Below are 57,030 nucleotides of genomic sequence, written 5' to 3'. Positions count from 1 at the left end.
GCCAGTCCGGCACGTCGGGCAGTCCCTCGATCCTCAACGCCTCGCCCGAAGCAGCGGCGATGGGTGGCCTGGCGCTGCTGGAAACCGGCGACCGCGTCCGCATGGACCTCAAAGCCGGCACGGTGAACGTTCTGATTTCCGACGAGGAACTGAGCGCACGTCGGGCGAAGCTGGAGGCAGCAGGCGGCTTCCAATATCCCGCGTCGCAGACCCCCTGGCAGGAAATCCAGCGTTCGGTCGTGGGTCAGTTGAACACCGGCGCGATTCTGGAAGGCGCGGAAAAATATCAGCGCATCGCCCAGACCATGGGCCTGCCGCGCGACAACCACTGAACTGTTCCGCAGCGACAAGCTGCGGCCCGATCCCACGGTTAGAACTGGACCCCGGCCTGCGCCGGGGAACAGTGTGACCAAATTTGAATGATTTTCAGGAGAACGACCATGTTCAACGGAGCCATCCTTATCGGCGCGAGCGAGCGCACCGGCGGCGCGCCTTTCTACGCCATCGACCCGTCGACCGGTGCGAAGGGCGAGATCGCCTTCTCCAACGCATCCACCGCCGATGTCGCTGACGCCACCGCGCTGGCCGACGCCGCATTCGAAACCTTTTCCACCCTGACCCCCGACGCCCGCGCCACTTTCCTGGAAAGCGTCGCCGACCAGATCGTCGCCATCGGCGACCTGCTCATCACCACCGCGATGAGCGAATCCGGCCTGCCCCGTGGTCGCCTGGAGGGCGAGCGTGGCCGCACCGTCGGCCAGTTGCGCCTGTTCGCCAGCTATGTCCGCCAGGGCGACTGGCTCGACGCCACCATCGACAAGGCGCTGCCCGACCGCGCCCCCCTGCCCCGTTCGGATCTGCGCCGCGTCAATGTGGGCCTTGGCCCCGTCGCCGTGTTCGGTGCATCCAACTTCCCGCTCGCCTTCTCGGTCGCGGGCGGCGACACCGCGTCGGCCTTCGCCGCCGGTTGCCCGGTCGTCGTAAAGGGCCATCCTGCGCACCCCGGCACCGGCGAACTGGTCGCCCGAGCAATCATCGCGGCGGTCGCGGCGTGCGGCCTGCCCGAAGGCGTCTTCTCCTACCTGCCCGGCACCACCAATGATCTGGGCGGCGCGCTGGTCGCCGATCCGCGCATCAAGGCGGTGGGCTTTACCGGATCGCGCGGCGGCGGCATCGCGCTCATGCAGATCGCGGCCAACCGCCCGGAGCCGATCCCGGTCTATTCGGAAATGTCGTCGATCAACCCGGTCGTCCTGCTGCCCGGCGCGCTCGCTGCGCGCGCCGAAGCCTTGGGCACCGCGTTCGTCGGCTCCATGTCGCTGTTCGCCGGCCAGTTCTGCACCAACCCCGGCCTGGTGATCGCGCTCGACAGCCCCGATCTCGACACGTTCGTCGCATCGGCCGCCAAGGCCCTGTCCGCCAACGCGGCGCAGGTCATGCTGACGCCCGGCATCCACGCCGCCTATGAAAAGGGCGTCGAGGCGCTGGCAAGCGCCGATGGCGTCACCACCGTCGCGCGTGGCACGGAAGCGGACGGCGCCAACCGGGGCCAGTCCGCATTCTTCGCCACCGCGTCCGACCAGTTCCGCGCCAACCCGGCGCTGGCGCATGAAGTGTTCGGCGCATCCTCCATCCTGGTGAAGTGCGCCACGATCGAGGACGTCATCGCCACCATCGCCGATCTGGAAGGCCAGCTGACCGCCACGCTCCAGATGGAAGCCAGCGATGCGGACAACGCCGCCAAGCTGTTGCCCACGCTGTCCCGCAAGGTCGGCCGCGTTCTGGCCAATGGCTGGCCCACCGGCGTGGAAGTGACTCATGCCATGGTCCATGGCGGTCCCTTCCCGTCGACATCCGACGGCCGCTCGACCTCGGTCGGCACACTGGCGATGATGCGCTTCCTGCGCCCCGTCTGCTATCAGGATCTGAGCGATGCGCTGCTGCCGCCCGCGCTCCAGGACGCCAATCCCTGGGGTCTGACGCGCCGGAACGAAGGCAAGCTGGAAGTGGCCGCATGACGATCCGGGCAGGTCTGGTAGGGCTGGGTAAAATCGCGCGCGATCAGCACCTGCCCGCCATTGCGAAGATCGACGGCATCGAACTGGTCGCCGTCGCCAGCCGCAACGCGCAGGGGGAAGGGGTGAACAACTATCCCGACCTCGGCGCGATGCTGGCGGGCGAACCCGACCTGGACGCCGTCATCCTGTGCCAGCCGCCGCAGGTCCGCTATCACGCGGCGCGGCAGGCGCTGCTGGCGGGCAAGCATGTGTTCCTGGAAAAGCCGCCGGGCGCGACCGTGTCCGAAGTGGAAGCGCTGACCGCGCTGGCGAAGGCCCAGGGCGTCACGCTCTACGCCAGCTGGCACAGCCGCTACGCCGCCGCCGTGGCCCAGGCGAAGGCCTGGATCGCGGAGCGCAAGGTCGAGCGGATCGACATCCAGTGGCGCGAGGATGTCCGCCACTGGCATCCGGGCCAGCCCTGGATCTGGGAAGCCGGCGGGTTCGGCGTGTTCGATCCGGGCATCAACGCCCTGTCGATCCTGACCGAGATCGTGGGCGAGCCGATCACCGTCCTGTCCGCCGAACTGGAAGTGCCTTCCAACAAGCAGGCGCCCATCGGCGCGACGCTCCAGATGGCGACGGCTTCGGGCGCGGCGATCGATACCGTGTTCGACTGGCGTCAGACCGGTCCCCAGACCTGGGACATTGCGGTCGAAACCGACAAGGGCAGCCTGCTATTGTCCGAAGGCGGCAATAGCTTGCGCCTCGACGGCGAAGTGCAGATGAAGGCCCCGGACGAGGAATATCCGACCATGTATCGACGCTTCGTCGGCCTGGTGGCGGACAAGGCGATCGACGCCGACACCGCGCCGCTCCGTCTGGTGGCGGACGCCTTCCTTTGCGGGCGGCATTGCCCTACGGCTGCATTCGAGGATTGATATAGGGGAACGGGACGTGGGCAGCGGGCGCAAGATCGGATCGGAGGAGAGCGTCTTGCGCATCCACCAGACGATCGCCCGCGACCTGGGCACCGCGATCCTGACCGGCCGACACAAGCCCGGTGAATTGTTCGAGGGCGAGATCGAGGCGTCGGAGCGGCTGGGCGTATCGCGCACCGCCTATCGCGAAGCGGTGCGCATCCTGATCGCCAAGGGCATGCTGGAAAGTCGGCCCAAGGCAGGCACCCGCGTGCTGCCGCGCAGCCGCTGGAACGTGCTGGACCCCGAAATGCTCGCCTGGATGTTCGCGGGCGAGCCGGACGCGGGGTTCATCCGCGACCTGTTCGAACTGCGCGGCGTGATCGAACCGGCGGCCGCCGAATTCGCCGCCCGCCGCCGCACCGACGATCAGATCGCCACGATGGAAGCGGCGCTGACCGACATGGGGCGGTTCGGCCTGTCGACGCCGGACGGGCGCGCCGCCGACCAGCGTTTCCACCACGCCATATTGGCCGCCACCCATAATGATGCGCTGGAGGCACTGGCCAGTTCGGTGGGCGCGGCGGTCAGCTGGACCACGACATTCAAGCATCGCAAGCAGCTGATGCCCCGCGACCCCCTGCCCGACCATCGCGCCGTATTCCAGGCGATCGCCGCGCGCGACACGGCGGCGGCGCGCACGACCATGGCGGAACTGCTGCGCCTGGCGCTGGCCGACATGGATATCGCGCTGGCGGAGCCAGGCTGAGCCGAAGATCGCCGTGTTTTAGCGTAGGCGGAAACGCAGTTCTGAGGTCACCGACAATCGTTATGGCGGGACTGGGTTCCCGCCTTCGCGGGAACACATTTACTGATGAGCCAACCTCACCCCAGGATAAACGCCGCCCCCGCCTTGGCGTGGATGCTGGTGCAATCGTAGATCGGCAGCACATTGGCCTTCACGTCGACGATCCGTTCCAGTTCGGTGCAGGCCAGCACGACCGCCTGCACATCTTCCTTCGCGATATCGGTCAGTTCCGACTTCATATAGCGTTCGGACTCCTTGCTCACCTTGCCCACGGTCAGTTCGTCATAGACGATCCGGTCGATCCGCTCGGCCAGTTCCATATCGGCGGGCAGCAGCGAAATGCCGTGGGACACGAGCCTTTGCCGATAGAATTTTTCGGTCATCACGTTGCGTGTGCCCACCAGCGCGGCGGATGTGATGCCATCGGCCTGCATCTTTTGCCCCACCAGTTCGGCGATGTGGAGGATGGGAATGTTCACCGCCGCCTGCACCCGGTCATAGACGCGATGCATGGAGTTGGCGCAGATCAGGAGTGCACCCGCGCCTGCCGTCTCCAGCCGCTGCGCCGCGGCGATCAGTTGCGTGGCGGCCTGGTCCCATTCCGCATCGGTCGTGCATCCCGCGATCGTGGCGAAGTCCAGGCTGTCGATCAGGAGCGGCGCGCTATGCTGGCCGCCCAGCGCACGATGCACCGCCTGGTTGATGATCTCATAATAGCGCGCGGTGGAGGTCCAGCTAAGGCCGCCGATCAGGCCGAGTATATGCATAGTGTCTCCGCAGCGGATGGGGGATCAGGGGTGCAGGGTTAGGATAAGGGCGGGTCGGTGAGCAAGGCCCTTCACACGGCCGGTCCGATCCTGCGCGCGCGCCAGCCCAACCGCCATCCGGCCACACCCGCCAGAGCGCCCGCCATCACCATCGCGCTGTTGCCCAGCGCAAAGCCCAGCGTCACCGCGGCCCAACCTGCGCCACTGCCGATCCACGCCAGCCCGGTCTGTCTGCGTGTCACCGCCACCAGCAACGCCCCGACCACCACCATGGCCCCGATGGTAAAGCCTGCCGCCAGCAGCAGCCGATTGTCCGGCGTGATTCTGCCGTCGTCGCCCACCAGCGCGAAGGCGAACGGATTGAGCCACAGGGCGCAGGCGGTCGCCATCGCCGCCATGCCCAGCAGACCATGCGCCACGACGACCAGCCAGGGCAGCATCCGCGCCGCACACCGGCGCGCCAGCAACAGGCCGATGCTGCCGCCGATCACCAGAGCGCTCGCGATTTCGGGCAGGTTCATGACATCATGGCTGTAGAGCGCGGCAGCGAGCGCCAGCGCGATGCCCGCCATGGCGATCCGGTTGCCGTGGCGCTGCCCACGCCACCGCAGGGCAGCCAGCAGCAGGACGCCGGACAGAAGATAGGCGCCCGCCACCAGCGGCGACGGATCGACCCCATCCATCCGTGCGCCCAGCAATGCTACGCCGGACAGCGGCATCATTCGGGATCGCCTTCGACCGTGTCTTGTTCGATCGGCGGCCAGCGCCGTTCGACCACGCCCAGCAACAGGACGGCCGCCGTGCTGGCGCATAACAGCGCCATCAGCGCCATGTAGCGCGCCGCCGCGCTGCCCGCTTCGGCTGCGGCGATTAGTGCGCCGACCAGTATGATGGCGGCGACGCCGCCGACGCCTGCGCGCCAATAGGGTGTGGCGGCGTCAGCGCCCGGCCGGGCAACGACATAGCCGCCCAGGCAGGCGAGGAGGAAAACGGGCATAAGGCCAAGGCCGTTCATGCCCCTAGGCCCGCCGTCCAAGGCGCGTTCCCCATGCCGGACAGGCGCGCTGTCAGCTGGAAATCAGCAGCACCACCAGCGCGGCGAGCGCGACGCTGACGATCGTGCCCCATTTGACGAAGCCGACGAAGCTGCCGTAGGTCTGGTTCGCGGCCTTCATATTGCCTTCTGACGCCATATCCTGTCCCCTTGTCTGCGCGATGTGCCTAAAAGCGATTGTCGCCACCTCTTATCGTCAAGGCCCTGCGCCCTCAACCCGGCATGCCCAAGAAAATTCGTCGCGGTTAAGCACGCCTTTACCCCCTGCGCTTACCATCGTCCCCGGCTTTACAGATGAGGGATTTGATGGCGCGCGACGGCGTACCGATGTTGATGCTGATCGATGACGAACCGGCGCAGCGGCGTCTGGTGTCGGCATTGGGGGCGCGTGCCGGATGGCGCACCATCTTCGCGGCCGACGGCGAAACCGCGATCGCGACGCTGGGCACGCAGGACGGGATGATGCTGGACGCGATCATCCTGGACCAGTGGAGTCCCGATTATGAGCCGTCCGGCCTGATCCGCGAGATTCGCAGTCGTCGGCCGGCGCTGCCGATCCTGATCCTGACCGCCCACAATAATGTCGCCATCGCCGTGGAGGCGATGCGCGCGGGCGCCACCGACTATCTGTCCAAGCCGATCGCGCCCGAACGGCTGCTCGCCGCGCTCAATGCGACCCTGGCCGAAGGCGCGGCGGCAGGCGAGTTGCGCCCGCTCACCGAAAAGATCACCGCTCCCCTCTCCTTCGAGGATGTCGTTGGGTCCGCCCCGCAATTCCGCGCGGCACTCGCCATCGCGGCGAAGGCGGCGCGCGCCCGTATCCCCGTATTGATCGAGGGCGAAAGCGGCGTCGGCAAGGATGTCATCGCCCGCGCGATCCACGCCGCGTCCCCCGGCACAAGCAGGCGATGGTCACGGTCAATTGCGGCGCGATCCCCGCCAACCTGGTCGAATCGGAGCTTTTCGGGCATGAACGCGGCGCGTTCACCGGCGCGTTCGACCGCCATGTCGGCAAGTTCGCCAGCGCCGAAATGGGCACGATCTTCCTGGACGAAGTGAGCGAAATGCCGCTCGACGCGCAGGTGAAGCTGCTGCGGGTCTTGCAGGATGGCGAGGTCCAGCCGATCGGCGCGCGCCGCCCGATCCATGTCGATGTGCGCGTGATCGCCGCGACCAACAAGCGGCTGATCGAGGAGGTGGAGGCCGGGCGCTTCCGCGAGGATCTCTATTATCGGCTGAACGTCGTCCAGTTGACGGTGCCGCCCCTGCGCGAGCGGATGGGCGATATTCCCGCGCTTTGCCGCCATCTGCTGACCCGCATCGCGACCCAGCCGGGGCTGCGCGGCCTGGGCGTCACCGACGATGCGCTGGCGCTGCTGATGCAGCATGGCTGGCCGGGCAATGTCCGCCAGTTGCAGAACGCCCTCTTCCGCGCCGCCGTGCTGTGCGAGGGCGACGCGCTGACGCCGCAGGATTTCCCGCAGATCGCGGCGCAGATCCAGGCGGGCGCCAGCGTTCATACGCTGCGGCCGCGCGGCCCCAGCCAGCCGCATCGCGACGGCGCGGGCATCACCCTGTTCGAAGGCGACGGCCATGTCCGCCAGTTGGCGGAGATAGAGGCGGACGTCATTCGCCTGGCGATCGGCCATTATCGCGGGCGCATGACGGAAGTGGCGCGACGGCTGGGCATCGGCCGGTCCACCCTCTATCGCAAGCTGGCCGAACTGGGCATCGATAGCGCGGCATGACCGGATGATCGGCGGCGACGGCTTGCGGCGTTGAATTATGCGCGCGCCTATGCTTTGGATTGCGCCATGAAACATATCGCTTTTGCCGTCAGCCTTCCCCTCCTGCTGCTCGCCGCCTGCGGCCGGACCGAACCGGTCGCCGATATGCCCAGCCAGGAGGAACTGGCCGCAGCCGCCAACGCCGCCGCCGCCAATGCGCTGTCCAACGCCGCGGCGGACGACAGCGATACGCGCAATTATGTGAACCAGGCGCACGGCTTTTCCGTGACCTTCCCCGAAGGCTGGACGATCGACAAGGACGCCAGCAATACCGACGGCGCGGTCTATCAGGATCCTGGCGCGGGGGCCGATGTCCGCGTATTCTGGCAGAAGAACGAGAATGACCAAACGCTCCAGCAGATCGTCGAAGCGGTCAGCAGCGGGTCGGAGGGCGTCGATGGCGACTATATCGGCACGAACGAATATCGCGGCACCGCCAATGACGGCGAAGGCAATAATGTCGCGATCCGCCTGCTCAAACAGGCCGATGGCGCGATCGTGACGGCGACCTTCGTCTATCCCGAAATGCTGAGCGAACAATATCAGGGCATTGCCGATCAGACGCTGGGCAGCCTGCGCACATTCGGGCCGAAGGCGATCACCGAACCGGCCGTGCCAGAGGCCAAGGCGAGCAATGCGGCGGATGCGAGGTAAGGCTTAACTTCGCACATTTCCTGCTGATTTCGACATATTGTGTCAGGTGTTGGACATTTTATGTCGTGGGCTGGCGGGATGGACGGACGGTGGGAAAGAGCCGGGATCGCGGGGATAGCATGGCGGCGTGGATATAGGACAGGTCGGGCGGTGGCGCCGTGCACTGGCGGGTGGTGTGGCGGTGCGGGGTGCGAGCCGACTGATTACCTCTCTACGTCACCCCAGCGAACCCTGAGCCACCTTTGTCGTAACAACGGCTTCGGGCCGAGGGGTTTCCTTTGCAAAGTCGAGAATGCCCATCAGAGCACCATGAAGCGTGGCGTGGATTTCGCCTCGCATTTCGCCGGGATGCAGGACAATCCGGTGAATGAGCGAACGAATGGCATCGGAGGCGTCGAGGCGGGTTTCCGGGTCTTCGAGCGCTTGGGTGAATCGCTCCACCTCCCGTTCGTAGATTCCAGCGATGCCGGGATGAACGTCTGGAACAGCTTGCGGGGCCAACGCCATGCGGGCAGCGATTTCGGTCTTCTGCCGCTCCAGTTCCGCCATGCGGGCCTTCATCGTGGGCTGGTATAGCCCGTCCTCGATCGCCGTCATGATCCCGGCAATGGCGCGCTCGATCTTGTCCAGCGCGCGGCGGTCGGCTTCGACCTGCGCCTGTTTCTCGCGGTTCTCTTGGTTGATATGTTTGGCGTAAGCGGCGACCGCCGCGTGCACCTTCTCCGGCGACACCAGCCGTTCGCGCAGACCCGCAAGCGCCCGCTCTTCCAGCACCTCGCGGCGAATGGTCCGGTTGTTGGCGCAGATATGGCGGCGATGGTGATTGATACAGCCAAACCGCCCGTTGACCGCCAAGCCCACCGTGCCGCCGCACATGCCGCACTCGACAAGGCCCGACAGCAGAGTGACGGGACGACGGGCCCGGTGCATCCGGCTCGTCTGCGCCGCATGAAGGCCATCGATCAGCGGCTTATATTGCTCGACCAGCACATCTTGCCGCCGCCTCACCGCCTGCCACATATCGTCATTGACGATTCGCAGGCCAGGCACTTCGACCCGGACCCATTCGGATTCGGGATTGAGACGCCGCAGGGTCTGTCCCGTGCGGGGGTCTTTGACGGCCTGCTTGCGATTCCAGACCCGCACCCCGACATACATTTCGTTGTGGAGGATGCCGATGCCCAGCTTGGGCTTGCCGCGTATGGTCGTATCGCTCCAAGGGCGACCGGATGGACCAGGAATGCCGTCCCGGTTCAGGTCACGCGCGATAGCGCGCGGACTCTTGCCCGCCGCGAACTCGCGGAAGATGCGCTCCACAATAGGCGCCTCCGACGGCTCGATCCGGCATTCGCCGCGCACCAGTTCGCCTTCGCTCGAAAGCCGCCGCACCGTGCGATAGCCATAGCCCACCGGCCCCGCCGAAAACCCCTTCTCGACGCGCCCGCGCTGCCCGCGGTGGGTCTTCTTGGCGAGATCCTTGAGGAACAGCGCGTTCATCGTGCCCTTGAGGCCGACATGCAGTTCGGAAATCTCGCCTTCGGCCAGCGTCACCAGCGGCACGCGCGCAAACTGAAGATGCTTGTAGAGCGTCGCCACGTCCGCCTGATCGCGCGACACACGGTCGAGCGCTTCGGCAATAACGATGTCGAACTTACCCGCCTGCGCGTCCTGGAGTAGCGATTGAATGCCCGGACGCAGGATCATGCTCGCGCCCGAGATCGCGGCATCCTGATAGCTGTGGACGACATGCCAGCCCTCACGCTTGGCGCGCTCGCGGCAGATGCGAAGCTGATCCTCGATCGATGCGGCGCTCTGCTGGTCCGAGGAGTAACGGGCATAAAGGGCAATGCGGGTCATGAGAAAAACTCCTGCGATCCGTTCCGCCGTCAGGCAGCCTTAGTCAGCATGAAATCGACATGGACGCCGTCATAGGGAAAGACGATGCCGCGCCCTTCCTTATGGATTACACCAGCGCAGATGAGTGCCTGCACGTCGCCATGCACCGCCTTCATGTCCCGGCCCACGCGCCGCGCGGCCTCACGGATCGACATGACGCCCTGTCCGGTCATCGCCTGGATCAAATCCCAGCGCTTGCGGGTGAGCGTCTGCCACAACAGATCGGGACTGGCGAAGCTATGATGCGCGCCCTCGGCCTCGCCCCCGAAAGCGGCAAGCGCACGGCGCGTCACATCGTCGCGGCTGGCGACGGAGAGCGTTACGATGTTCATTTTTGCCTCCATTGGTCCACGTCCTTCCAGAAGTCCGCCAGCAATGCGGCGGGCGTCGTGAAGGCATAGGCCGTTTCGCTCTCGCCGATATGTCGGTGATCGCCCTTGCCTGCCTCATTGTCGTAGCGCAGCACACAGACGCCATCGACAATATAGGCGAGGGCATATTTGAGATCGTGTATCGATCCCTTCACCGGCTGCGGCACCCGCCAGATACGAAGCTCTACAAAGGACTTCGCATCAAGCTGGTGACGTTCGTTGAGCAACGGTTCCGCCTTCATGATGGATTATATGCCATCGAATTGCATTGATGTCAATGACTCCATCAGCCTGTCCCTTTCGGCTCATTGTCATTGGACGCCCTGCACGCGCGAATATGCTGGCGCGCAATATGGCGGCCGATGGCCTCCGCGATGCGGATCAGCGCCGCATCTATGTCCACGCTGGGCGGCTCAGTGCCCGTCCCGTTATCGTTGGCGGCGGTCAGTCGATTGGGCGGCGCGGCGTTGTCACCCTTCTCCATGGCCAGACTTCCCAAGCGATGGAGGATTGTCGTTGTCCGGCCGGTAAGCGGCGGGATCGGCGACCCAGCGATTGACGGCGGACTCGTGCCAGCCAGCACCATGGACGCTGATCGGCACTTGCCGAGGGAATGTCCCTTCCGCGATCTTGCGGTAGATGGTGGACCGGGAAAGGCCGGTGCGGTCGAGAACGGTTTTGAGGCGAATGATACGATCGGTGTTGGGCATAAGAGAGCTTTCAAGTCATGCGTTGCCAAAGCCCCCTAAAGCCAGCATTGGCGGAGTTTCCGCGCAAGACAAGACATCCGTTGCAGCCTGTCAGGCCGCCCGGATACATGTCGTAGGGCTGTAGAGGGACGATGAGGGACATCGGCGGACGTAGAGGGAATTGGCGGGAATTTGCCTGCCTCATCACCCATGCGCATTTTCTCAGGCGCTGTTGCCTGGTTGCCACGCTTTTTACGCTCGTCGGTCCCCGCAGATCGTCTGAGCTATGATGTATTTGGCATATCCATCGTCCTTTCAGATGGCCTGCCCGTCGCAAATCAATCTGCCGCAAACGCTCCCGCCCCGCAAGGGTATGGGCACTGTAGTGCCGGTTTCGCATTGGCACGCCGCCTTGCGCATTTCAGAGTCGAGATTTCTCAGACAGGGTGCAGGGTGCAGTGTGCGGGTGGCAGGTAGTGGGCGTCCCCGCGCGTTCCGCGCGGGCCGCGCTCTATTCCGCTTCGCTCCACCGAGCCACCGCTGCGCGCCGTCTCGTCACCTTTGGCGTTACGATCGCATGACGCGGGGGATTGTCAGGCCAATCCCCATGCGGACATCGCGCCGGGCGCGATAATGTTGGCAGGCTCCTGCAAGCGGTGTGGGCGTCGCTACCCTCTAGGCCCGTCGCGGCGGGCTGCAACCCGGCGGTGCCGGGTCTTCCTCTTCGTTCCAGCCTTGCAGGTGCAGCCCGCCTCTGCCGACGCGCCTTCCGGTCGCTCTTGCCGCCCACCCCGCTCTTTCGGGGCCGGTGTTTTGGCAAGGAGTAAGGACAATGGAACTCAAGCATATCGACATCGCCTGCCTCTCGGTTTCGCCCACCAACATGCGGGGCGTGAAGAAGGCACCGGACCTGACCAATATCCTGCCGTCCGTTCGCGCGCGTGGCATCCTCGTGCCGTTGATCGTGCGGCAGAATGGATCACCAGAGACGTATGAGATCGTAGCAGGCAAGCGGCGCTACCATGCAGCGCTGGCCGTGGCGGAGGAAAGCGGGAGCATCGATCCGCTACCCTGCGCGATCATGGAAGCGGGTGACGACGCGGCAGCGCTGGAAGCGTCGCTGATCGAGAATATCGCACGCCTGGACCCTGACGAGATGACTCAATGCGAAACATTTACGCGGCTGGTCCGGGAAGGCCGCAATGTGGAGGACATTTCCCTTACCTTCGGCCTGACCGCATTACAGGTGAAGCGCACCCTTGCGTTGGGCAATCTCATGCCCCGCATCCGCAATCTCTATCGGGCCGACAGGATCGATGCCGTCACCGTTCGGCACCTGACCCTTGCCACCAAGGGGCAGCAGCGGGGCTGGCTGGCATTGCTCGACAGCGAGAGCGATCATGCCCCCAAGGGTCAGAATCTCAAATTTTGGCTGATGAGTAGTGTAGCCCTTTCCACCAAGGTCGCGCTGTTCGACCTTACCAGCTATTCCGGTGAGGTCATTTCCGATCTGTTCGGCGAGGACAGCTATTTCGCCTGCCCCTCCGATTTCTGGACGGCGCAGATGGCGGCGGTCGAGGACCGAGCCGCAGGCTATCGCGAGGCGGGATGGCCGGAGGTCGTCGTCATGGAGCGCGGTGAGTATTTCCACAGTTGGGAGTATGAGCGCTTCCCGAAGAAGAAAGGCGGGCGCGTCTATGTCGCCACCAGCCATCGCGGCGAAGTCACCTTCCATGAGGGCTATCTGACCACCAAGGAAGCCCGGAGGCGTGAGAAAGGCAAAGCTGCAATCAAGCCGGTGCGCCCGGAGATCAGCGCGCCGATCCAGAACTATGTCGATTTGCACCGCCATGCCGCCGTGCGCTGGATGAGCTGCGCGAGGCGGCGGAAGCGCTGGACCCGCGTCTGTGTTCCGCATGGCCACGAGACAGCCGGTTCGAGCGCCGCGCGTTCGGCTGCATACGCCGCGCCTATGTCGAAGCACGCTATGGGCGATCCTACCGCATTTCGGGCGAGGAACTGTCATGGGCATTCGCACGGGTAGAGATATTGGCGGAACGCGCAGCGTGCGCCGTCGCGGATCATCAGGCTTCGCTCGCCGCAAACCTGCCAGCGCCGATGCTTCCGCCACCCGGAGAGCCGACAACTGCGATAGCCCTTTCCGAGCCTGCTCGCCGCGCAAACATGCTGCAACGGACATGGCGGATCATGCGACGTGTCGACCCGCTACAGAGTCGATGGAACCCGCTCATTCCGCTTCGCCGATTCTGGCACGCCGAGAGGTTCATGGACTGGATTGACCATCTCCCCTTGGCGATTGTCTGCCTGTGCTTCTTCATGGCGGGTGCCGAGGCAACGCTATGGCGGGTAAAATCCGCGCAAGTCGTCCGCTCCAAACCCGCCGACCTGTCCGCCGTGCTTGACTTCGATGCGCGCGCAGACACGGTGTTAGGCGCGGTCATGGACGTTGCGCAGAGGGCGGGCTACCGGGTCATGGCGAATGAAGATATTTGGGCAGTGCGGTGGACCGGGGCGTATCGCGCCAAGGCGACGACCTTCGACGCGCTGGCGGACATTCTCTTTGGCTCCGGCTTGTGTCCTGCGATCCGGGAAGACTTCATCACCGTGCGCGATTGCGACAAGAGCAGCCCACCCATGGCGGCGATGGTCGAGTATCAGGCAGAACCGGTCGGCAATGTGCGCTTGTCGGTTTCGCGCTAACCGTCGCCCTGTTCCGCCTCGAAGGCCCGCTTGCCTTTGCGCTTCCAGAGGGCAAGTGCGTTGGCCCGTTCCTCGCCGCGCAGCCGGTCCGCAACGGTGATGAACGCGCCGTAGAGCGTCGCGCGATCATCATCGGTGAGATCGACTAGGCCCGCCTTGATGACGAGGCCGCCCAGTTCGATCAGGTGCCGCGTGCGTTCGCGGCGTGCGACGGCCCAGTCCCGCATGTCGGTTCGCGCCTTTCGTGACTCAAGCCGATGCCGCGCCGCCGCCCTGCGGGAGAGTGCCGCTTTGCTGGCCAGAAGGTCCGCCCGCAGGCTAGCTGCCTTTGCCGAGAAAGAAAGCCGCGCCCGCCTTACGCCATCCCTCCTTTGTCGCGGCGTCTTTCACCGTAGCGGCATGGAGCAGCGCCCCGGCCAGCACATCGGCGTCGAGCGCATCGGCCCCGGTCGCGGTCACCAGTTCGCCAAGCTGTCGCACGCGCCGTTCCCTGAGCGCCTTGGCCTTGTCGGCCAGGGCTTTGAGTTCCGAATCAAAATCGCGGGGTTTGCGCATCGCAAAGTCTCCATTGAGTGATGATCGAGCTATGATAAGATGAACCCGCCCACCGCGCAGTAGAGTCGTCGAGACCGCCTGACACCGCCTAGTCCCGTCCGAGAAATTTTCGAGAAGGGCGCGCTAACCGTCGCCCTGTTCCGCCTCGAAGGCCCGCTTGCCTTTGCGCTTCCAGAGGGCAAGTGCGTTGGCCCGTTCCTCGCCGCGCAGCCGGTCCGCAACGGTGATGAACGCGCCGTAGAGCGTCGCGCGATCATCATCGGTGAGATCGACTAGGCCCGCCTTGATGACGAGGCCGCCCAGTTCGATCAGGTGCCGCGTGCGTTCGCGGCGTGCGACGGCCCAGTCCCGCATGTCGGTTCGCGCCTTTCGTGACTCAAGCCGATGCCGCGCCGCCGCCCTGCGGGAGAGTGCCGCTTTGCTGGCCAGAAGGTCCGCCCGCAGGCTAGCTGCCTTTGCCGAGAAAGAAAGCCGCGCCCGCCTTACGCCATCCCTCCTTTGTCGCGGCGTCTTTCACCGTAGCGGCATGGAGCAGCGCCCCGGCCAGCACATCGGCGTCGAGCGCATCGGCCCCGGTCGCGGTCACCAGTTCGCCAAGCTGTCGCACGCGCCGTTCCCTGAGCGCCTTGGCCTTGTCGGCCAGGGCTTTGAGTTCCGAATCAAAATCGCGGGGTTTGCGCATCGCAAAGTCTCCATTGAGTGATGATCGAGCTATGATAAGATGAACCCGCCCACCGCGCAGTAGAGTCGTCGAGACCGCCTGACACCGCCTAGTCCCGTCCGAGAAATTTTCGAGAAGGGCGCGCTTATACGTCGTTCCGACGTGTGCTTGAGCGTAGTAGATGGATAATCGTCATGGCGATCTTCCATTTCTCCGTTCAGGTCATCTCTCGCGCGGCGGGCCGCTCCGCCGTCTCCGCTGCCGCCTATCGCGCGGGCGAGCGCCTGCACGATGAACGCCTTGATCGGCCCCAAGATTTCCGCGCCCGCTCCGGCGTCGAGCATAGCGAGATCCTGTTGCCCGAAGGCGAGCCCGAACAATGGCGCGACCGCGAACGCCTGTGGAACGACGTTGAGGCATTTGAGAAACGCAAGGACGCCCAGCTTGCCCGCGAGGTCGAGTTCGCCATTCCGCGCGAAATGACCAAGGCGCAGGGCATTGAACTGACCCGCGATTTCGTATCCGCGCAGTTTGTCGATCGCGGCATGATTGCCGATCTCAATGTGCATTGGGACATTGGCGTGGATGGCCAACCCAAGCCGCACGCCCATGTCATGCTCACCATGCGGGAGGTCGTGCAGCGTGAGGACGGCACCACTGGCTTCGGGGCAAAGGTGCGCGAGTGGAACGATCATGAGAATGTTGAGCGCTGGCGCGAACGCTGGGAGACCCACGTCAATACCCGCCTTGCCGAACTCGACATCGATGCGCGGATCGATCACCGCAGCCTTGCCGATCAGGGCATCGACCTCGAACCGCAAAGCAAGATCGGCGGTCCTGCGCACCGGATGGACGCCCAGGGGCTGGAAGCCGACCGCGCCGAACTGCATCGCGAGATCGCGCGAGAAAATGGCGAACGCATCATCGCTGATCCCGGCATTGCCCTTAACGCCATCACCCACCAGCAGGCGACATTCACCAATCGCGATATGGCGATGTTCATCCACCGGCACAGCGACGGGCAGGAGCAATTCAACGCCGCCATGCGCGCGGTGCGCGGCTCGCCCGACCTGATCGCCCTGGGCAAGGATGGGCGCGGCGACGAGCGGTTCACCTCGCGCGAGATGATCGAGACCGAGCAGCGGATGAGCCGCGCTGCTGACAGGCTTGCGATGGACCGGAGCGATGGCCTCTCGGCGGTGGCGACCTACGCCATTCGCACCGCCGAGAGTGCGGGCCTTACCCTGGGGGCAGAGCAAGAATCCGCGTTGCGCCGTATAACGGACGGACGCGGATTGTCACTGGTGCTGGGTTATGCCGGGACCGGCAAAAGCGCCATGCTGGGTGTGGCGCGCGACGTGTGGGAAAGCGCGGGCCTTAATGTGCGTGGCGCGGCGCTTGCGGGCATCGCCGCCGAGGGTCTTGAGAATGGAAGCGGCATAGTGTCGCGCACCATTGCCAGCATGGAACATGGCTGGGCGCAGGGCCGCGATTTGCTTAGTGCTCGCGACGTGCTGGTGATCGACGAGGCGGGCATGGTCGGCACGCGCCAGATGGAGCGCGTGCTGTCGCATGCCGCCAATGTTGGTGCGAAGGTCGTGCTGGTCGGCGATCCGCAGCAATTGCAGTCGATCGAGGCGGGCGCAGCGTTCCGCGCCATCCATGAGCGCCATGGCGGTGTCGAGATCACGCAGGTTCGCCGTCAGCATGAAGGATGGCAGCAGAACGCCACCCGGCATCTGGCGACCGGCAGGACCGGCGAAGCGATTGCCGCCTATGCCGACAAGGGCATGGTGCATCAGGGCGAGACGCGCGAGGGAGCGCGGCGCGATCTTGTCGAGCGCTGGGATCGCGAACGGCAAGCAAGCCCCGATGCCAGCCGCATCATCCTGGCCCACACCAATGCGGAGGTGCGCGACCTCAACGAGGCTGCGCGCGCCGCGATGCGCAATGCGGGCGAATTAGGCGACGAGCGCCAGGTGAAGACCGAGCGCGGCGACCGCCTGTTCGCATCTGGCGACCGCATCATATTCCTGCGCAACGAGCGCAGCCTGGGGGTGAAGAACGGCGCCCTGGGCACCATCGAACATGTGAATGAGGCCCATATGTCCGTCCGAACCGATGACGGGCGTGTCGTGTCGTTCGACACCAAAAATTATCGCGACCTTGACCACGGCTATGCCGCCACCATCCACAAGGCGCAGGGCATGACCGTGGACAGGGCGCATGTGCTGGCGACGCCGGGCATGGATCGCCACGGGGCCTATGTCGCCATGTCGCGCCATCGCGACGGCATGGCGCTCCATTATGGGCGCGACGATTTTCGCGATCAGCCCCGGCTTGTCCGCACGCTCTCGCGCGAGTGCGCCAAGGACATGGCGACCGATTACAGACAAGCCGACCCCGCAAGGGAATATGCCGAGCGGCGCGGCATTAGCTTTGGCGAGCGGGTCGCGGAAATCGTCAGGCCGATCGTCGAGAAAGCGCGCGGGATATTCGACAATTTCCGACCCAATGTCCCTTCGCAGCAGGAACGCGACATATTTGCGGGCTTCCAGCCGAAGGCCGAGCCGCTCGAGCAGGAGCGGGCCGTTCAGCGCCAGCCCGAATATGATGCGCAGCCGATGCGCGCTGGCGGCGTGCGCGGCGCGGTGGAGCGCTACGCCAAAGCGCTGGACGCGATCCAGCAGGCTCGTTCGCAGGGTCTGGACGCCATGCCGCACCAGCGCGAGGCGTTCGACAGGGCGCGCGATGCTCTGGACGCCATCCGTCCCGAAGGGGCGTCCGACCTCGATAGCGCGTTCCGCAGCAGCCCGGAGCTTGTCCGTGAAGCTGCCGACGGGCGCGGCCAGGCCGCCGTGCGGGCGATGCAGTTGGAGACCGAAATCCGCATGGACCCGTTCAAGCGCGCCGACCGATTCGTGGAAGGATGGCAGCAGTTGCAGCGCCATCATGCCGAGTTGGTACGCGACGGCAATTTCCGGGGCGCGAAAAGTGCCGCTCAGCAAATGGCGGGCATGGCCAAAAGCCTTGAACGCGATGCCCAGCTTGAATCGGTGCTTGGCCTGCGTAGCCGCGAACTTGGGCTTGAGATCGGCCAACAGGCGGCCCGCAACCTCTCCCACAACCTCGCATCCTCCATTCCCTTCGATCACGGACGCGACATCAGTCGCGGCATGAGCCGCTAACCCCAAGGAGACCATGACATGGACGACGAACAGAGCCTATTGGACGAACCGGAGCCGGACCCCCGGCCCAAAAACGCCGCCGCCGAGGCGTTCGCGCACCTCTCGGAGCGTGTTGCCGCTATGGAGGAGCGGTTAGACAGGCGCATGGCGGTAATGGCCCGCGCGCTTGAGCATATCGCCATAGAGAAGCAGAGCCTCGAATTCCCCGACTACGGGCCGACGCTTGCCAAGATGAACGGCTATCTAGCGACGTTGGCGGGGCAGACGAAGACAATCATGGATGCACCCGCCATGCAGTTGACGCCGGAGAGCATGGCGGAACGGATTGATGTCGCGGCGGATGCCGCACGAGCTACGGACAAGGCTACTATCAAGAAGTCGCAGGAATTGCATTATCAAGTCCATGCGGATCAAATGCGCGCGGTCGGGACCATTCGGACCAAACAGAAACAGCGCTGGCACATGCTCTATTGCGGCGGCGGCGCGGCACTGGCCGTGTCGCTTCTGTGGCTGATCTATCCCGGCTGGGCGGCCAGCACCGGCCCGCAAAGCTGGCTCTGGCCGGAACGGGTGGCCCGTCGCACGCTAGGCGAGGCATCGCTATGGGATGCCGGTATCCGACTCATGCGCGCCGGGAACCCGGACGGGTGGCAGGTGATTGTGGATGCCGCCGACTTGGCGCGGGACAACAGAAACACCATCGCGGTGTGCGAGAAAGCTACCGCAAAGGCAAAGGCAAAGGAGCGGTGCGTTGCGCCATCAAGAAAGGAAACCCGGCGTCCTGACCATATTCAAGTTGGAAGGTAAACTGACCACGCACGGCATTTGGATAACTCATGAACGCTGATACCTCCTTACTGACAGCGAGAGGTAACGAAAACATTGGGCAATTCTCAGTGCAACTCAACACGGTTCCCGGTAGTCTATAATCTGGCACCGGGGGTCGTCGGAACTTTGGCTGCCCCTTTAATCGGCTCTCCAAGGATTTGCTTGAACCAATTCACCACTCGCTCGATGACCGGTGCTTGATACCAAGGAAGATCGCCATGCCCCGCGCCTTCGACCAGAATATAGTCGACCTTGTTTCCACCCGCCTTGAGGGCTTCGTAAAGGTGCGCGCTTTGTGCAGGGGATACGAGTGTATCGGCGGTGCCGTGCATAATGAAGAACGGCGGTTTCCTGCCTTTGACGTGACCCAGAGAGCTTGCCGCGAGCACTTTTTCAGGGTCGCTGCTAATCGCTGCGCCGGGAAATTTTCCGAACGCCGGACCGTTCACCAACAATGCTTCCGTGACGGAGGGCGACTGGTGAACCTTTTGTACGGCGTCGGGAAACCCTTCACCGATGCTGCGGAGATCGGAGATGCCGTAGAGCGTCACCGCTGCCTGTACATTCGAGGATTTGTCTAGGAAATCGCCCTTGTCGAAAGCCTTCTCGCCATTAGTCGTACCGAGCATCTGCGCAACATAGCCCCCGGCCGAATCCCCGATCACGCCGATCCGCGCAGGATCGATGCCATATTCCTCCGCATGTTCTCGCAGGTACCGGATCGCGGCCTTGCCATCCTGGACGAGCGCCGGGAATTTGTCCGGCACGACGCGATATTCCGCCGCTGCAACAACGAAGCCGGCCCGCGCCAGCGCCGTGCGCATCTCGGAATATTTCTCATAATCAGCCGAGGTGAAGCCACCGCCGGGGAAATAGACGATCGCCGGCTTAAGGTCGTTGGTGCGGGGGACGAGCACGGTCATCCTTAGCTGGCGGATCGCGCGCTGCGTCTTGACCTGCGAATATATCACGCCGCCGATCGTGTCGACCTGTCCGCTCGTCACGTCGACCCGCATCGTTTGCGCGCCTTCCGTATAGCCAGGCAAATTCGATTGCGCCGACACATTAGCGCTTGTCAGCATACCCGACAGCAGAACGCCTGCGATCCGCAACCCTATCGATTTCATCGTTCATCCTTTTCAATATACGAGGATATTCCAGCCTCGATAGCATCAGTCGGGCTTTGCCGCTCCATCATGTTGCGCCATCGGACTTCTCCCGGCTTCAGGGCAGCAACAAGGGCGAAAGAGCGTCGCCCTGTGGTTCCGTTGTCATTCCGCCAATTCGTGCATGACCTTGATGAGGTCGGACTTCCCCTCGAAACCGATGCCAGGAAGTTCGGGCATGGTGATGTGGCCGTCGATCACCTTCACTCCGTCCGGGAACCCGCCATAGGGCTGGAACAGGTCGGGATAGCTCTCATTGCCGCCCAGGCCCAGGCCCGCCGCAATGTTGAGCGACATCTGGTGCCCGCCATGCGGGATACAGCGTGTGGGCGACCAGCCGAACTGCTTGAGCACGTCGAGCGTCCGCAGATATTCGACCAGCCCGTAGGACAGCGCGCAGTCGAATTGCAACCAGTCGCGATCGGGGCGCATGCCGCCATGGCGGAGCAGGTTGCGCGCATCCTGATGCGAGAACAGATTCTCGCCGGTCGCCATCGGGCCAGGATAATATTCCGAGATTGCCGCCTGCAACGCATAATCGAGCGGATCGCCGATCTCCTCATACCAGAACAGAGGATAGTCACGCAGCATCTTGGCATAGGCGATGCCAGTTTCGAGGTCGAAGCGGCCATTGGCGTCGACGGCCAACTGCGCTTGAGAGCCGATCTCGTTCAGCACCGCCTCGATCCGGCCGCGGTCTTCTTCGATGGAGGCGCCGCCGATCTTCATCTTCACGACATTGTAGCCGCGATCCAGATAGCCGCGCATCTCGGCGCACAGCGCGCTGTTGTCCTTGCCGGGATAATAATAGCCGCCCGCCGCATAGACGAAGACGCGCGGATTGGCCTCGCGGTCATGGCGCTCAGCAAGCATACGGAACAGCGGCTTGCCCTCAATCTTGGCGACCGCGTCCCAGATCGCCATGTCGAGCGTGCCGACCGCGACCGATCGTTCGCCGTGACCGCCGGGCTTTTCGTTGGTCATCATCGCCGCCCAGATCTTGTGCGGGTCGAGATTGTCGCGCGCGTCGTCGAGCAGGCTTGCCGGTGCGGCTTCGAGTATCCGGTCGCGGAACCGCTCGCGGATCAGGCCGCCCTGGCCGTAGCGTCCGTTCGAATTGAAGCCGTAGCCGACGACGCGCTTGCCATCGCGAACCACGTCCGTGACGACCGCGACCAGACTGGCCGTCATCTTGCTGAAGTCGATATAGGCATTGCGGATGGGGGACGAGATAGGCTGCGTGATTTCGCAGACGTCAACGATACGCATAAAGTCTCCTGTGAAGTGAAGGTCGATGATGGTCAGTGATGGCTATCCGCCGTACCCCTCGGAGGCAGCGTGATGCTGCGCGGCCGCTCGCCCTTTTGCTCCGCAATGACGGCGTTGACGGTGTGAGCGTCGAGCGCGCCTTCCCATTTGGCGATGGCGATCGTGGCGACGCCGTTGCCGATCAGGTTGGTGACGGCGCGCGCCTCGTTCATGAAGCGATCGACGCCGAGCAGCAGCACCAGGCCAGCGGCAGGAATGTCCGGGAAGGTCGACAGCGTCGCCGCCAGCGTGACGAAGCCACCACCCGCGACCCCGGCGGAACCCTTCGAGGTCAATAGCAGGACGCCCAGGATCACGATCTGGTGCCACAATGTCAGCGGTGTGTCGGTCGCCTGTGCGATGAAGATCGCCGCCATCGTCAGGTAGATACAGGTTCCGTCGGCATTGAAGGTATAGCCGGTCGGCAGGACGAGGCCGACGACGGGCTTGGCGACGCCCAGTCGCTCCAGCTTGGCCATCATCCGCGGCAGCACGGCTTCGGTCGAGCAGGTGGCGAAGGTGACGAGCAGTTCGTCCTTGAAATAGCGGAAAAACTGGAGAAGCGGAAAGCCTGCCCAGCGCGCGATGCTGCCGATCACGACGACGACGAAGATCGCGGAAGTCAGATAGACCGCCAGCATAAGATGGCCAAGACCCCAGAGTGAGCCAAGACCGTGCTTGCCGATCGTATAGGCGACACCCGCGCCAGCGCCGATGGGTGCCAGCTTCATCACCATGCCGACGATGCGAAACAGCATCTGCGTCATCGCTTCGACAACCGCCGTCAGCGGCTCGCCGCGCTTGCCGATCGACACCAGCGCATAGCCCATCAGGACGGCGATCAGGATGATCTGCAACATCGCGCCCTTGGCGAATGCATCGACGATCGTCGTCGGGATGATGTTCAGGAAGAAGTCGACCACGCCATGCTGTTCCTGCGAAGCGGGCTGGTATTTGGCCAAGCCGCTGGCATCCAGCGTTCCCACGTCGATGTTCATGCCGACGCCCGGCTTCATCAGGTTCACGACGACCAGGCCGATCACCAGCGCGAAGGTGGAGACGATCTCGAAATAGATCAGCGCGCGCACGCCTATACGTCCGACCTCCTTGACGTTGCCCATCCTGGCGATACCGAGCACCACGGTGCCGAAGATAATCGGCGCGAGCAGCATCTTGATGAGTTTGATGAAGGCATCTGCGAGCGGCTGCAACGCTACCGCGACTTGCGGGAAGAGGACGCCGACCATTGCGCCGATGGCTATGCCGATCAGTACCTGAATATATAACTGACCCAGCAGGCGCGACACCATAGTCTTTCTCCGGCTCTCTCTCGCTAAATTAAAGAATGTTATCGTTGACGGGTCATAGCCTGTGGCCAAAGTGGCGCCGGATCAAATGCCAATGGCAAACGGGTTCATGCGCAATCGGCATAATCGCGCCGACCATAGTCGCGCATCAGGTCATCGTTGGGTTGGAATGCCGCCGTTCACATCTCATGTCACCCGGTACAGCCTGACGTAAACGAAGGGCTGCTTGGGACGAAGGCTCGTCAAAGTGCCGATGATGATGCCTCGATTGAGCCAGGCGTGTTGGCCGTCTGGCGCGGCGACGGTCACGACCGATCGGGCGTAGCGACCCGTACCGTTGCGCGCGACACTGTCATCAACCATGACCCTGTTATGGACGGTCATGATCGTGCCGTCGTCGGCTTTCAGTTCATAAAGGGCATCGAGTTGCCGGATGCCATCCGCACGCACGCGCTGGCGATCCGCACCGCCAGGCATCACGACGCCGGACACTCCGCGCCCCTCGAAGCGACCACCCAATATCGGCACCATTCGGCGTGCCCCGTCCGGGCCGCTGCCCAGGTCGATCGCATCCGCGACCTCCACCAGCAACTGCATGATCAATTCCAGGCCCGGCGCCGTTTCGGGGAAATGCGACCGCGCATCGGCGATGGTAGGCTTGGTATCCCGTCCTGCCGCTGTGCCGGGCGCTGCCACCGCCGCAGCAGCGCCCCCCATCATCGCGGTACGTCGCGTCACATTTGGGAAATCCTTCATTCTGCAACCTTTCCCGGCTGCAGGCGGGCGAAGGCAAAAGACTGGCATAGCGCCTTCCCCAGCTCCTCCCACCTGCCTTGCATCAAAAGCGCGCTTTTGCCGAAGCGTAGAAGCTGCGCCCAAGTACGTCATAAACGCCGGCATTGGTCACCCCCAGCGTGCCGCCGACGATAGGCGGTCGCTTGTCGGTCAGGTTGTTGATCCCGAGCCGCAACTCGTACTTTTCGGTTGGTGCAATTTTCAGCGACAGGTCGAAATAATTATAGCTGGGCGTATTTGGAATGGTTGTCGCAGGGTTGGTGATCGTGCTCGCGTCGGCCATCGCATCGATATAGCGCCACCGCCCTGACACCGACAAAGGACCGGCGTCAATCGTCAGGCTGTTGACCAGCTTCCAGCGCGGAAAGCTTGTCGCGGTGCTGATCGTTCCGGCATTTTCCTGAAACGGGCCACCCGGCAAAGTCTGTATTTCAAACTTATCGAGATAATTGGCATAGCTTCCCAAGGTTATGGCGCCACTCCGCCCGCCAACGCTTAGAAAATCGAGCGGCACCCGCCAGTCCAACTGCACGTCGATCCCGGCTGTCCTGTAGCCGCCGAGATTGAGGTAAGGCTGCGACACCGACGTAAACAACCCGGTTCCATCGCGCCGAAACAACCCGCAGAAATAGTTCGACGGCGAATAGCTGCTGTTCGATCCATCACCGTTAAAGCATTTCTGCAACGACGTCGTGGCACCTAGCACGGCAATGGCGTTGGCGATCTTGATGTCATAATAATCTACGGACAGCGAAATATTCCGCAGCGCATCGGCACTGAAAGGCGATGTGAGGACAGCCCCGAACGTAAAGGTATCCGCCTTTTCCGGCTTTAGCGCCCCATTGCCTATGGTGGTCGTGACGGCTGCCGTGGTCGGTTGCTGGAAACTGTCGGCCAAAGCGGCGTTCAGCCCGGTCGCGATGCAAAGCGATCTGACCTGGGCAGCGTTGGCGTTGGACGGCGCCCGGAAATTGGACCGGACGTCGCATGGATCACCGCCACCAGGCGGTGTTCCGATCTGCGAGACCGTCTGGTTTCCGGCGAGGAAATATTCACCGATATTGGGCGCACGCAAGGCGCGCTGATAACCGCCACGAAACATCAGCGGTTCAGCGACACGCCAGTCGAAGTCCGCTTTGTAAGTGTGGGCGCCGCCCGACAGGCGATAATCGGAATAGCGATAGCCAAGCGTGACGTTGAGCGCGCGAATGAATGGCAAATCCGCCAGAATTGGCACCAATAACTCTATCGCGCCTTCAGCAACTCGGGTCGAACCCTTGGTGCGCTGGGTTGCCGAAATGCTGGTGATGTCACCCGCCGCGACATCGGCATCGGGTACGAAGAGATAGCCGTTGTGCCGATAGTTGGCGGACGCCGCAAAGCGCACCTCTCCCGCCGGTAAATGGAATAATCCGCCCTGCAAGACGCCTTCCACGACATCCTGGTCGATCGACGTCCGATTGATCGGCGTGCGCGATACATAAGCAAGGCAGGCGGACGACAATCCATCCAGACCAAAGGGGTTGTACCCTCCTGCACAAAGGCTGCGGCCCCCATCTGCCGCATTGATGAGCCGTCGCAATGCACCGACGCTGACGGCGCCGGCGGTGGTTGTATCGCTGGTATTCGCTTCGCCATGCGACCCGTATATGTCCCACGTCCAACCCAGCGACGCGACCTCGCCGCGCAATCCGACGAGAGCCTGCCACGTTTCGGTTTCGGTGGTGAAAGAGCGCGGCCCGGCCTGCGAAACACGCCCGAAATAGGTGATGGGCGCGTTGGGCCGCGGACGTGACGCCAGAACCCGGGCGAGGTCAGCTGGAATGAACGGGTTGGTGACAGGAATGCTCAAATCCCACGGTGTCGCCAGAACAGGTTCAGATCCTTGGTTCCGGGCCTTGCTGTGTGCGTACGAGCCTTGGGCATAAAGGGTGATTCCGTCGCTTATCTCATACTCACCGCGACCGAACAAAGTGTACCGCTCCAACGGTGTCTGGATGAAGCTGTAATAGCTACCGTCATAGCCAAATGATGTTGGAGTCGAAATGAACGGACCAGTCGTCGGGCCGCGATAGTTGAACGATCCCGCCGGCGCATTGCGACGGAACAGCGTGCCATCATTGTTGAAACCGAAGAAGGACGTGCGCGGCACCGCAGCCGAAACGCCGTAGCCCGAAAAGACCGACGTGACGACGGCCTGAGACGGCAGATTGCCGCCGTCGGGAACGAGCAGCCCCTGAGGGATGAAACCGCTAAGCCCCTGTCTGCGGGAAAAGCTGCGCGCAAGCGTACCGACACCGTCACGATCTACATATTCGCCTGACACCAGCAGCGACCCGCGTCCATCGGCAAATTTGGTGCCATAAGCGAAACCCAGTTGGCGACTGGCCCCATCGCCACGGCCCGTCACATTGCCTTGGGCGAAAAGTTCCAGGCCGCGCAGGTCGGTGCGAATCTTGAAATTGACGACCCCAGACATCGCATCCGAACCATAAGTGGCCGATGCGCCACCGCTGATGACCTCGACATTACCGATCGCCAGTGTCGGAATGGTGTTGATGTCGATCACACCCTCCGGGTTGGAGGGCTGTAGCCGACGCCCATCCATCAGGATCAGGTTGCGCTGTGCACCCAGGCCACGCAGGTTCAATGTCGCCTGGCCGACCGTTCCGCCCGAGCCGCTGTTGGAGAAGTCGCCCGATCCCGGCTGAAATTGCGGCAACTGGCGTAGATAGCTATCGACCGTGGATGTTCCGGCGACAGCGATGTCCTCGGCGTCGGTAGTCACGATCGGGCTTTGCGCGGTGTAATCCTTGCGCGCGATCCGTGATCCGGTGACGATGATGTCTGCGACCTCGGGGGGTGTATCCGGCGCAACCTGCTTCGGGCTGGCTGCTGGATCTGCGACCTGCGCCGTCGCCGTACAACTGGCCATGGCGCAGCCGATGGCCAGAGCCGGCAACGAAACGGATCGAAAAATTGACGCCTTCATGATCGTCCTCCCCAATGTAGGCGGCTTTGATTTTTTGTAGCCGCAGTTTCTTTATGCTTTTTCCGAAATAATGATTTTATCTCGGTCCTATATGCCGGACTGCATCCTGACCGCATGCGGGCCCAATTTAGCAATCAACGCGCCTGATGATGCCGTTGAATCAAAGCCGCGATCAAATGCCAATATCATTGCCGTCTGTGCCGTTTCGGCATAACGATCCATGCTTGCGCCGCCGGTCATTCGGCGGCGAGCGATGGCGGGTGATATGCAACTTGATTGGCTGGAAGATTTCCTGGCGCTTGCAGAGGAGCGGAATTTCTCGCGCGCTGCGGAACAACGGAACGTTACTCAACCAGCGTTCGGTCGTCGTATCCGCTCTCTGGAACAATGGGTGGGAACGGCGCTGTTTATGCGAACGAAAGCAGGAACCATTCTAAGCCCTGCGGGCGAGCAGTTTCACAATTACATACTAGTTTCCGTTCGCGATATATATCGGGCGCGAGTCGCAGCCCTTGAGGTGGCGGAGCAAGCCAATTCAGTGCTCACGATCGCTGCCACGCACGCGCTATCGTTCAGCTTCTTCCCGCATTGGATTGTCGACCACGCGCCGCACGAGCCGATCAATCTTAAGTCGGACAGCCTTCAGGCGTGCGAGAGGATGATGCGGCGCGGCGAGGCGGCATTCCTCCTGTCGCATCATCATCCGCTCATGAGGACTTCCCTCGACACCAAGGATTTTAAATGGGTGACCATCGGAGAGGATCTGCTCGTACCTGTATGCCAGCCTGACGAAACCGGCGCGCCCAGATGGGGGCTGAACGATGCCGAGGTGCCCTATCTCGCCTATAGCCCGGAATCGGGTCTGGGCCGAATTCTGCTTGCGGACTGGACGTCTCGGCAACTTACTCCGCCGTTGGAGGTCGTACTCCGGTCGAGGCTTGCCGCCGCCCTGCTGTCGATGGCGATCGACGGCCGCGGCGTCGCTTGGGTGCCGCAATCCCTGGCACGCCCGGCACTCGCGACCGGGCAGATCACTCTTGCCGCAAATGAGATATACTATACCAAAATTGCTATCGCACTTGTCCGGCCAGCCATATCGCTGTCGAAAGTATCGGAGGCCCTGTGGTCCGCCGCCTGCGAACATTCTGGTGGTTCGGAAAAGTCTGCTTCCGTCGATCGGTGACGCTTTTCATGGCTTCGGCAGCTACGCTCTGCCAGACCGCTTGCCGTGTCTGTGGCCAGGAGCGCCTGCACGACACTGGCATCGGTCAACTCACACTTCGCTTACGGCGCAAGGACGTTCCCTTTGCAGTCGGCAATGATGGAGCAGGTCGATATCGCATTGCTGCCTGAAGAAATGGCTTAGCCGGTAAGCGCAGTTCGCTCCTCGTAGCGCAGCATGAACAGCGCGCCTGCCGCCACCACCGATCCCAGCGCCATCGCCAGCGCGACGCCGGCAAAGCCGATCCCGCCCTGAAACATGAAGCCCGCCATGATCGGACTGAGTGCCGCGCCGCCGCGCCCTACGCCGATCGCGAAGCCAGTGCCGCTTGCACGGAGCGCCGTAGGAAAGGACTGGGCGATCATCGCGTACAGCCCGACTATGCCGCCATTGGTGCAGAAGCCGGCGATAGCGACGGTCAGCGAGAGCGTGGCAATGTTCGCGGGCGCATGGCCGAATCCCGCCACCATCGCCGTCGACAGCAGCATCGCCCCGATCGTCAGCCAGCGGACGGGGAAACGCTGCGTCAGCACGCTCAGCGCCAGCGATCCGATCGCCCCGCCGATGTTTGCCCAGACCAGCACGCCGCCCGCCGACGAGGGCGAGAAACCCATGTCGACGACGACCTTCGGGGTCCATTTCAAGATAAAGTAGAAGGTCAGGATGTGCGCGAAATAGGCGAGGGTCAGCAGGACTGTAATCGCGGCAAGGCCAGGCCGGAACAGCTGGCCAATGCCGCCGCGCGTGCCGCCGGGCGCCGGTGGGGGCAACGCGTCGATCACCGCGTGGCCCAGCCGGCGCAGGACCGCGTTGACCCTGTCGAGCGTATCAGGTCCGCGCTTGTGGACGAGGAACGCCACCGTCTCGGGCAGCAGGAACCAGATCAACGGGATGCACAGCGCCGTAGCGGCCGCGCCGAGTGCGAATACCGATCGCCAATCGTGCCCGGCGGCGAACATCAACGACGCGACCGAGCCGCCGACGATCGCGCCGACCGGATAGCCGCTCGCCATGATCGCGATCGCCATGTTGCGGCGACGGGCATTGGCGACTTCGGCGGTCACGGCATTGGTTGCGGCGAGCATGCCACCGATGCCGATGCCGGTGAACAGGCGGAATACCGACAGGGTTTCGATATCGCTCGCGTGCATCGCCATCGCCATTCCCGACCCCATGATCGCGAGGCAGCCGAGGATCGTCGGGCGGCGGCCGATCCGGTCGCATAACGCACCGAGACCGATCGATCCGGCCATCATGCCGATCAGTTCCATCGACAGCACGATGCCGAGCGCGGCGCGGTCGACGCCCCATTCCTTCGCGATGCCGGGCGATGCGAAGCTGATCGACAGCACGTCGAATCCGTCAAGCGCGTTGAGCAGTACGCACAACGTGATCGCAACGATCTGCGGCCGTCGCATCGGCGCGGCGGCCAATATCCGACGTGGGTCCTCAGCCATCCTCTTGTCCCTCGCTATCGTTTCTCTACCAGTCGAGCGCCGGTTTTTAGGTATTCGGATTGTCGGGATACGCCGCCGCGCCGGTGATGCTACCGCCGGTGTCGATCAGCATCAGCGCGTCGAGCGCCATCGCCCCCTTGCCGACTGGATAGACCAGCACCGGGTTCAGATCGATCTCGCGGATCGTGGGTTCGGCGGCAAGCAGACGACCCACCGCGATCACGATATCGGCGACCGCATCGACGTCCAGCGCCGGTGATCCGCGGAAACCGTCGAACAGCGCCGCGCTCTTCAACTGGCGCAATTCCGCAAGGATTGCGTCGCGGGTCAGGTCGTGCGGTATCAGGCGGACGTCGTGGAGCAGTTCTGCCATCACGCCGCCAAAGCCCAGCAGGATCACCGCCCCCCATTCAGGATCGTTGCGCGCGCCGACGAGCAGTTCGGTGCCGCGCGCGCCCATCTTTTCCACCAGCACGCCGTCGAGGATCAGGCCGGGGCGGTGGTGTGCGATGTTTGCCGCAAGTTGGTCCCATCCGGCGGCCAAGGCTACCCGATCGGACAGGCCGACGATCACGCCGCCCACGTCGCTCTTGTGCGACAGATCGGCCGACTGCGCCTTCAGCACGACCGGCCAGCCCATCGCTTCGGCGGCGGCCAGCGCCTCCTCTGCCGTGGTGGCGAGCGTCGCCGGAGGGAAAGGCACGCCGATCGGGCCGAGCAGGGCCTTGGCCCGATATTCGGGAATAACGCCGCCTTCGCGCGCAAGGCCGGGGAGAAGCGTTGGCGCACCATCGGCTACCGCAAAATCGCGGTCGGCATGGTCGGACAGTCGCTTGACCGCGCGGTAGACCCGTTCGGTGGTGGGGAAATAGGGCACGCCGAGCGCGCGCAGTTCGTCGATATAGGCTTCGGGGACCTCTGCGCCCTCATCCAGGCCGACGACGATTACCGGCTTGGCCGGTTTCATGTCACGGATCGCGGCGGCGACGGTCGGGAACTTGATCCGGCTGGTGCCGGGATCGGTCTGGATCAGCGGTACGATGATCGTGCCGAACCGATCATCGTCGATCAGCGCCGCGATCGTGCGGCGATAGAGGTCGGGATCGACCAGACCCTGCGCGGTGATGTCGAGCGGGTTGGACACCGGCACGAAATCGGGCATCGCGGCGCGCAGCACGGAGCTGTCGGCATCGTAAATCACGGGGAGCCGCAGGCCGATCGCTTCACAGAAATCGAGGGTCAGAGCCTTGTAGGCACCCGACTCGACGACGACGGCGGCACCGCCTTGCGGCAGCATCGGACAGCGCAGAGCGATCTCGGCGATGTCAGCCAGTTCCTCCAGCGTCTCGGCGAAAATCACGCCGGCGCGCTGGACCAGGGTACGCATTACCGCATAGTCGCCCGCCATCGCGCCCGTATGGGTCGCGGCGGATTCGCGTGCCGCGCTGCTCTGGCCGGGATGGAGCAGGACGATGTGCTTGCCCGCCGCTCGCGCGCGGCGCGCGGCGTCGAGGAGGCGGGCGGGCTTGCGGAATTGCTCCACGATCATCGCGATCACGCGGGTGTCGTCGTGGTCGATCAGATAATCGAGATAGTCCTCGACCCCGCTCGCGGCCTCGTTCCCCGTCGATACCGAAAAGGAAAGCGGCAGCGCGCGGCTGATCAGCGAGACGCCCAGCACCGCCGCCATCGCGCCTGATTGCGAGACGATGCCGATGCGTGCGCCAGTGTCTATCTTCACCGGCGGCAATTCGACGAAGGTCAGCGGGATGCCGTCGACAAAATTGACGAGGCCCAGACAGTTCGGCCCCTCGATCACCATACCCGCCGCATCGGCGATGCGCGCCAGTTCCTGCTGCTCGGCCATACCCTCCGCGCCGCCTTCGGCAAATCCCGCGGAAAAGATGATCGCCGCGCCGACGCCGCGCGCCGCGAGCGCCCGGACGGCATCGAGCACTGCGACCCGCGGAATCGCCAGCACTGCGGCATCGACGCCGTCGGGCAGGTCGGCGATGCTCTTGATGCATGCGCGGCCCCCGATCACGTCCCGCTTCGGATTGATCAGGTGGATGTCACCCGAAAAGCCCTGCCGTTGGAGGTTGGTGAGCACCGATGCACCCAGCGCGCCGGGTTTGTCGGACGCGCCGACTATCGCGATCGAACGCGGGCGGAGCAGTCGGTCGAGCGACGCGATCGTCATGGCGCGGGTCAGCCGTTCTGCTTGGAGAGATCGTAGGCCCCAAGACCCGGCTTGTAGGTCTTGTCGTCGATGAACTGCTTGATGCCCTCCTTGCGGCCGTCATTGTCGTAACTGTTGGCGGCTTCCTGCGCACGGATCAGATAATCCTCGGCATTGTCGTAGGTCATCTCGCGGACGCGGCGGATCGCGTCCTTTGTCGCCTTCAGCGCGACCGGGTTCTTCTTCTTTAGCACGTCGGCGACCTCGGCGACGCGGGCCTTCAGCCGGTCGAGCGGCAGGGCCTCGTTAACGAAGCCCCATTCGACGGCGGTCTTGCCGTCGATATTCTCGCCCATTATCGCATGGTACATGGCGTTGCGGAACGACGTCATCTCGGTCGCGATCTTGGCCGCGCCACCGCCGGGCAGAATGCCCCAGTTGATCTCGGACAGGCCGAACTGCGCGTCCTCCGCCGCGAAGGCGAGGTCGCAGGCGAACAGAGGGCCATAGGCGCCGCCGAAGCACCAGCCGTTGACCATCGCGATCGTCGGCTTCTGATACCAGCGCAGCCGCCGCCACCAGCCATAGCTCTCCCGCTGCGCTCCGCGCGTGCCCTGAAGCCCCTGCGCCTCGGTCTCGCGGAAATACTCCTTGAGGTCCATGCCGGCGGACCAAGCCGTGCCTTCGCCGGTCAGCACCAGCACGCCGACGTCGGCGCGAAATTCGAGTTCATCGAGCACCCGCATCATCTGGCGGTTGAGGCGCGGCGACATGCAGTTACGCTTGTCGGCGCGGTTGAAGCTGACCCAGGCGATGCCGTCCTCGACGGTGCAGGCGACGGTGGCGAGTTCGACGGGATCGATTTCGGTGGTCATTATACAGGCTCCTGACATGGGGAAATGCGGTGGTTGGCTCGGATCAGATCGGAAAATGGCCTGGCTGGGTTTCGATCGTGATCCAGCGCAGTTCGGTGAAGCTGTCGATTCCGGCCTTGCCGCCGAAGCGGCCGTAGCCCGACCCTTTGACCCCGCCGAAGGGCATCTGCGCCTCATCGTGCACGGTGGGACCGTTGATGTGGCAGATGCCCGACTTGATCTGGCGGGCGACGCGTAGGCCGCGGGCGGTGTCGCGGGTGAACACCGCGGAGGACAGGCCATATTCGGTGTCGTTGGCCAAGGCGATCGCCTCCGCCTCATCCTTCGCGCGGATGATCGCGACGACTGGGCCAAAGCTTTCCTCGCGGAACAGGTTCATCGCGGGGGTCACGCGGTCGACGACGTGCGCGGGCAGCAGCACGCCATTTGCTGCGCCACCGTTGAGCTGCTCGGCCCCCGCAGCCAGCGCATCCTCGATCAGCCCGGCGACATGAGCGACGGTCTTGCTATCGACCACCGCGCCAAGGGGCGTCTTGCCCTCGCGCGGATCACCCACCGTCATCGTCGCCACCTTGGCGCTGAACTTCGCGGCGAAATCATCGGCGATGCCGTCGACCACAATGATCCGCTCGGTCGACATGCAGATCTGGCCCTGGTTCATGAACGCGCCGAACGCCGCGGCCTTCACCGCCTCGTCGAGATCAGCATCCTCAAGCACGATCAATGGAGCCTTGCCACCCAGTTCGAGCAGCGCGGGCTTGAGATGTTCGGCGCAGCGCCGGGCGATGATCCTGCCGACCGCAGTCGATCCGGTGAAATTCACCCGGCGCACCGCCGGATGGTCGATCAGCGCACCGACCACCTCGCCAGCATCGGCGGGCGCGTTGGTGATGAGGTTCACGACGCCGTCGCCCAGCCCTGCCTCGACGAACGCCTGGACGATCAGGCCGTGGGTGCGGGGGCATTGCTCGGACGCCTTGAGAATCACCGTGTTGCCGCAGGCGAGCGGCACCGCAATCGCCCGGACGCCGAGGATGATCGGCGCATTCCATGGCGCGATGCCGAGGACGACGCCGACGGGTTCGCGTAGCGCCATCGCGATGCAGCCCGGCTTGTCGGAGGGGATGACCTCGCCGCCGATCTGGGTGGTAATGGCGGCCGCCTCATGCACCATACCGACCGCCAACGTCAGGTTGAAGCGTGCCCAGCCTTCGGTCGCGCCGATCTCGCTCATCATCGCATCGACGAAATCATCGGCCCTGGCCGCGAGAGAGTTGGCGGCTTTGGAGAGGATCGCGCGGCGCGCATTGGGACCGAGCGTCGACCAGACAGGCAGGGCGGCGGCGGCGGCATCGCCGGCGGCGGTCGCGTCCGCCGTGCCTGCGGCCGCTGCGGCGGTAGCCACCGCACCGGTGACTGGATTGAGACGCTCGAACGTCGCCCCTGACATCGCGTGGCAAGCTATACCCCCGATGTTCAGATCCATATGCCGCATCGTGATACTCTCCCTCATTATGCTATGAATCATAACAATCTCATTTGCCAATGGCAAGTCCGGTTTGTAAGAGGTGTCCATGGCCAGTTCATCCGACCGTAAATTTGAAAATCCCTTCGCTGGCCACCTTGGTTATCTTTTGCGACGCGCGTCGAATGAGATCATTGGGGAACTGGCGCAGCGCCTCGACGCGGTGGGTCTGAAGGTTTCGGAGGCGTCGATCCTGCTACTGATCGAATGCAATTCGCAAATTACCCAGAGCGACCTTGGCCGGATACTGGGTATCAAACGCGCCAATATGGTGCCGCTGACCGCCGGACTTGAGGAGCGCAAGCTGGTGACACGAGAGCCGGTCGACGGCCGATCGCACGGGCTCGCGTTGACCCCGATCGGACTGAAAATGTGCGTCCAAGCGCGAGAAGTCATGGAAGAACAGGAACGATTAATAGTCGAACGACTGGGCGGGGATGATCGACCGGCACGTTCAGTCCTGATCAGGCTCTGGTCCTAAGCGGGCGCTGCTTCCATAGAGCGGCCATGCGGAGGGAACAGGGGTGAACGACGGCTGTCAGTGTCTGAACACACTTCCTCGAACAGATTTCTATGTGAATTTAGTGCCTTGCGACGGCTGCCGAGTGCGCCCATAGGCGGAGGCATAGGACGGCCTGGGATTTCTTGCGCCGTCTAGCTAGGCAATATAATGGTTTTGCCTTCAATAATTTGATGATGGGGCGGACAGTCGCCGGCCCAGCCTCATTCAATTCCCATCGCAACCCATGCAAAATATGGGAACGTTCGTGGGGACGGATTGCCATTTGTCTTGAATTATCTATCAAAATCAATCCGATAGAGCACTTGATCTATTACCCCTACGGCCGCTCCCCAGCTATATTGGATCAGATCGCAATTTCCAGCGAGTTACAATATTGGTGGTCCCGCGAAGGCTGGGGTCTCAGGCGTTCTTGCGCTTCGTTGCCTAAGATGCCAGCCTGCGCTGGCATGACGGATCTTATTCAGCCCCGCATCGGCAACGCCCGTTCGGCTTTCTAAACCGCGCTTAGCCCCGCATCCGCCAAACCACGCCACATGTGGAGCGCCTGGACACTTTCGCGGACATCATGCACCCGCACCATCTGCGCGCCAAGCTGCGCCGCGCGGAAGGCGAGCGCGACCGAACCGCCCAGCCGGTCGGCGGCAGGCGCTTCGTTCGACAGCGCGCCGATCAAGCGCTTGCGGCTGCCCGCGAAGAGCAAGGGCACGCCCAGCGCCTGGAAAGTCGCCAGGCCGTTCACCAGCGCCAGATTGTCGGCCAGCGACTTGCCGAAGCCCAGCCCCGGATCGACCAGGATGTCGGCGCGCGCAATGCCGCCCGCTTCGCAGGCGGCGATCCGCGCCTCCAGATGGTCGAACACGTCCGCGACGACCTCGCCATAACCAGCAGGATTGTCGTGCGGATCGTCCCCGGACGAAGGCGCATGCATCAGGATGACGGGGCATGCCGCACGCGCCACGACATCCAGGCTGCGCGGATCATGCGCCAGGGCGCTGACATCGTTGACGATTTTCGCACCGGCGGACAGCGCGGCTTCCATCACTGCAGCCTTGCGCGTGTCGACCGAGACCGGCACGCCCGCCGCGGCCAGCCGTTCGATCACCGGCGCGATGCGGGCGATCTCATCGCCTTCCCAGACTTTGGGCGCGCGCGGCCGGGTCGATTCGCCGCCCACATCGATCAGTGCCGCACCCGCCGCCGCCATGGCGAAACCCGCGTCGGCGGCCGCCTGCGGATCGCCGACATGCTTGCCTCCGTCGGAGAAACTGTCGGGCGTGACGTTCAGGATTGCCATCACCTGCGGCGCGTCGAAGCGGATGGTGCGGTCGCCCAGTTGCAAAGGCGCGCGGATCGCCGAGATGTTGGCTGCCAGCCGCTGCGCCCGCGCCGCCAGCGCATCGGGCAGCGTCGCGATCGCCGCGTCGAAATCGGCGACCGGCACCGTTGCCCGCGCGATCCGGCGCGCGCCGTCGAAGGCGCTGAGTTCATAGGCCTGGAACCAGATCAGCCCATTGCCCATCCGCGCCACGGACCCGTCCGGCAAGCCGATCGGTGTCGGCACGAACCATGTGGGCCGAAGGTAGAGGCGCGCATGGGGGGGATATTGAGAGCGGTCATATCAACTCCGTTCGCCTGAGCCTGTCGAAGTCTGTCCTGAGCTTCGCCGAAGGGGGCCTACACTTCTTTTCAAAAAGAAGGGGCTTCGACAGGCTCAGCCCGAACGGAGGAGAGAGATTAGGGCTCGTTCGCCAGCAAATAGGTCTGGCGCAGGCTGTCGATCGGGGTGAGCTTGCCTTCCACCTCGACATGCCAGAAGGTCCAGCCGTTGCAGCTCGGCGCATTTTGCAGCGTCGCGCCCATCTTGTGGATCGATCCGGTGTCGGTCCCCACGAGCAGCGAACCGTCCGCGCGGACCTCCGCCTGCCAGCGGCGCTTGCTGTCCATCAAGGTCGCGCCCGGCGTCAGATAGCCCGTTTCGACCAATGTACCGAAGGCGACCTTGGGCTGCTGGCGCGCGGTCTGCATGATGGTGAGCGCGCTTTCGTCCAGCGGCAGCGCGGCTTCGATCCGCTCCAGCGCGACCTCGATATAATCATTCTCACGCTCGATGCCGATCCACTTGCGGCCCAGCCGCTTGGCGACCGCGCCGGTGGTGCCGGTGCCGAAGAAGGGATCGAGCACCACGTCGCCCGGCTTGGTGCAGGCGAGCATCACGCGATAGAGCAGCGCCTCGGGCTTTTGCGTCGGATGCGCCTTGGTCCCGTTGCGCTTCAGCCGCTCCTGCCCGCCGCAGATCGGCAGCACCCAATCGGAGCGCATCTGCAGTTCGTCGTTGAGCGTCTTCATTGCCTTGTAATTGAACGTATATTTGGCGTCTTCGCCCTGGCTCGCCCAGATCAGCGTTTCATGCGCGTTGGTGAAGCGGGTGCCCTTGAAATTGGGCATGGGGTTGGATTTGCGCCAGATGATGTCGTTGAGAATCCAGAAGCCTTCGTCCTGGAGCGCGGTGCCGACGCGGAAGATATTATGATAGCTGCCGATCACCCAGATGGAGCCATTGGGCTTCAAGATACGGCGCGCCTCGCGCAGCCAGGCCTTGGTGAAGCGGTCATAGCTGCCCAGCGTGTCGAACTTGTCCCAGTCATTATCGACCGCATCGACGCGGCCGCCCTCGGGCCGGAACAGGTCGCCGCCCAACTGGAGATTATAGGGCGGATCGGCGAAGATCATGTCGATGCAATTGTCGGGCAGCTTGGCCATTTCGGCGATGCAGTCGCCGCGCAGCAGGCGGTCGGCCTCGATCTCGACCGGCACGATCGCCTTCTTCCGCCGCGGCGCAGCGACGCGCTCCATCACACCCATATCAAAGCCCCCGAATTCGTCTTGAGGCCTAGCGATAAGTCCTCGGGAGTCCGGCGTCAAGATCAGCAGCTTAGGCGCGACCGTTCAGAAAATAGTTAACGGGCATGAGAACGAACCATGACCTACAAGATATAGAGTCGTGCGAGTTGACCCAGACTCCATATCGGGCGGTGTGGCGCAAAAGACTCTGTCCCGCGCTCCGTTAGACTTTTTTTGGTTAACGCGGCTGATCGGGTGTTTTCGCGTCGAAAACTTGACCAATCCATAACCCGATGATTATGGGTTAACCATGACGAATGAATCATTGCGTGAATCAGGTGCAGGTAAAGCGGACGCCGATCGCAACGCCGCGACCGATGCCCTGTTCAAGGCCTTGTCCGATGGCACTCGCCGCGCCCTGCTGGAAACGCTGGTGCGCGAAGGCGAACAGAATGTGCAGGCGCTGACGCAGGAATCGGGCGTATCGCAGCCGATGGTGTCGCGCCATATGGCCAAGCTCAAACGTGCCGGCCTCGTGACCGCCCGCCGCGCCGGACGCGAAACCTGGTATGCCGCGCGCGTGAAGGGACTGGGGCCGGTGATCCAGTGGATGGCGGTGCATGGCGCGCTGTGGTCGCAGCGCTTTTCCGCGCTGGAGGGATTGGGCGGTTAGGCGCCGCGCCGCTTAATTGCCGTCCGCGTCGACCATGAAGACGACCGGCTTGCCGCGCGATTCCGGCTCCCATCCCGCCAGCAGCGCCGCACGGACGCCGCGTGCGATGATGGCGTCGTTGATTTGCAGGCGACCGGGTTTCAGCCCCTTCAACAGGCGCTTGGGCGGCGGGAATTCCAGCAGCGCGCCGCGCTGCATATCCTTCTGCACCAGCGCGACGGTCATGCCCTGCCATCCGTCAATGTCGCTCCATTGCGGCTCGCGCCGCAATTCCCATTCATATTTCAGCCCGTCGACATCGACGGTTCCGGCCAGGGTGTTCACATGCTGCATGGCGTGCGCATAGCATGGTTATGGGCGCTGACCAGCTATCAGTAGCCCCTAATCTAGGACCAATCGACATTCAGATGATGACGAGCCGAAAATGGTTGTTTTTCGTGACCCGGAGCGCAGCGTACTAAAAGTACGTGAGCACCGGAAGCACGGAAAATAGCCATTTGCAGGCCGTCAGGGCTGAATGTCGTTTGGTCCTAGCGGCAGTAGCCCTCCTGCCCTACCACCACGATCAGGCAGTCGGTCTTGCCCGCCAGATATTTGAACCCGGTCTGCTCGCCAGTGCCCGGCCGGATCACCAGATCCTTGCCATCCCGCGCGAATCGGATGGTCATGCCTTCGGCCACGCCGGCATAGTCGCCCTGGCGGTCCAGTTTATCCTTGTTGGTCAGCGCATAATGGCCAGGCTTGCCGTTGGGCGAGCGCTGGATGTCGAGGAACAGCCCCTCCGGCCCGGTCCATTTGCCGACCCAGTCGTCCGTCGGCAGGCGCGCGTCGGCGGCCTGATTGCCCAAAGGCACAGCGTCGCCATCCTCGATCGTCTCGACCGTCGCGACATTGGCCACATTGTCTGGCGCAGCGGCGTTGTCCGCGCTCTTGCTGCAACCGGCGAGCAGGACGGGCAACAGCAACAGGGGGAAAGGGCGCGCATCATCGATCAATCTCCTTCTTGTCCCGACCTGAACCACCCAGGCCGCCGGATCGATCCCGGTTCGCACCGACGGCATCTTGTCAGTCGCACCGTCCGCGCGCAAAGACGATAAGGGGGAATGAGCATGATCGAGAGAAGCGGGACACGCATCGGCATCGCCAGACCAAGAGCGCGCTTCGTGCGCGCGGCGGCGGATGTGCGGCGGCAGGCTTTGATAGAGGCGACGGCGCGATGCCTGGCGGAAAAGGGCGTGAGCGGCACGTCGGTGCGCGCCATCTGCGCGCAGGCGGGCGTGTCGTCGGGATTGTTGACCCATTATTTCGAGGGGGTCGATGCGCTGATCCTGGCCACCTATGCCGATGTCGGGGCAAAGGTGTCGGCGGCGCTCGACGCGGCGGTGGAGGCCGCGGGCGACGATCCGCGCGATCGGTTGCGCGCCTGTCTAACCGCCAATTTCCGCGATCCCATCCTCGACCCGGACCTGCTGGCCACCTGGATCGCCTTCTGGAGCCTCGTCAAATCCGACGCCCGGATCGCCGCCGTGCATGCGCAGGTCTATGGCGGCACGCGGCGGCAGCTGGAAGCGTTGCTGCGCGCCGCCGTGCCGACACTGGACGACGCGCAGGCGCGAATCGCAGCGATCAGCCTGACGGCGCTGGTGGATGGCCTGTGGCTGGAACTCTGCCTGGACCGGTCGGCCTTTTCACCGGAAGAGGCGCAGGCGATGGTGGAGCAGGCCATGGCGAAACTGTTGCAGATTTAAGTCGAGCCGGTCGATCAAAGCGATAGGCAGTGATCGCTTTTGTCACTTAACACATCTCAGAAAACCAATTTCCCTCGACGCGCCCCGCTCCCTACATGGGTCGGGCAACGGCAACCTCGATAAAAGGAATTCGAAAGCCTATGGCTCTCATTAACACCCCCCTGAAGCCCTTCACGGCCACCGCCTATAAGGAAGGCAAGTTCGTCGACGTCACCGATGCCGACGTCAAGGGCAAGTGGGCCGTCTTCTTCTTCTACCCCGCCGACTTCACCTTCGTCTGCCCGACCGAGCTGGAAGACTTGGCCGACATCTACCCGACCCTGCAGGGCCTGGGCGTGGAAGTCTATTCGGTGTCGACCGACACCCATTTCAGCCATAAGGCCTGGCACGACACGTCGCCCGCGATCGGCAAGATCAACTATTATATGCTGGGCGACCAGAACCACGCGCTGTCGAACCAGTTCGACGTCCTGCGTGAAGGCGTGGGCCTGGCCGACCGTGGCACCTTCGTGCTCGATCCCGAAGGCGTGATCCAGCTGGTCGAAATCACCCCTGAGGGCGTGGGCCGCAATGCGGTCGAACTGCTGCGCAAGATCAAGGCGCTGCAATATTGGACCAGCCATCCGGGCGAAGTGTGCCCTGCCAAGTGGGAAGAAGGCGAAACCACCCTCGCGCCTTCGCTCGACCTGGTCGGCAAGATCTAAAAAGCCCTGCAAAGGCACCTGCCGGACCGGGTCGAGCCACGGCTCCCCGGCCCGGCGGGGTTTTTATAACGCAATGCATCGCTATCTTCGAACGCAAGCGCCGGGCCTTCGGGCCGTCTGGCGAACGGATCGTTGCGCGCAGTAATCCATGGAGACGCACAAGATGTTGGACGCAAATCTCAAGGGTCAGTTGAAGACCTATATGGCGAACATCACCCAGCCGATCGAGTTGGTGGCGTCGCTGGACGACGGCGCGAAGTCGCGCGACATGCGCGAATTGCTGGGCGAGATCGCCGAACTGTCCGACAAGGTGTCGGTCGTGGACGGCAATGACAATCGCAAGCCCAGCTTCATGATCCGCCGCGTGGGCACCGATATCGGCGTGACCTTCGCGGGCCTGCCGATGGGGCATGAGTTTACCTCGCTGGTCCTCGCCCTGCTCCAGGTCGGCGGCCATCCGTCGAAGGCGGCGCAGGACCTGATCCAACAGGTCAAGGATCTGGACGGCGACTTCGCGTTCGAAACCTATTTCTCGCTGTCGTGCCAGAACTGCCCGGACGTGGTGCAGGCGCTGAACCTCATGAGCGTCCTCAACCCCCGGATCAGCCATGTCGCCATCGACGGCGGGCTGTTCAAGGATGAAGTCGACGCGCGCAAGGTGATGGCGGTGCCGACCATCTTCCTGAACGGCGAACCCTTCGGTCAGGGCCGGATGGAACTGGAGCAGATCGTCGCCAAGATCGACAGCGGCGCGGAAGCGCGCGCGGCCGAGAAGATCAAGGCACAGGATCCCTTCGAGGTGCTGGTGATCGGCGGCGGCCCCGCTGGGGCGGCGTCGGCCATCTATGCGGCTCGGAAGGGCATCCGCACCGGTGTCGCGGCCGAACGCTTCGGCGGGCAGGTGCTGGACACGATGGATATCGAGAATTTCATCTCGGTTTCGCGCACCGAAGGGCCCAAGCTGGCCTCTGCGCTGGAAGCCCATGTGAAGGACTATGATGTCGAGATCATGAACCTGCAAAAGGCGGCGAAGCTGATCCCGAGCAAGATCGAAGGCGGCTATCATGAAGTCGTGCTGGACAATGGCGCGTCGCTGAAAGGCCGCACGCTGATCCTGTCCACCGGCGCGCGCTGGCGCCAGATGGGCGTGCCGGGCGAAGAGGAATATAAGAATAAGGGCGTCGCTTACTGCCCGCATTGCGACGGCCCGCTCTTCAAAGGCAAGCGCGTGGCGGTGATCGGCGGCGGTAATAGCGGCGTCGAAGCCGCGATCGACCTGGCCGGGATCGTCGCCCATGTGACGCTGGTCGAATATGACAGCCAGTTGCGCGCCGACGCCGTGTTGCAGCGGAAACTCGCCAGCCTGCCCAATGTAAAGATCATCACGTCGGCCTTGACGACCAAGGTGGACGGCAATGGCGAGCGGGTCACGGGTCTGTCCTACAAGGACCGCAACCATGGCACGGAGCATGATGTCGAGTTGGAGGGCATCTTCGTCCAGATCGGCCTGGTGCCCAATACCGAATGGCTGAAGGATGCGATCGCCCTGTCGCCGCGTGGCGAGATCGAAATCGATGCGCGCGGCGAAACGAGCCAGCCGGGTATTTTCGCGGCGGGCGACTGCACGACGGTGCCGTACAAGCAGATCGTGATCGCGATGGGTGCGGGATCGACGGCGGCGCTGTCGGCCTTCGATTACCTCATCCGCCTGCCTGCGGCGAGCGAGGAAGCGGCGCAGGCGGCTTAAGGACAACCCTGAGCGGGGTTTACGAAGACGGCCGATCCGGCGACGGGTCGGCCGTTTTGCGTCTCCCCAATATCCGCGGCGCGGTTTCCGGCAGCATCGCCAGCACCGGCAAAACGCAAACCGCCACCACCGCGATCATCGCGCCGGGCGCTGGCGCCCAGCCGCTGCGTGCGATCAGCCAGTGCGCCAGCCAGGGCGTCAACCCGCCGAACAGGGCCGTCGCGCTGGTCGCGCCGAAGGCGAGGCCGCTCAAGCGCCCCTCGCCCGGAAACTGCTCCGCCGTCGTCACCGCGCCGACCGCGCTGACCGCGCCGCCGAGGCAAGCCAGGATTACCGCGCCCGCCAGCGCCACGGCGAACGCGCCCTGCATCAGCAGGAACATCAGCATCGGCAGGACTGCGCCGCCCAGCGCCAGCGCGATAAGCACCGGCTTGCGCCCGATCCGGTCGGTCAGCAGCCCCGTCAGCGGCGTGACGAGGATCACGGCGCCCGCCGCCAGCGTCGATAGCCAGAGCGCATCCGCCTCCCCGGTCGTGCCCATGGCGGACAGGAAGCTCGGCACATAGGTGATGCCGACATAATAGGTGATCGATCCCAGCGCGGAGATCGCGAAACCCCGCCCGATCGCCGCCTTATGATGGCGCAGGCTGTGGGCCAGTGGATTCGTCGGCGTGGTCGAGAGCGCCTGCTGCCGCAGGAAATCGGGCGATTCCGCCATGGTCGATCGCGCCAGCAGGATCACGCCCGCCAGCGCCGCACCGACCAGAAAGGGGATGCGCCAGCCCCAGTCGCCAAGGGTCGCCGGGTCCAGCGCCGCGACGGTGATCGCGGACACACCCGCCGCCAGCAGCGCGCCAACCTCGCTCGCCGCCGATGCCAGCGAGGTGACGAACCCGCGCCGCTCCGCCCGCGCGCCCTCCAGCAGATAGGCGACCACGCCGGTATATTCGCCGCCGACGGAGAAGGCCATCAGGCAGCGCAGGCCGATCATCATCCACCCCGCCGCCGGGCCGACCTGCGCATGGGTGGGCAGCATCGCGGTCGCCAGCATCGCCGCCGTCATCATGCCCATCGACAGCAGCATCGTCAGCCGCCGCCCATAGCGGTCGCCGATATGCCCGAAGACGATCGCGCCCACCGGCCGCATCAGATAGGCGAGCGCGAACCCCGCAAGCGCATCGCCCAGCCCCACCGCGCCGCCGCCGAAGAAGATGCGCGACAGCACCGTCGCAAAATAGAGATAGAGGGTGAAATCATACCATTCGACGATGGTGGAGAGCGCCGCGACGGCCAATGACCGGGTCGGCAGCGAGCGGGTGGGTAGAGATTGGGGCGGCATGGGATCGGCCTTCATACATGCTCCTTCGCCGCACCGCTTGACGCCCCTGTCTGCCCTGATCCCGCCTGCGTTGGAAGAGGCCTGCGACAGGCGGCATGGTAAATATGCGTGGGAAACGGACATATAGCCCCTCCCTTTTAGGGAGGGGTTGGGGTGGGTAGTGAGCGCAGCGAACACCGGCTCCAGCGACGGTAGAGCGCCGCTAACGCGGCGCACCCACCCCCGGCCCCTCCCTGAAAGGGAGGGGAGCAGAAGGGGCCCCTTCTGCCCGACTATCACCCCATCATCCAAAGATCGCGGGATCGACCTCCAGCCTCGGTACGCCATCGTCCTGCGCGGGAGAGGCCCTCCGTCCCGTCCCCGCCGGACCGAACGTCACCACCGTGCTGCCCGGATCACCCAGCACGAGCGAATCATATTGGAGCGCGGCACTCAGCCGGGCCTGTGTCACTTCGACCAGCGTCCCCATCTTCGTCAGCGCGAACAGCTGCCGGGCAAAGGCATAGGGCAGGCGGATGCAGCCATGGCTGGCGGGATAGCCCGGATTATGCCCCGCGTGCAGCGCGATCCCGTCCCAGGTCAGCCGCTGCATGAAGGGCATGGGCGCGTTGCTGTAGAGGTTGGAGCGATGCCATTGCCGTTTCTGCAAGATGGTAAAATCGCCCGTCGGGGTGCGATGCCCCTTCATGCCGGTCGATACGCTCGCCACGCCGATCAGCCGGTCGCCGCTATAGACATGGATCATCTGCCGCTCGATGCTGATGACCATATATATAGGCCCATCCTGCGACGCGTCCCATGGCCCCTCCCCCAGCCAGCGATAGCCGCCGGGCGCCATCGCCGCCTCCCCCGCCGCGCGCACCGGGTCGCCCGAACCGGACAGCAGCAGGGACAAGCCCAGCGCACCGGCCAAGACGAAAGGACGCAAAAGGGGCGATGGCCGGAAGCAAGGCATGAACAGTTTCTTAACCATGATTGCGGCCAGCGCCAGTCCCACCGTGCGATCCTGTCGCCACAGGTCCCGGGCTGGGACAAAATCGCCGCGGGTCCGCCCATGCTCTCGCAATAAAATGACAATCGGCTGGCGGTGAGATGCGCGAAAGCCTGACAAGGGCGGCAAAGAGGAATAATATGTTTCACAGCCTGCGCTTGCCGCTGTAGAGGGGCCGCGACTATTCATCCGAAGGACTTGTGAAAATGCCCGCCTACCGCTCTCGCACCACCACTCACGGCCGCAACATGGCGGGCGCGCGCGGGCTTTGGCGCGCGACGGGGATGAAGGACGAGGATTTCGGCAAGCCGATCATCGCGATCGCCAACAGCTTCACCCAGTTCGTACCGGGCCATGTGCACCTGAAGGATCTGGGCCAGCTGGTGGCGCGCGAGATCGAGGCGGCGGGCGGCGTCGCCAAGGAATTCAACACCATCGCGGTCGATGACGGCATCGCGATGGGCCATGGCGGCATGCTCTATTCGCTGCCCAGCCGCGATCTGATCGCCGACAGCGTCGAATATATGGTCAACGCCCATTGCGCCGATGCGGTCGTGTGCATCTCCAACTGCGACAAGATCACGCCGGGCATGCTGATGGCCGCGATGCGCCTCAACATCCCGGTCGTCTTCGTGTCGGGCGGGCCGATGGAAGCGGGCAAGACGACCCTGCGCGGCAAGAAGGTCGCGCTCGACCTGGTGGACGCGATGGTCGTCGCCGCCGACGAAAGCTATACCGACGAGGAAGTGAAGACGATCGAGCGCTCCGCCTGCCCGACCTGCGGGTCATGTTCGGGGATGTTCACCGCCAATTCGATGAACTGCCTGACCGAGGCACTGGGCCTGTCGCTGCCCGGCAACGGATCGACGCTGGCGACGCATGCGGACCGCGAGCGCCTGTTCCGCGAGGCGGGGCATGTCATCGTCGACATCACCAAGCGTTACTATGAGCAGGACGACGCCAGCGTCCTGCCGCGCAGCATCGCCAATTTCGCCGCGTTCGAAAACGCGATGAGCGTGGATATCGCCATGGGCGGATCGTCCAACACCGTTCTGCACCTGCTGGCTGCCGCTTATGAGGGCGGGATCGACTTCACCATGGCCGACATCGACCGGCTGTCGCGCCGCGTGCCATGCCTGTGCAAGGTCGCGCCAGCCAAGAGCGACGTGCATATGGAGGACGTCCATCGCGCGGGCGGGATCATGGCGATCCTAGGCGAACTGGAACGGGGCGGCCTGATCGACACCAGCCTGCCGACCGTCCACGCGCCGACCATGGCCGCTGCGCTCGCGCGCTGGGACATCGGCCGAACCAATAGCGAGGAAGTGCGCAACTTCTACCGCGCGGCGCCCGGCGGCGTGCCGACCCAGACGGCGTTCAGCCAAGCCGAGCGCTGGGAAGACCTCGACACCGACCGTGAAAAGGGCGTGATCCGCTCGACCGAGCACGCCTTTTCCAAGGATGGCGGCCTCGCCGTCCTGTTCGGCAATCTCGCGCCCGAAGGCTGCATCGTAAAGACGGCGGGCGTCGATGAAAGCATCCTTGTCTTCCACGGCACCGCGCGCGTCTATGAAAGCCAGGACGCGGCCGTCGCGGGCATTTTGGGTAACGAGGTCAAGGAAAAGGACGTCGTCGTCATCCGCTACGAAGGGCCGAAGGGCGGCCCCGGCATGCAGGAAATGCTCTACCCGACCAGCTATCTGAAGTCGAAGGGGCTGGGCAAGGCCTGCGCGCTTATCACCGACGGGCGTTTTTCCGGCGGCACGTCGGGCCTGTCGATCGGCCATGTCTCGCCCGAAGCGGCCGAAGGCGGGCTGATCGCGCTGGTGCAGACCGGCGACCCGATCGTCATCGACATCCCCGCCCGCGTCATCAAGGTCGATCTGGACGACGCCCTGCTCGCCGAACGCCGCGCCGAGATGGAAGCGCGCGGGGCCAAGGCGTGGAAGCCCTTCGGCCGCAAGCGCGAAGTGTCGCCCGCCCTGCGCGCCTATGCCGCAATGACGACCAACGCCGCCAAGGGCGCGGTGCGCGACGTGAGCCAGATCGAACGCTGATAGGGCTGGCCCCGCTGCCCGATCGGGCGGCGGGGCGCTTGCTGTTCCCCAGCCTTCGCCGGGGAACAGCTACCTATATCTCGATATCGCCGTGATGTCGTAACAGCGCTCAATGCGCCTTCGACGCGAACCAGATATAATGGAAGTCGTGGCCCTCGCCGATAAAAGCGGGCGTTTCGACCAGGTCCACGGCAAACCCGGCATCCTCCAGCCGCGAACCGAAATCGGCCACCGGATAGGCCGACCAGACCGCCAGCACACCCCCGGCCTTCAACGCGGCATAGGTGGACTTGAGGCCCCAGTGGCAATAGAGTCGCTCGTTTTCCGCCTGGATCAGCCCGTCGGGACCATTGTCCACGTCCAGCAAGATGGCGTCGAACCCGTCCGGCGCACCGGCGATCACGTCATGCACATCGCCGACCTTGATCGTGACGCGCGGATCGGACAGGTCGCCGCCGAACAGATGCGCGACCGGCCCCTTCGCCCATTCCACGATCTTGGGCACCAGTTCCGCCACGGTGATGGACGCGCGCGGCGACCAGGCGGACTGGGCCGCGCCCAGCGTAAAGCCCATGCCCAGGCCGCCGATCAGCACGGAACCGTCGCGGTTCGCAAGCCGCTCGGCGGTCAGCGTGGCCAGCGCTTCTTCCGAAACATGGTCGCAACTGCCCATCAATTCTTCCGACCCGAACTGGATGGAGAAATGATCGCCGGACTTGAGCAGGCGCAACCGCCCGCCACCAGGAATATCGGCCGTATCGACGACGTCGACGGGATAGGACCGGTAGGTCGACTTTTCCTCGACGGACAGGGGAGGATGAAGATCGGTGCGCTCTACATGCCCAGCGGCACTATATATCTGGTCCAGAAACGATCCTTCATGGTCGGTCGATGACGGGGGTTGGCCGGGTCTGACCGGACACTCATGGACGCGCTGGGGCAGCGGCTGGAGCGTTTTTCGATGGGTGGCAAACGCGCCATCCTGATGGGATGGTGCGTTGCCCAGGGCTGCCGACCAGGAGCGGTCGACTTGAAAATGCGTTACTTGCGCGCCTTGCGGGCGGCGTAGCGCGCGTCGCGCGCAGCCTTGCGCTCCGCTTCGGTCAGGACGACCGGCTCGGGGTTCGCCTTTTTCGCGGCGGCAGCGGCCTCCTCCGCCTTTTCACGCTTGGCGGCCTTGGCGGCTTCGCGTTCGCGCAGGGTTTCTTCGCGCCGTTCGCGCGCCGCCGCTTCCTTGGCCAGGCGCTTGGCCAGGCGATCGGCCTGTTCGGCCTCGTCGATCGGCGGCTTATCGCGCAGCAGGTCCAGCGCCTTCTGCTTGGCGCCCTTCGCCGCTGCGGTCCGGTCCTGGAAACCGGGTTCTCTATAGCCTCGCATAGTCTGCCTTGGTCCTTCTGATAGGCGATACGGCAACCGGTCGGTACGGGTCGGCACAGGCATCGCACAGGATGATTTCAATAATCGGTTCCGCCAGCCAGGCCGGCGGAGCATGATGCGGGTCGATCGTCCCGCCTGGGTCTTCTACCTGAACAACGCCCGCGCCGTCATGCATGATCGAAACATATGGGGGGTGACATCATGGGCGGGCAAGGATGGGAGATGCGCCAAAAGCCTGCCGATCGGGGAACCCGCGTCGCGTCCAGGTCCAAACGCTTCCAAAAGAGAAATGCGCGAGCAAAGCCCGAAAAATGGTGCCGCTTACGGTCATTGAATAGCACCGGAAAATCCCTTTATTCAGGTAACTTTGAAAAGTCAAATGGTCTGATACCCCCCATCATACCCCCAGCTATTTTTGAGGCGTTTCGGCGGCTGTTCGAGTCACTTAACTTCAGATTTCCTGCACATCTGCCGGCAGTTCGCGACCACATCAGGACATTTAGCCGTGTTGACGCGAACGTCCGAATCTGACGAAAGCGGCGGTTTGAGGATCTGATGCTGGTGGTAGGTTTCTGCTTCAACGCGCCACATATTCCCAGAATAGTTCGACACATTTAGCTGTCAGTCTTACCTATCCAGTCGCGGACCTGATTGAGAGTGCGCCGTCCTTCGTCCGCTTCCATGACGAACAGTTTCTCAATCATCGTGCCGACCGCGTGGGATGCCAAAACCGCCGGACTACTACCGACACCATATCCGCCGTGGACACCATATCCGCGGTGGGTGATGAACGGTCGAAGCGTCTTCCCGCGTAGATTGTGAGCCTTCAAAAATGAGCGGATCGGCGGGGGTGCCGTCTCCCCCAGATAGGGAAGCCAAGGAAGACGGTGTCATAGGCGGCGATGTTATCGACTGTGGCTGCCAAGGAAGGTTCGAACCCGCTGTCACGCTCGCGCGTGGCCTGCGCGACATGCTGCTCATAATCCTCGGGATAGGGTCCCGCAGGACGGATTTCGAAGAGGTCAGCACCCAAGAACTCGCTGCAATGTTCCCGCGATCACGCGGGTATTGCCCGAGCGGGTGAGATACGCGACCAGTGTCTTGCCGGAGGGCATACCGGGCTGCTCCGGTTCCCTGGCACATGCCGTCCCGGCCAGCGAAAGCATCGCTGGTGTCGCTAGTACGGCACGCCGCGAGAACCGGTGCGCACCCTGCATCACACGATACTCCGGCAACTTCGCCAGATGCTTGTCGAGCGTGATCGGATACTCCCGCACCCGTACGCCGGTTGCGTTGTAAACCGCATTGGCGATTGCCGGCGCGACGCCGGAAATGCCAAGCTCGCCCACACCCTTTGCCTTTAAAGGCGACATGGTGGGATCGGTCTCCTCTAGGAAAATCACCTCCTGATGCGGGATATCGGCATGGACCGGCACTTCGTATCCCGCGAGGTCGTGATTGACGAAGAAGCCGAAGCGCTTGTCGACAGCCAACTCTTCCATCAGCGCCGCGCCCGCACCGCCGACCATGCCGCCGATCACCTGGCTGCGGGCGGTAATGGGGTTGAGGATACGTCCGGCCGCACAAACGGCGAGCATCCGCCGGATACGGATTTCGCCAGTATAGGCGTCCACCGCGACTTCGCAGAAATGAGCGCCGAAGGTCTGCTGCTCGAACCGCTTGGACAGGTCGCCATATTCCATTTTGTCCTCAGCAGTGATCGCACCATCCTTCGCAGCCTGCGCGAGCGGGGCGCGTCGGTTGCCGGAACGCACCTCACCGTCGACGAACTCGGTATCAGCAGAATCGAACCCCAGCTTCGTCGCCACGGCTTCGCGCAGTTTGACGCATGCGGCGTAGGCACCGGCCGTGGCTGATGCGGCACCGCCTTGTCCGCCACCTCCGAATGCTTCGGGGAAATCGGAGTCGGCAAGCTTCACCTCGACACGATCGAGGGGCACGCCCATCATCTCTGCAACCGTCTGGCCGATGATGGTGTAGCTGCCCGTTCCCATGTCGGTCATGTTGCTTTCGACGGTCACGATCCCCTTGCCGTCGAGCGTGACACGCCCACCCGCCGGAATGATCGGTGCGCCGCGAATTGCGGATGCCATCCCCATGCCGATCAGCCAGCGGCCTTCACGGCGACTGCCGGGCTTGGGGCTACGCTCCTTCCAACCAAAGCGTTCAGCACCCGTGCGCAGGCACGGGATGAATTGCCGTATGGAGAAGGGACGCGGCCCCTGCTCCTCTTTGCCCTGATTGCCGCTTGTCGATTGCGGATCAGTCGAAGCCCCACGGCCGGGGTCCGCACCCGGTACGACTTGGGTGTCGTTGAGGATGCGGAGCTCCACCGGGTCCATCCCCAGCTTTTCGGCCAGCTCGTCCATCGCCACTTCGAGCGCCATCAGGCCCGACGCCTCGCCCGGTGCGCGCATCGCGTTGCCTTCGGGCAAGTCGAGCGTCGCGAGCCGGGTCAGGTTCAGACGGTTGGCTCCTGCGTAGAGCAACTGCGTCTGCGCAGCCGCAATCTCCGGGCCGCCCCCCGGCAGATTGCCCGACAGCGTTTCGTGGCCAACGGCGACCAGCTTGCCGTCGCGACCCGCCGCCAGACGGACGCGCTGGATCGTGGCGGGGCGGTGGCTCGTGTTGTTCGGCATGAGCCGGCGCGGCAACGTCACCTTCACCGCGCGGCCGATCGCGCGAGCGCCAAGCGCTGCGAGGATCGCATCCGAACAGACACTGCCGTTTCCGCCGAACCCGCCACCAATGTAGGTCGCGACGACGCGAATCTTGTCCTGCGGGATACTGAGCTTGTTACCCAGGTCGCGCCGCGCCCAACCGACGATCTGCTGCGCCGACCATATCGTCAGGTGGTCGCCATCCCAGCGCGCGATCGTGGCGTGCGGCTCGAGCATCATGTGGCTGTGGTCGGGGGTGGTGTAAGTACCATCGATCTTCACCGGGGCCGACGCGAACGCTGTGTCGAAGTCGCCGATGCGGACGTCGGGCTGACGCTGATGCGGCTTTGCGCCAGCCCGTGCAGCGGCGAGATCGAACGCGCCTTGCTCGCGCGCATGATCGACGCGGATCAGAGATGCGGCATGACGCGCCTGCTCGAACGTCTCGGCGACGACCAGCGCGATCGCCTGATGGTAATGCTCGATCTCCGGGCCAGCGAGCGGCTTAGCGATGTAGAACCCCTGCTTCTTGATCGGGCCGGCATTATCGGCCGTCACGATCGCGAGGACACCCGCGCAACGGGAACATCCGGCCCCCCACCACGGTTTGCGTGCCATGCTGATGGCGGTGATGGTCGTGACTGTTGTGTCGGGTGCGCTGCTCGCAGGAGCGGCCTGGGGGCTTTATGGGCGGTTGCCCAAGTGGATCGACGGCTTTCTTATTGCGATGGCTGGCGGCGCGCTGCTGTTATCGGTGACAACCGAGCTTATCCAGCCTTCCCTCGACAAGAGCGCGCTGTGGGTCGTTATGGGGGGCATGGCCGCCGGCGCGGTCCTGTTTGCCGTTATCGACTATCTGATTGACGAGACATGGGGCGGGGAGTCGGGTGGCGGCTTGCTGGCCGCGATCACGCTGGACGGAGTGCCGGAAAATCTCGCGCTTGGCGTCGCACTGATCGGCGCTGGGCCGATGGAGGTCGCCGCACTGGCCGGGTCGATCCTTTTGTCCAACCTTCCCGAAGCGGCGGGTGGTGCGTGGGATATGCGCGGGAAAGGCCTTTCGAACGGAAAGATATTCGGATTGTGGGCTGCAACGGCAGCGCTACTTTCCGGCGCGGCCATATCGGGCAATTTGCTGCTGGAAAGCGCGAGCGAAGCGCATCTGGCGGCGATCCGCTGCGTTGCCGCTGGCGCTGTGATCGCCAGCCTCGCCACGGAAGTATTTCCTAAGGCTTTCAAGGAGGACCGGCACTGGGCCGGCGTAGCTACGGCGTTGGGCGCTATGCTAGCGCTTTCGCTGGGGCGGCTGGGCGGGGGATAGAGGGACGCGCAGTTTGGTGGACAGCGATTGCATCGAATCCGCCGAATAATGATCGGCAGATTTTCGTTTTAACATAGTCTTACTAAAGCTGGACCGATAAGCGCTGATCTTCACAAATCTGCTCTGCAGCCGTGACGAACGCCGGTACTCATACGTCAATGTAAATATGTGCGCCCAAGCATCCGATACCGCCGGCAGCCGTTCTTAAGGCAGACAGGCAAATTTATGGCGGTTCATGCATGGAAATATCTCTTCGGGATCACGTGGTCGTTGTAACCGGAGCCAGCTCGGGCATCGGATTGACAGTAGCCCAAGCCATGGCACATGCGGGCGCCGCGACAATATTTAATTTCCATTCTCATGGCGAGGAAGCGCAGGAGGCCGCGGCTGAGGTCTGTGCAAAGGGTGGCCGCGCCATAGCGGTTAAGGCCGACGTATCGAAGGAAGCCGACGTCCTCCATCTTTTCGACGAAGCAATCTGTTCATTTGGTCGGGTTGATGTTCTTATCTCGAACTCGGGAATGCAAAAGGATGCCGCTATCGGTGAGATGTCGCTTGAAGACTGGCAGGCTGTCATCGACGTGAACCTAACCGGCCAGTTCCTTAGCATCCGCGAGGCAATACGCCGCTTTCGCAAGCAGCCTGCCGCCACCCGTCCCGCGCGATCCGCCGGGTCCATTATTGCGATGAGTTCCGTGCACGAGGTCATTCCTTGGGCAGGGCATGTCAATTACGCGGCCAGCAAAGGCGGAGTTCACATGCTGGTCCGATCGATCGCACAAGAGGTTGCAGTCGATCGCATTCGCGTCAACGCCATCGCGCCCGGAGCAATCCGCACGCCAATTAACCAAGCCGCATGGGATAGCGAAGAGGCGCTGGCCAAACTCCTGCGCCTGATCCCTTACGGGCGTATTGGCGAGCCGGAAGACGTCGCACGAGCTGCTTTGTGGCTGGCGTCCGACGAGGCCGATTATGTAACGGGCACGACACTCTTCGTTGACGGCGGGATGTCACTATATCCGGAGTTCCGGGACAATGGCTAAGCCTGCCCGGCCGATCGGTCACCATGGCATTATCGGTGATCTGGAAACTGCGGCACTCGTCGCGCGAGACGGCACGATCGACTATCTCTGCTGGCCATCGCTCGATAGTCCAACCATCTTCGCTGACCTTCTCCACGCAGGCGAAGGCGGCGTGTTTGTCATCACGCCTGAACTCACCGATCCGCGCACCAGCCAGTTGTACGTCCCCGATACCAATATATTGATCACGCGCTTCATGGCTGAAGACGGCAGCGCCGAAATTCTCGATATGATGCCCTTCCCGGGATCGCGCCCTTACCCCGACAACACCGAGCAATGCCTGATCCGCAAAGTGACAGCCACTCGCGGATCAATTCACTTTACTGCGCTGTGCCGTCCAAGGTTCAATTATGCCCGTGTCGTTCCAGCCGTGACAACCCAAGGCGAAGCCATGTCATTCGAAGGCGGCGGGCTTGCGCTCACCCTCTGCTCCTCCGCAACGCTGAAGAAGGACGATGGGTCGGTGCTTGCAGAGTTCGCGCTCGCGCAGGGGGAGAGCGCCTGGTTCATGTTAGGAGAACAGCCGAAGGCTCGGCCCGATGCCAGGATGATCGACCAGGAAATCGCTGCTGCAGTCGGGGCTTGGCGACGATGGATCGGTCAGTCCACCTATAAAGGGCGATGGCGAGATGAGGTGTATCGATCCGCACTTGCCCTGAAGTTGCTGACATCTTCACGGCATGGATCGATTGCGGCAGCCGCCACCTTCTCGCTGCCCGAAGCAACGGGCGCCGGGCGAAACTGGGACTATCGCGCTGTCTGGATACGTGACGCATCCTTCACCAATTATGCACTGATGCGCCTCGGCTTTTTCGAGGAGGCCAAGGCTTTCTATGGATGGATGAGCAAGCGCATCTCCAAGGCTGATGACGGCGGAACCATGCGGATCATGTACGCGATCGATGGCAGCGAGGCGATGGAAGAGAAGGAGTTGCCTCATCTGGACGGTTATGCAGGAAGCCGTCCTGTGCGGATCGGGAATGCGGCTCATGCCCAGACCCAGCTCGATATCTTCGGCGAGCTGATCGACAGCATTTATCTCTTCAACAAATATAGTTCCGCCATAAGCCATGACGGTTGGACCCATGTCTGCAATATCGTCGATCACGTTATGCGCCATTGGGAGGAAGCCGACGCCGGCATTTGGGAAATTCGGGATTCGCCGCGACATTTCCTCCATTCGCGCCTCATGTGCTGGGTCGCGTTAGACCGCGCCATCCGCCTTGCTGCCAAGCGATCCTTGCCCGGACCGACAACACAATGGATGGAGTGCCGCGACAGGATAGCCTCGGACATCTGGACAAACTTCCGCCATCCCAATCATGGATATTTCGTTCAGTCACGGGGCGGAACCGAACTGGACGCGGCGCTGCTGATGATGCCGCTGGTGCGCTTCGTGTCTGCTACCGACCCCGTTTGGCTCAAGACGCTGGACGCGATCAGCGACCAACTGCGGGATGACGGCATGATCTATCGCTATCGCAACGCCGACGGCCTGGAAGGCGGTGAAGGCGCATTTACCACCTGCATCTTCTGGTATGCCGAATGTCTGGCGCGCGCCGGTCGTCTCGACGAAGCCCAGCTGAGCCTGACGCAGGCCATGAGTTACGCTAACGAACTTGGCCTCTTTTCCGAAGAGCTTGATCTACGGGGAGAAGCCCTTGGCAATTTCCCACAAGCGTTGACACATCTTGCCTTTATCAGCGCCGCATTCTTCATTGATCGACAGCTGGATCCCTCGCACAAATCCCTTTGGCAGCCATGAAAGCGCCTGAGAGGATTAAATCTCGCAATGCGCTGAGCAGCGTAATGACTTCCCTTAGCCCGGGAGTCGGCTCGAGGATCCGCGTGGCGCAACGTTCGACCTGCTCGCGCACGCCAGTCAGAACAGCGTCAGAACAGTCGTCTGTCGGCCAGCCCTACTCGTCCAATGACCTGCCGTGACTCACGCGAGAATGTCGGCTTCTGTCGGAGTAAACATTCGCCGGCCTCGACGGGAACGACGGCTTTGTCCCCACTTCCCGTCCACCGATGTCGACCCATTGTTGCCATGTAGCTGTAGTTTTCGGGTGCCCACTAGCTGACGGTCCGGATTTATCGCTGGTCGACATATTTGATGGCGCGCTCATGATGACGACTGCGCTTCTCAATCCGTCCTAACGCCACAAACAGTGGGCGATCAGCCCTTTGGCGATTTGGCCTGTCGATATGCTTTCAAACAAGCAACGGCTATCGTATAATGCACCATCGGCAAGGGCAACGCTGTAGGGGTGGGGTAAGATGGCTTCGGTGATTGAGAGGCGGCCGGTCTTTGCGGCGGAGGGTCGCTTCTTTGCGATCACTGCGATCATCATGGCGCTCATCAACATTGGCGCCTTCTCGTTCTTCGCAGCGATAGGCGTATCATCGTTCCACGCGCCGATTTCTGTACATGTCCATGCGATCTTGTTCATGGGATGGGTCCTGCTGTTCGTGTCTCAGGTGTCGCTTGCAGCAACTGGATCGCTTCCCCTTCACCGCAAATTAGGCTGGCTGGCTGTGGGCTGGGCCTTGGCCATGGTGATCGTCGGCACCCTGACAACCGTATGGAGCGCTCAAAAGGCAGCAGTGCCTTTCTTTTTTCTGCCCGCACAGTTTCTTTTGATGAACCCGCTGAGCATTATCCTTTTCGCAGCGCTGTTGATCGGTGGTGTTGCTAAGCGACGTGATCGTGAATGGCATCCACGTCTGATCATATGTGGCATGGCAGCGATCATGGGTCCCTCGTTCGGACGCCTTCTGCCCGCACCCCTGTTCATGTACTCAATGCTGACGGCAGTTTTCATCGGAATGATTGTATTTCCGATCGCGGGCATCGTGCGTGACAAACTGCGGTATGGCCACGTGCATCCAGCTTGGTGGTTGGGCTTGGGATCGCTTATATCATTGCAAATAGCCACCGAAACGGTGTGTCGCAGCGCCATAGCGGCCAAAATCTATGACCATGTAGTAGAAGGGACACCTGGCGCTCTGGTGCCCGCACTCATCTACCAGCGACCGTCGTTCCCAACACCTTCGTAATTACTTCAACGACAATATAGACGAACCTCATCGGATTAGGGTGACCCTTGGGCTATTCAAGCGCCGATTTCCTCTGCCCAAGTGCGGACCGATCGACTGTCTGAGGATGGCCGCAAGCTGACTGACGGCCCCTAGGTCGTGGCTGGTATGCTGCTCAGCTGACTTCGCTATTGCCAATAGTCTAATTGCGCGTTCCAATCCACCATTTTTGCTCAAATGGAGCAGCTTCCACAGTTAAAAGCTGGTAGTTTGATTGCAGGGAGGATTGTTATGGGACATTTGGAGTGGATAGCCCTCGGCGCATCCGCTTAATCTTGAAACATACCTGTCGCCCTCCGATTTCGACCATAATACGATATTCGGGAGCGGATTTATGTATCCTGCTGCGGACCGTCTGGTTTCTGACGGCAATCCACCGAAATACCTTGTTTCAATGCGGCGGTGCGAAGGCTGTGTCAGGCCCGGCGCCGCCATTCGACGTTTACAGGTGGCGTCGATTTAAGCTGTACCAACAGCCATCTTATAAAGTAGTATCGGAGCAGGCGTGTAGTGACCAACCTCTCCTCAATTTCGCTCACTCATCTTGGCGAATTCGATGATCTAATAGATCGTTTTTCTTGGGAAGAATAAGAAGCGCAGCATCTCATTTCAGTCGCTTACCGAGCGAAACTGATAAATTTGTGTAGGGCATTTCAGCCTTCGTCTGCCGATCCCGGTTCCGCCATCTTACGATGCTGTTCCGCCAGCACCGAGGCCGGGGTGACATGCGCGACGGCCGCCTGCACCTTGTTCTTCCACCCGGACACTATATGCGCCTCTCCCTTCATCAGCGCATCCCAGCCGTCACGCGCGACGTCGGCTGGATCGCTCTTGCTGTCGGATGATCCTACACTGGTGTCGAGCATGTCGGCGCGATCGAAAAATTCCGTCTCGACCGGCCCCGGCATCAGGGTCGTGACGGTGACGCCCTTGCTGTCCTTAATCTCGTTACGGATTGCGTCGGCAAAGCTGTCCACGAACGCCTTGCTACCATTATAGACGGCCTGGAAGCTGCCCGGAATGAAGCCTGCGATCGATCCGGTGATCAGCACCTTGCCGTCGTCACACGCCACCATCGCCTTTAGGACCTTTTGCAGCAAATACAGCGTGCCGGTGATGTTTGTG

General features: G+C 63.1%; 52 protein-coding genes and 3 pseudogenes (2 of these 55 cut by a window edge). 22 read left to right on the top strand and 33 right to left on the bottom strand.

What is annotated here, in order from left to right; translation table 11 throughout:
- The 4 genes from U5A82_RS08045 to U5A82_RS08030 form a co-directional block, all read left to right on the top strand.
- Positions 1-332, top strand: the 3' end of a protein-coding gene (locus U5A82_RS08045; RefSeq protein WP_326290006.1) for an IlvD/Edd family dehydratase. 1,471 nt of this gene lie to the left of the window's left edge; the window shows 332 of its 1,803 coding nt (coding positions 1,472-1,803); its start codon lies off the left edge, out of view; its stop codon occupies positions 330-332.
- A gap of 108 nt (positions 333-440) precedes the next feature.
- Entirely contained in the window at positions 441-2,018 is a 1,578-nt protein-coding gene (locus tag U5A82_RS08040; RefSeq protein WP_326290004.1) for an aldehyde dehydrogenase (NADP(+)), read from the top strand.
- Positions 2,015-2,938: a Gfo/Idh/MocA family protein gene (locus U5A82_RS08035; RefSeq protein ID WP_326290002.1), complete on the top strand. Its 924-nt coding sequence runs from the start codon at positions 2,015-2,017 to the stop codon at positions 2,936-2,938. The genes U5A82_RS08040 and U5A82_RS08035 overlap by 4 nt, the downstream gene beginning before the upstream one ends.
- Positions 2,939-2,954: 16 nt before the next feature.
- A complete protein-coding gene (locus U5A82_RS08030; RefSeq protein WP_326290000.1) occupies positions 2,955-3,686 on the top strand; it encodes a FadR/GntR family transcriptional regulator in 732 nt (243 codons plus the stop codon).
- A gap of 116 nt (positions 3,687-3,802) precedes the next feature.
- On the opposite strand, the gene U5A82_RS08025 is transcribed toward U5A82_RS08030, so the two are convergent.
- From U5A82_RS08025 to U5A82_RS08010, 4 genes are all read right to left on the bottom strand, one after another.
- Entirely contained in the window at positions 3,803-4,492 is a 690-nt protein-coding gene (locus tag U5A82_RS08025; RefSeq protein WP_326289999.1) for an aspartate/glutamate racemase family protein, read from the bottom strand.
- A gap of 71 nt (positions 4,493-4,563) precedes the next feature.
- A complete protein-coding gene (locus U5A82_RS08020) occupies positions 4,564-5,214 on the bottom strand; it encodes an NAD(P)(+) transhydrogenase (Re/Si-specific) subunit beta (protein ID WP_326289997.1) in 651 nt (216 codons plus the stop codon).
- A complete protein-coding gene (locus tag U5A82_RS08015; RefSeq protein WP_326289995.1) occupies positions 5,211-5,489 on the bottom strand; it encodes an NAD(P) transhydrogenase subunit alpha in 279 nt (92 codons plus the stop codon). Before U5A82_RS08015 ends, U5A82_RS08020 begins: the two co-directional genes overlap by 4 nt.
- Before the next feature lie 70 nt (positions 5,490-5,559).
- On the bottom strand, positions 5,560-5,685 hold the full coding sequence (locus U5A82_RS08010) for an aa3-type cytochrome c oxidase subunit IV (protein WP_326289993.1): 126 nt from the start codon (positions 5,683-5,685) through the stop codon (positions 5,560-5,562).
- A gap of 155 nt (positions 5,686-5,840) precedes the next feature.
- Between U5A82_RS08010 and U5A82_RS21720 the strand changes: the two are divergent.
- The 3 genes and pseudogenes from U5A82_RS21720 to U5A82_RS08000 form a co-directional block, all read left to right on the top strand.
- Positions 5,841-6,782, top strand: a pseudogene (locus tag U5A82_RS21720) (sigma-54-dependent transcriptional regulator); the annotation flags it as partial.
- Between the two features lie 41 nt (positions 6,783-6,823).
- Positions 6,824-7,294: an AAA-type ATPase lid domain-containing protein gene (locus U5A82_RS21715; RefSeq protein WP_442802207.1), complete on the top strand. Its 471-nt coding sequence runs from the start codon at positions 6,824-6,826 to the stop codon at positions 7,292-7,294.
- Positions 7,295-7,360: 66 nt separating this feature from the next.
- Positions 7,361-7,987 (top strand): hypothetical protein, encoded by a 627-nt coding sequence (locus tag U5A82_RS08000; RefSeq protein ID WP_326289991.1) that lies wholly within the window; start codon positions 7,361-7,363, stop codon positions 7,985-7,987.
- 216 nt (positions 7,988-8,203) lie between these two features.
- On the opposite strand, the gene U5A82_RS07995 is transcribed toward U5A82_RS08000, so the two are convergent.
- The 5 genes from U5A82_RS07995 to U5A82_RS07975 are packed head-to-tail and all read right to left on the bottom strand — an operon-like array spanning position 8,204 to position 10,964.
- Positions 8,204-9,844: a recombinase family protein gene (locus tag U5A82_RS07995; protein WP_326289990.1), complete on the bottom strand. Its 1,641-nt coding sequence runs from the start codon at positions 9,842-9,844 to the stop codon at positions 8,204-8,206.
- Positions 9,845-9,873: 29 nt separating this feature from the next.
- On the bottom strand, positions 9,874-10,215 hold the full coding sequence (locus U5A82_RS07990; RefSeq protein WP_326289988.1) for an HVO_A0114 family putative DNA-binding protein: 342 nt from the start codon (positions 10,213-10,215) through the stop codon (positions 9,874-9,876).
- Entirely contained in the window at positions 10,212-10,496 is a 285-nt protein-coding gene (locus U5A82_RS07985) for a toxin-antitoxin system TumE family protein (protein WP_326289986.1), read from the bottom strand. Before U5A82_RS07985 ends, U5A82_RS07990 begins: the two co-directional genes overlap by 4 nt.
- A 44-nt stretch (positions 10,497-10,540) precedes the next feature.
- The gene (locus U5A82_RS07980) at positions 10,541-10,738 is read right to left on the bottom strand and encodes a hypothetical protein (protein ID WP_326289984.1); all 198 of its coding nucleotides are present in this window, start codon (positions 10,736-10,738) and stop codon (positions 10,541-10,543) included.
- A complete protein-coding gene (locus tag U5A82_RS07975; RefSeq protein WP_119745862.1) occupies positions 10,725-10,964 on the bottom strand; it encodes a helix-turn-helix transcriptional regulator in 240 nt (79 codons plus the stop codon). Before U5A82_RS07975 ends, U5A82_RS07980 begins: the two co-directional genes overlap by 14 nt.
- An 811-nt stretch (positions 10,965-11,775) precedes the next feature.
- On the opposite strand from U5A82_RS07975, the gene U5A82_RS07970 reads away from it, so the two are divergent.
- Together U5A82_RS07970 and U5A82_RS07965 are read left to right on the top strand one after the other, a co-directional pair.
- Positions 11,776-12,987: a ParB/RepB/Spo0J family partition protein gene (locus U5A82_RS07970; RefSeq protein ID WP_326289980.1), complete on the top strand. Its 1,212-nt coding sequence runs from the start codon at positions 11,776-11,778 to the stop codon at positions 12,985-12,987.
- A gap of 242 nt (positions 12,988-13,229) precedes the next feature.
- Positions 13,230-13,664 (top strand): hypothetical protein, encoded by a 435-nt coding sequence (locus tag U5A82_RS07965; RefSeq protein WP_326289978.1) that lies wholly within the window; start codon positions 13,230-13,232, stop codon positions 13,662-13,664.
- Here the strand turns inward: U5A82_RS07965 and U5A82_RS07960 are convergent.
- The 4 genes and pseudogenes from U5A82_RS07960 to U5A82_RS07945 form a co-directional block, all read right to left on the bottom strand.
- Positions 13,661-13,891 (bottom strand): conjugal transfer protein TraD, encoded by a 231-nt coding sequence (locus U5A82_RS07960; RefSeq protein ID WP_326289976.1) that lies wholly within the window; start codon positions 13,889-13,891, stop codon positions 13,661-13,663. The two genes, U5A82_RS07965 and U5A82_RS07960, sit on opposite strands and share 4 nt — an antisense overlap.
- A 22-nt stretch (positions 13,892-13,913) precedes the next feature.
- Positions 13,914-14,219 (bottom strand): annotated as a pseudogene (locus tag U5A82_RS07955) (conjugal transfer protein TraD).
- 123 nt (positions 14,220-14,342) lie between these two features.
- A complete protein-coding gene (locus U5A82_RS07950; RefSeq protein ID WP_326289976.1) occupies positions 14,343-14,573 on the bottom strand; it encodes a conjugal transfer protein TraD in 231 nt (76 codons plus the stop codon).
- Between the two features lie 22 nt (positions 14,574-14,595).
- Positions 14,596-14,901, bottom strand: a pseudogene (locus U5A82_RS07945) (conjugal transfer protein TraD).
- A gap of 173 nt (positions 14,902-15,074) precedes the next feature.
- On the opposite strand from U5A82_RS07945, the gene traA reads away from it, so the two are divergent.
- Complete coding sequence (traA, locus tag U5A82_RS07940) at positions 15,075-18,068, top strand: Ti-type conjugative transfer relaxase TraA (protein ID WP_326289974.1); 2,994 nt, start codon at positions 15,075-15,077, stop codon at positions 18,066-18,068.
- Between the two features lie 18 nt (positions 18,069-18,086).
- Positions 18,087-18,875, top strand: coding sequence for a DUF6118 family protein (locus tag U5A82_RS07935; RefSeq protein WP_326289972.1), 789 nt, complete (start codon positions 18,087-18,089; stop codon positions 18,873-18,875).
- 116 nt (positions 18,876-18,991) lie between these two features.
- Here the strand turns inward: U5A82_RS07935 and U5A82_RS07930 are convergent, their stop codons facing one another.
- From U5A82_RS07930 to U5A82_RS07910, 5 genes are all read right to left on the bottom strand, one after another.
- Positions 18,992-19,912: an alpha/beta hydrolase gene (locus U5A82_RS07930; protein ID WP_326289971.1), complete on the bottom strand. Its 921-nt coding sequence runs from the start codon at positions 19,910-19,912 to the stop codon at positions 18,992-18,994.
- 255 nt (positions 19,913-20,167) lie between these two features.
- Complete coding sequence (locus tag U5A82_RS07925) at positions 20,168-21,331, bottom strand: mandelate racemase/muconate lactonizing enzyme family protein (protein WP_326289969.1); 1,164 nt, start codon at positions 21,329-21,331, stop codon at positions 20,168-20,170.
- 32 nt (positions 21,332-21,363) lie between these two features.
- Complete coding sequence (gene dctA / locus U5A82_RS07920; protein WP_326289967.1) at positions 21,364-22,680, bottom strand: C4-dicarboxylate transporter DctA; 1,317 nt, start codon at positions 22,678-22,680, stop codon at positions 21,364-21,366.
- 183 nt (positions 22,681-22,863) lie between these two features.
- Positions 22,864-23,415, bottom strand: coding sequence for a DUF3237 domain-containing protein (locus tag U5A82_RS07915; RefSeq protein ID WP_326289965.1), 552 nt, complete (start codon positions 23,413-23,415; stop codon positions 22,864-22,866).
- 100 nt (positions 23,416-23,515) lie between these two features.
- A complete protein-coding gene (locus tag U5A82_RS07910) occupies positions 23,516-26,407 on the bottom strand; it encodes a TonB-dependent receptor domain-containing protein (protein WP_326289963.1) in 2,892 nt (963 codons plus the stop codon).
- 322 nt (positions 26,408-26,729) lie between these two features.
- On the opposite strand from U5A82_RS07910, the gene U5A82_RS07905 reads away from it, so the two are divergent.
- Positions 26,730-27,647 carry a LysR family transcriptional regulator gene (locus tag U5A82_RS07905; RefSeq protein ID WP_326289962.1) on the top strand — a complete coding sequence of 306 codons (918 nt, stop codon included), beginning with the start codon at positions 26,730-26,732 and terminating at the stop codon, positions 27,645-27,647.
- Positions 27,648-27,826: 179 nt separating this feature from the next.
- Here U5A82_RS07905 and U5A82_RS07900 read toward each other — a convergent pair whose 3' ends face one another.
- Genes U5A82_RS07900 through U5A82_RS07885 form a run of 4 tightly spaced genes read right to left on the bottom strand, consistent with a single transcriptional unit; the run spans position 27,827 to position 33,692 of the window.
- On the bottom strand, positions 27,827-29,143 hold the full coding sequence (locus U5A82_RS07900; protein ID WP_326289960.1) for an MFS transporter: 1,317 nt from the start codon (positions 29,141-29,143) through the stop codon (positions 27,827-27,829).
- 46 nt (positions 29,144-29,189) lie between these two features.
- The gene (locus tag U5A82_RS07895; RefSeq protein WP_326289958.1) at positions 29,190-31,343 is read right to left on the bottom strand and encodes an acetate--CoA ligase family protein; all 2,154 of its coding nucleotides are present in this window, start codon (positions 31,341-31,343) and stop codon (positions 29,190-29,192) included.
- An 8-nt stretch (positions 31,344-31,351) separates the two neighbouring features.
- Entirely contained in the window at positions 31,352-32,197 is an 846-nt protein-coding gene (locus U5A82_RS07890) for a p-hydroxycinnamoyl CoA hydratase/lyase (protein WP_326289957.1), read from the bottom strand.
- A 43-nt stretch (positions 32,198-32,240) separates the two neighbouring features.
- Positions 32,241-33,692, bottom strand: a complete 1,452-nt coding sequence (locus tag U5A82_RS07885) for an aldehyde dehydrogenase (protein WP_326289956.1) — start codon at positions 33,690-33,692, stop codon at positions 32,241-32,243.
- Between the two features lie 79 nt (positions 33,693-33,771).
- Here U5A82_RS07885 and U5A82_RS07880 point away from each other — a divergent pair, with 79 nt between their 5' ends.
- A complete protein-coding gene (locus tag U5A82_RS07880) occupies positions 33,772-34,203 on the top strand; it encodes a MarR family winged helix-turn-helix transcriptional regulator (protein WP_326289954.1) in 432 nt (143 codons plus the stop codon).
- A 535-nt stretch (positions 34,204-34,738) separates the two neighbouring features.
- Here U5A82_RS07880 and folP read toward each other — a convergent pair.
- The gene (folP, locus tag U5A82_RS07875; RefSeq protein ID WP_326289953.1) at positions 34,739-35,806 is read right to left on the bottom strand and encodes a dihydropteroate synthase; all 1,068 of its coding nucleotides are present in this window, start codon (positions 35,804-35,806) and stop codon (positions 34,739-34,741) included.
- 173 nt (positions 35,807-35,979) lie between these two features.
- Positions 35,980-37,107 (bottom strand): site-specific DNA-methyltransferase, encoded by a 1,128-nt coding sequence (locus U5A82_RS07870; RefSeq protein ID WP_326289951.1) that lies wholly within the window; start codon positions 37,105-37,107, stop codon positions 35,980-35,982.
- 289 nt (positions 37,108-37,396) lie between these two features.
- On the opposite strand from U5A82_RS07870, the gene U5A82_RS07865 reads away from it, so the two are divergent.
- On the top strand, positions 37,397-37,759 hold the full coding sequence (locus tag U5A82_RS07865; RefSeq protein WP_326289949.1) for an ArsR/SmtB family transcription factor: 363 nt from the start codon (positions 37,397-37,399) through the stop codon (positions 37,757-37,759).
- A 12-nt stretch (positions 37,760-37,771) separates the two neighbouring features.
- Here the strand turns inward: U5A82_RS07865 and U5A82_RS07860 are convergent, their stop codons facing one another.
- Positions 37,772-38,092, bottom strand: coding sequence for a hypothetical protein (locus U5A82_RS07860; RefSeq protein WP_326289947.1), 321 nt, complete (start codon positions 38,090-38,092; stop codon positions 37,772-37,774).
- 197 nt (positions 38,093-38,289) lie between these two features.
- Entirely contained in the window at positions 38,290-38,754 is a 465-nt protein-coding gene (locus tag U5A82_RS07855) for a hypothetical protein (RefSeq protein ID WP_326289945.1), read from the bottom strand.
- A gap of 114 nt (positions 38,755-38,868) precedes the next feature.
- Between U5A82_RS07855 and betI the strand changes: the two genes are divergently transcribed.
- The 3 genes from betI to ahpF all read left to right on the top strand — a co-directional run bounded on the left by betI (position 38,869) and on the right by ahpF (position 41,958).
- Positions 38,869-39,507, top strand: a complete 639-nt coding sequence (gene betI / locus U5A82_RS07850; RefSeq protein ID WP_326289944.1) for a transcriptional regulator BetI — start codon at positions 38,869-38,871, stop codon at positions 39,505-39,507.
- Between the two features lie 140 nt (positions 39,508-39,647).
- Positions 39,648-40,211: an alkyl hydroperoxide reductase subunit C gene (gene ahpC, locus U5A82_RS07845; RefSeq protein ID WP_326289943.1), complete on the top strand. Its 564-nt coding sequence runs from the start codon at positions 39,648-39,650 to the stop codon at positions 40,209-40,211.
- Between the two features lie 163 nt (positions 40,212-40,374).
- Positions 40,375-41,958 (top strand): alkyl hydroperoxide reductase subunit F, encoded by a 1,584-nt coding sequence (ahpF, locus tag U5A82_RS07840; protein ID WP_326289941.1) that lies wholly within the window; start codon positions 40,375-40,377, stop codon positions 41,956-41,958.
- Positions 41,959-41,977: 19 nt separating this feature from the next.
- Here the strand turns inward: ahpF and U5A82_RS07835 are convergent, their stop codons facing one another.
- A complete protein-coding gene (locus U5A82_RS07835) occupies positions 41,978-43,312 on the bottom strand; it encodes an MFS transporter (protein WP_326289939.1) in 1,335 nt (444 codons plus the stop codon).
- A 268-nt stretch (positions 43,313-43,580) separates the two neighbouring features.
- Entirely contained in the window at positions 43,581-44,135 is a 555-nt protein-coding gene (locus tag U5A82_RS07830) for a L,D-transpeptidase family protein (RefSeq protein ID WP_326292877.1), read from the bottom strand.
- A gap of 359 nt (positions 44,136-44,494) precedes the next feature.
- On the opposite strand from U5A82_RS07830, the gene ilvD reads away from it, so the two are divergent.
- Entirely contained in the window at positions 44,495-46,345 is a 1,851-nt protein-coding gene (gene ilvD / locus U5A82_RS07825) for a dihydroxy-acid dehydratase (RefSeq protein ID WP_326289937.1), read from the top strand.
- Between the two features lie 109 nt (positions 46,346-46,454).
- Here the strand turns inward: ilvD and U5A82_RS07820 are convergent, their stop codons facing one another.
- The 4 genes from U5A82_RS07820 to U5A82_RS07805 all read right to left on the bottom strand — a co-directional run bounded on the left by U5A82_RS07820 (position 46,455) and on the right by U5A82_RS07805 (position 51,021).
- Positions 46,455-47,075 carry a polyamine aminopropyltransferase gene (locus tag U5A82_RS07820; protein ID WP_326289935.1) on the bottom strand — a complete coding sequence of 207 codons (621 nt, stop codon included), beginning with the start codon at positions 47,073-47,075 and terminating at the stop codon, positions 46,455-46,457.
- Positions 47,076-47,386: 311 nt separating this feature from the next.
- On the bottom strand, positions 47,387-47,722 hold the full coding sequence (locus tag U5A82_RS07815; protein ID WP_326289933.1) for a DUF6481 family protein: 336 nt from the start codon (positions 47,720-47,722) through the stop codon (positions 47,387-47,389).
- Positions 47,723-48,548: 826 nt separating this feature from the next.
- The gene (locus U5A82_RS07810; RefSeq protein ID WP_326289932.1) at positions 48,549-48,755 is read right to left on the bottom strand and encodes a flavodoxin; all 207 of its coding nucleotides are present in this window, start codon (positions 48,753-48,755) and stop codon (positions 48,549-48,551) included.
- Complete coding sequence (locus U5A82_RS07805) at positions 48,745-51,021, bottom strand: xanthine dehydrogenase family protein molybdopterin-binding subunit (protein WP_326289930.1); 2,277 nt, start codon at positions 51,019-51,021, stop codon at positions 48,745-48,747. The genes U5A82_RS07810 and U5A82_RS07805 overlap by 11 nt, the downstream gene beginning before the upstream one ends.
- A gap of 13 nt (positions 51,022-51,034) precedes the next feature.
- On the opposite strand from U5A82_RS07805, the gene U5A82_RS07800 reads away from it, so the two are divergent.
- The 4 genes from U5A82_RS07800 to U5A82_RS07785 all read left to right on the top strand — a co-directional run bounded on the left by U5A82_RS07800 (position 51,035) and on the right by U5A82_RS07785 (position 55,866).
- Positions 51,035-51,724 carry a ZIP family metal transporter gene (locus U5A82_RS07800; protein ID WP_326289928.1) on the top strand — a complete coding sequence of 230 codons (690 nt, stop codon included), beginning with the start codon at positions 51,035-51,037 and terminating at the stop codon, positions 51,722-51,724.
- A 239-nt stretch (positions 51,725-51,963) separates the two neighbouring features.
- On the top strand, positions 51,964-52,767 hold the full coding sequence (locus tag U5A82_RS07795) for a glucose 1-dehydrogenase (RefSeq protein ID WP_326289927.1): 804 nt from the start codon (positions 51,964-51,966) through the stop codon (positions 52,765-52,767).
- The gene (locus tag U5A82_RS07790; RefSeq protein WP_326289925.1) at positions 52,760-54,571 is read left to right on the top strand and encodes a glycoside hydrolase family 15 protein; all 1,812 of its coding nucleotides are present in this window, start codon (positions 52,760-52,762) and stop codon (positions 54,569-54,571) included. Before U5A82_RS07795 ends, U5A82_RS07790 begins: the two co-directional genes overlap by 8 nt.
- A 515-nt stretch (positions 54,572-55,086) precedes the next feature.
- Entirely contained in the window at positions 55,087-55,866 is a 780-nt protein-coding gene (locus U5A82_RS07785; protein ID WP_326289923.1) for a hypothetical protein, read from the top strand.
- A gap of 692 nt (positions 55,867-56,558) precedes the next feature.
- Here the strand turns inward: U5A82_RS07785 and U5A82_RS07780 are convergent.
- A protein-coding gene (locus U5A82_RS07780; RefSeq protein WP_326287847.1) for an SDR family NAD(P)-dependent oxidoreductase crosses the window boundary here: on the bottom strand, positions 56,559-57,030 show its 3' portion. The gene runs 317 nt beyond the window's last position; only the last 472 of its 789 coding nucleotides appear in the window; its start codon lies beyond the right edge, outside the window; it ends in the stop codon at positions 56,559-56,561.

It is taken from the genome of Sphingobium sp. CR2-8, from assembly GCF_035818615.1.
Lineage (GTDB): Bacteria > Pseudomonadota > Alphaproteobacteria > Sphingomonadales > Sphingomonadaceae > Sphingobium.
The sequence above is the reverse complement of the archived record's forward strand: the minus strand, read 5'-3'. Positions and strand labels throughout refer to the sequence as shown.

Coding starts and splice junctions, on each gene's coding strand:
- U5A82_RS08040 (WP_326290004.1), top strand. CDS start 441: ATGTTCAACGGAGCCATCCTTATCGGCGCGAGCGAGCGCACCGGCGGC.
- U5A82_RS08035 (WP_326290002.1), top strand. CDS start 2,015: ATGACGATCCGGGCAGGTCTGGTAGGGCTGGGTAAAATCGCGCGCGAT.
- U5A82_RS08025 (WP_326289999.1), bottom strand. CDS start 4,492: ATGCATATACTCGGCCTGATCGGCGGCCTTAGCTGGACCTCCACCGCG.
- U5A82_RS08020 (WP_326289997.1), bottom strand. CDS start 5,214: ATGATGCCGCTGTCCGGCGTAGCATTGCTGGGCGCACGGATGGATGGG.
- U5A82_RS08015 (WP_326289995.1), bottom strand. CDS start 5,489: ATGCCCGTTTTCCTCCTCGCCTGCCTGGGCGGCTATGTCGTTGCCCGG.
- U5A82_RS08010 (WP_326289993.1), bottom strand. CDS start 5,685: ATGGCGTCAGAAGGCAATATGAAGGCCGCGAACCAGACCTACGGCAGC.
- U5A82_RS21715 (WP_442802207.1), top strand. CDS start 6,824: ATGGGCGATATTCCCGCGCTTTGCCGCCATCTGCTGACCCGCATCGCG.
- U5A82_RS08000 (WP_326289991.1), top strand. CDS start 7,361: ATGAAACATATCGCTTTTGCCGTCAGCCTTCCCCTCCTGCTGCTCGCC.
- U5A82_RS07995 (WP_326289990.1), bottom strand. CDS start 9,844: ATGACCCGCATTGCCCTTTATGCCCGTTACTCCTCGGACCAGCAGAGC.
- U5A82_RS07990 (WP_326289988.1), bottom strand. CDS start 10,215: ATGAACATCGTAACGCTCTCCGTCGCCAGCCGCGACGATGTGACGCGC.
- U5A82_RS07985 (WP_326289986.1), bottom strand. CDS start 10,496: ATGAAGGCGGAACCGTTGCTCAACGAACGTCACCAGCTTGATGCGAAG.
- U5A82_RS07980 (WP_326289984.1), bottom strand. CDS start 10,738: ATGGAGAAGGGTGACAACGCCGCGCCGCCCAATCGACTGACCGCCGCC.
- U5A82_RS07975 (WP_119745862.1), bottom strand. CDS start 10,964: ATGCCCAACACCGATCGTATCATTCGCCTCAAAACCGTTCTCGACCGC.
- U5A82_RS07970 (WP_326289980.1), top strand. CDS start 11,776: ATGGAACTCAAGCATATCGACATCGCCTGCCTCTCGGTTTCGCCCACC.
- U5A82_RS07965 (WP_326289978.1), top strand. CDS start 13,230: ATGGACTGGATTGACCATCTCCCCTTGGCGATTGTCTGCCTGTGCTTC.
- U5A82_RS07960 (WP_326289976.1), bottom strand. CDS start 13,891: ATGCGGGACTGGGCCGTCGCACGCCGCGAACGCACGCGGCACCTGATC.
- U5A82_RS07950 (WP_326289976.1), bottom strand. CDS start 14,573: ATGCGGGACTGGGCCGTCGCACGCCGCGAACGCACGCGGCACCTGATC.
- traA (WP_326289974.1), top strand. CDS start 15,075: ATGGCGATCTTCCATTTCTCCGTTCAGGTCATCTCTCGCGCGGCGGGC.
- U5A82_RS07935 (WP_326289972.1), top strand. CDS start 18,087: ATGGACGACGAACAGAGCCTATTGGACGAACCGGAGCCGGACCCCCGG.
- U5A82_RS07930 (WP_326289971.1), bottom strand. CDS start 19,912: ATGCGGGTCGACGTGACGAGCGGACAGGTCGACACGATCGGCGGCGTG.
- U5A82_RS07925 (WP_326289969.1), bottom strand. CDS start 21,331: ATGCGTATCGTTGACGTCTGCGAAATCACGCAGCCTATCTCGTCCCCC.
- dctA (WP_326289967.1), bottom strand. CDS start 22,680: ATGGTGTCGCGCCTGCTGGGTCAGTTATATATTCAGGTACTGATCGGC.
- U5A82_RS07910 (WP_326289963.1), bottom strand. CDS start 26,407: ATGGCCAGTTGTACGGCGACGGCGCAGGTCGCAGATCCAGCAGCCAGC.
- U5A82_RS07905 (WP_326289962.1), top strand. CDS start 26,730: ATGCAACTTGATTGGCTGGAAGATTTCCTGGCGCTTGCAGAGGAGCGG.
- U5A82_RS07900 (WP_326289960.1), bottom strand. CDS start 29,143: ATGGCTGAGGACCCACGTCGGATATTGGCCGCCGCGCCGATGCGACGG.
- U5A82_RS07895 (WP_326289958.1), bottom strand. CDS start 31,343: ATGACGATCGCGTCGCTCGACCGACTGCTCCGCCCGCGTTCGATCGCG.
- U5A82_RS07890 (WP_326289957.1), bottom strand. CDS start 32,197: ATGACCACCGAAATCGATCCCGTCGAACTCGCCACCGTCGCCTGCACC.
- U5A82_RS07885 (WP_326289956.1), bottom strand. CDS start 33,692: ATGCGGCATATGGATCTGAACATCGGGGGTATAGCTTGCCACGCGATG.
- U5A82_RS07880 (WP_326289954.1), top strand. CDS start 33,772: ATGGCCAGTTCATCCGACCGTAAATTTGAAAATCCCTTCGCTGGCCAC.
- U5A82_RS07870 (WP_326289951.1), bottom strand. CDS start 37,107: ATGGGTGTGATGGAGCGCGTCGCTGCGCCGCGGCGGAAGAAGGCGATC.
- U5A82_RS07865 (WP_326289949.1), top strand. CDS start 37,397: ATGACGAATGAATCATTGCGTGAATCAGGTGCAGGTAAAGCGGACGCC.
- U5A82_RS07860 (WP_326289947.1), bottom strand. CDS start 38,092: ATGCAGCATGTGAACACCCTGGCCGGAACCGTCGATGTCGACGGGCTG.
- betI (WP_326289944.1), top strand. CDS start 38,869: ATGATCGAGAGAAGCGGGACACGCATCGGCATCGCCAGACCAAGAGCG.
- ahpC (WP_326289943.1), top strand. CDS start 39,648: ATGGCTCTCATTAACACCCCCCTGAAGCCCTTCACGGCCACCGCCTAT.
- ahpF (WP_326289941.1), top strand. CDS start 40,375: ATGTTGGACGCAAATCTCAAGGGTCAGTTGAAGACCTATATGGCGAAC.
- U5A82_RS07835 (WP_326289939.1), bottom strand. CDS start 43,312: ATGAAGGCCGATCCCATGCCGCCCCAATCTCTACCCACCCGCTCGCTG.
- U5A82_RS07830 (WP_326292877.1), bottom strand. CDS start 44,135: ATGGCGCCCGGCGGCTATCGCTGGCTGGGGGAGGGGCCATGGGACGCG.
- ilvD (WP_326289937.1), top strand. CDS start 44,495: ATGCCCGCCTACCGCTCTCGCACCACCACTCACGGCCGCAACATGGCG.
- U5A82_RS07815 (WP_326289933.1), bottom strand. CDS start 47,722: ATGCGAGGCTATAGAGAACCCGGTTTCCAGGACCGGACCGCAGCGGCG.
- U5A82_RS07805 (WP_326289930.1), bottom strand. CDS start 51,021: ATGGCACGCAAACCGTGGTGGGGGGCCGGATGTTCCCGTTGCGCGGGT.
- U5A82_RS07800 (WP_326289928.1), top strand. CDS start 51,035: ATGGTCGTGACTGTTGTGTCGGGTGCGCTGCTCGCAGGAGCGGCCTGG.
- U5A82_RS07795 (WP_326289927.1), top strand. CDS start 51,964: ATGGAAATATCTCTTCGGGATCACGTGGTCGTTGTAACCGGAGCCAGC.
- U5A82_RS07790 (WP_326289925.1), top strand. CDS start 52,760: ATGGCTAAGCCTGCCCGGCCGATCGGTCACCATGGCATTATCGGTGAT.
- U5A82_RS07785 (WP_326289923.1), top strand. CDS start 55,087: ATGGCTTCGGTGATTGAGAGGCGGCCGGTCTTTGCGGCGGAGGGTCGC.